The following is a 55,288-nucleotide window of genomic DNA, read 5'->3' on the forward strand; positions in this document are numbered from 1 at the left end:
CTGGCCGGCAACCTCGGGATGGCCGGGAGAATGCATGTGCCGGCCAGCGGCCGGCACTACCCGACCAAAGCCGCATCGAACCCGGGCCGCATGCGCGCCTACCATGGGCGTCTGTTTCCGAGACTGCCAGGTGCGTGCCGATGACCGCCGACCCCAGCATCCACACCATCGATACCGGTTTCCAGCGCCCGGACTTCGACGCGGCCTACCTGATCGTTGAAAACGGCCGCGCGGCCTTCGTCGACTGCGGCACCGGCCTGTCTGTGCCGGCGATGCTGCAGGCGCTGGCGGACGCTGGCCTGGGCGTGGACGCGGTGGACTGGCTGCTGCTCACGCACGTGCACCTGGACCACGCCGGTGGTGCAGGCCTGCTGATGCAACAGTTGCCGAATGCGAAGGCGGTGCTGCATCCGCGCGGTGCGCCGCACATGATCGACCCAACCCGGCTGATTGCGGGTGCGACGGCGGTGTACGGCGCCGAGGAGATCGCGCGCAGCTACGGCCACATCGAGCCGATTCCCGAACACCGCGTGGTGGTGGCCGAAGACGGCCACCGCATCGATCTCGCTGGCCGCGAGCTGGTGCTGCTGCACACGCCGGGCCACGCACTGCACCATTATTGCGTGTGGGATGCTCGCAGCCGCAGCTGGTTCACTGGCGATACGTTCGGCATCTCCTACCGCGAGCTGGACAGCGCGCAGGGCGCTTTCATCTTCCCGACTTCCTCGCCGGTGCAGTTCGACCCGGAGGCGATGAAGGCCTCGATCCGACGCATGCTGGGCTACGGCCCGCAGGCGATGTACCTGACCCACTATGGGCGCGTGGAGCAGGTGCAGAAACTGGCCAACGACCTGTTCGAGCAGATCGATGCGATGGCCGCGATCGGCCGCCAGTGCGATGGCCGCCCGGACCGCCACCGCTGCCTGCTGGCGGCACTGCAGGCGCTGTACCTGGAACGGGCGCAGCAGCATGGTTGTGCGCTGGACGATGCGGCGGTGATTGCCGTGCTGGCGATGGACATCGAACTCAACGCGCAGGGCCTGGCCTGCTGGCTGGACCGCATCAGCAGGCAGAGCCACGCCCTGCGTGGATGACGTGGGCCCAGGCTGCGCCGTGATGTCACGACCACGTTACACTCTGGTGACTTCCAAGCTAGCCGTGGTACTGCCGTGAATCCGATGCGCGTGTTGCTGCTGTCGTCCTGCATGTTCGTCGGGGGCCTGGCCCATGCGGCCAACGACCTGCCGGGTGGCGGCATCGATCCGCAGGCACTGTCGCGGCATGTGCGCGTGCTGGCGTCGGATGAGTTCGAGGGCCGCGCACCGGCCACCGAGGGCGAAGAGCGCACGGTGCAGTACCTGATCGAGCAGTTCCGCAGCTATGGCCTGCAGCCGGGCGGCGTAGACGGCAGCTGGGTGCAGCCGGTGCCGCTGGTGCGCGCGCAGCTGGAGGGTGAGGCCAAGGCCAGCCTGTCGCTGAAGCAGGGCAAGCGTGCGCTGGCCAATGGCGTGGACGTGACCCTGCAGAGCCTGCAGCCGCGCAAGCGCGTGCAGATCAAGGATGCACCGCTGGTGTTCGTCGGCTACGGCATCGACGCACCGGAACGCCACTGGAACGACTACAAGGACGTGGACCTGCACGGCAAGATCGCCGTGGTGCTGATCAACGACGCCGACTTCGAGGCCGATGCACCGGGCGCGTTCGACGGCAAGGCGGTGACCTACTACGGCCGCTGGATGTACAAGTTCGAGGAAGCCGCACGCCGGGGTGCCGAAGGCGTGCTGATCGTGCACGAGACCGCGCCGGCCGCGTATGGCTGGGCCACGGTGAAGAGCTCGGGCACTTCGCCGCTGTTCGACATCGAGCGCGGCCACGCCGAAGCGATGGCGCAGCACACCCCGCTGCGCGGCTGGATGCAGCGCGAGCTGGCCGAGGCGATCTTCGCCGACGCCGGCCTCGACTTCGATGCGGAGAAGCGCAAGGCGATGCGTGCCGACTTCCGCCCGGTGGCACTGGACAACGCGAAACTGAGCGTGGATTTCGCGCTGAAGCGCGAGCAGGTGGTGACCCGCAACGTGGTCGCCAAGCTGCCCGGTGGTGAACATGCTGACGAGGCCGTGATCTTCTCCGCGCACTGGGATGCGTTCGGCATCGGTCAGCCCGACGCCAAGGGGGACCGCATCCGCCGCGGTGCGATCGACAACGCCACCGGCGTGGCCACGGTGCTGGAGCTGGGTCGGGTGTTCGCTGCCGGCCCGCAGCCACAGCGCACGCTGTACTTCGTGGCGCTGACCGCTGAAGAGAAGGGCCTGCTGGGGGCCAGCTACTATGCTGCGCACCCGCTGGCGCCGCTGGACAAGACCGCTGCGGTGCTGAACATCGAGATGTTCAGCCCGGATGGCCCGACCCGCGACATTGCCTCGTGGGGCAAGGGCCGGGTGTCGTTGGAAGGCGATCTGGAGCGCGTGGCCAAGGCCCGTGGCCGCAGCTACAGTCCGGACCCGAACCTGGAAGCCGGCTTCTTCTACCGTGCCGATCACTTTGCCTTCGCCCGCCTGGGCGTGCCGGCGATCACCATCGGCCCGGGCCTGGACAAGCTGGACGGTGGCGTTGAAGGCGGCCGCGCGCTGCGCGAAAAGTACTTCGCCGACTGCTACCACCAGGCCTGTGATGCCTGGACGCCGAGCTGGGACCCGAGCGGCCACGCTGCCGACACGCTGCTGGTCTACGACCTGGGTGCCGAGCTGGCCAACAGCCGCCGCTGGCCGACGTGGGAAAAGGAATCGGAGTTCCGCGGCGCGCGCGACAAGAGCGAAGCGGCCCGCCGCTGAGGTAGTGCCGGCCGCTGGCCGGCAACTCCCTGCTCTTTCCGGAGGTTCATGAGGTTGCCGGCCAGCGGCCGGCACTACCCGCGCCGTCGCAGCAGCTTCCACGCGCCCCAGCCGCCGGCGGCAAGCGCGGCCAGATAGCACGCCGCCATCGTGCGCAGGCCGACCAGCGGCCCCGCGTTGACGCCGCGATGCAGCCGCAGGTGCAGCGAGCTGTGGCCGCTGCCCAGGTCCATCGCCAGCTGCAGCGCCAGCGCGGCGCAGAACACCAGCAGGGCGATCCCGAAACCCGTGCGCGGCCACGTGGCCTGCGCGTTGGGGCGGCGCAGCACCCAGGCCAATGCCGTGGCTGCGGCCAGCGTCACCGCGATCCACATCAGCGCGGTGGCGGGAGACGTAGCGGCCACCGGCATTGCGCCAGTGGCCGCGATCAGGGCAACGCGCTTACTTGCGGGTGCCGTCGAGCCAGTTCGGGCCCTTGTTGGTAAGGAAGAACACATAGACCACCAACGATACCGCGATCGTGGCGGTCACGTAGATGGCGAACCAATCGACGTGGCCGGTCTTCAGCGCGCCCTGGTACAGCAGCGGGGCGGTGCCGCCGAACAGCGAGTTGGCCAGCGCATAGCCCAGGCCCACGCCCAGTGCACGCACGTGGGTGGGGAACAGCTCGGCCTTCACCACCGCGTTGATCGAGGTGTAGCCGGTGAGGATGACGAACGCCAGCGCCAGGGTCAGGAAGGCCAGGGTGGCGTCATGCTGGTGCGGCAGCTGGGTGATCAGGTACCAGCTGTACAGCACGCCGCCGACGCCGAAGAACACCAGCAGGGTCTTGCGGCCGATGATGTCCGACAGCCAGCCGCCGACCGGTTGCAGCACCATCAGGAAGGCCAGCACGCCCAGGTTGATCAGGGTGCCGGTCATCGGGTCGTTGCCGGCGAAGGCGCTCTGGATCATCTTCGGGCCGTTCACCGAGTAGGTGTAGAAGGCCACGGTGCCGCCAGCGGTGATCAGGAAGCACAGCAGCAGCGGCCGCCACTGGTGCACGAACAACTCGTACATCGAACCGGACTTCTTTGCCTTGCCCTCGCGCGCGGCCTCGATCGACGACTCCGACAGCGATTCGTCCATGCCCCGGCGCAGCCAGAACACCACCACCGCAGCGATGCCACCGATACCGAAGGCGATGCGCCAGCCCCACTCGGAGATCTCCGGCTTGCCCCAGAAGGTCAGCATCAGCAGCAGGGTCAGCTGGGCCAGCACGTGGCCGCCGACCAGGGTGACGTAGTGGAACGAGGACAGGAAGCCGCGACGTCCCGGAATGGCGGCCTCGGACATGTAAGTGGCGCTGGCACCATACTCGCCGCCAGTGGCGAAGCCCTGCAGCAGGCGTGCGAACAACAGGATCACGGCGGCCCAGATGCCGATGCTGGCGGCGGTGGGGGTGATGGCGATGAGGAACGAGCACAGCGCCATCAACGTGACCGAGACGGTCAGCGCCAGGCGGCGGCCGTGGCGGTCGGCGAAGCGGCCGAAGAACCAGGCGCCGATCGGGCGCATCAGGAAGGTCGCCGCGAAGATCGCCCACACGTACAGGGTGGAGTTCTTGTCGTCCGGCGAGAAGAACTGCGATTCGAAGTACACGGCAAACACCGAGTACACGTAGACGTCATACCACTCCACCAGGTTGCCGGCGGAGCCTTTGAGGGTGTTGGAGATCGACCGCCGCAAAGCGGCACGGTCGTTCGCGGGGACAACAGGTTGGGACGTGGTGCTCATCTGGGTGGAAATCCTCGATGCGGCGCGTCCGTGCGCAGGGAAAACGGCGTCCGGCCTTGGGGCGGCGCGGCCGGGCAGCCCTCTTGGTACTGCATCGGCCGTCAACACGGGGTAGCAGACCAGAGCAGGGTGCATGGATGGATGACAGCGTGCCACCGTATGGGGTCCCGGACCATACTCAAAACGTCCTAGAATCCGCCTTCCCCCGGCTCCCTGGTGTGTCATGTCGGCTCCCCCCTCTTCGTCTGCGGCTGCCCCCCGGGGTGGCCTTGTCGCGCTGGCACTGCTGCTGGTCTACGTGGTCTGGGGCTCGACCTATCTGGGCATCTCCAAGGCCCTGCACGGCGGCGCACTGCCGCTGACGATGGTCTCCGGCAGCCGCTTCATCATTGCCGGCGGCCTGATGTTCCTGGCCTTGCGCCTGTTCTGGAAGCTGCCGAACCCGACGCTGCGGCAGTGGCGCAACCTGGTCATCATGGGCGTGACCATGCTGGTGCTGGGCAACGGCATGGTGGTGCTGGCCGAGCGCGAGGTGTCCTCGGGCCTGGCCGCCACGGCGGTGGCCTCGGTGCCGCTGTGGATGGCGCTGTTCTCGGCGCTGCGCGGGCAACATGCCAGCCGTGGTGAGTGGCTGGGCATCGCCATCGGCTTCCTCGGCGTGGTCTGGCTCAACGCCGGCAGCAGCCTGACCGGCTCGCCGACCGGGCTGGTGCTGCTGCTGATCGCGCCGATCGGCTGGGCGTTCGGTTCTGTGTGGGCACGCGGCCTGGACCTGCCGGGTCCGTTCATGACCGCGGCCGGGCAGATGATCTGCGGCGGCGTGCTGCTGGTGCTGATCGGCCTGGCGGTGGGCGAGCGCCCGACCACGCTGCCCGATACCGGTGGCCTGCTGGCGATGGCCTATCTGTGCGTGTTCGGCTCCATCGTCGCGTTCACTGCCTACGTGTGGCTGCTGCAGAACGTGCGCCCGGCGCTCGCGGGCAGCTACGCGTATGTCAATCCGGTGATCGCGGTGCTGCTGGGCGCGCTGCTCAACGGTGAGCGCTTCGGTTGGCGCGACCTGCTGGCGATGGCGGTGATTCTTCTGGGTGTGGTGGTGCTGACAATGGCAAGGACGAGAAAGAAGTGAGCATGGACGAGAAAGAACAACGCCGGGGCCTGCTGGTCACTGCATCCACCTTCGTGATCTGGGGCCTGGTGCCGGTCTATTGGCACCTGCTCAACGAGGTGCCCTCGTTCCAGATCATCGCCCACCGCATCATCTGGAGCACGGTGCTGGTGCTGGGTTGGCTGTTGATCAGTGCGCGCCTGGGCTGGTGGCGGAAGATCGCCGCGCAGCCGCGCGCGCTGCCGATCCTGCTGGTGTCGAGCCTGACCATCGCGTTCAACTGGGGCCTGTACATCTGGGCGGTCAACGCCGGTCATGTCATCGAGACCAGCCTGGGCTACTTCATCAACCCGCTGGTGAACGTGCTGCTGGGCGTGCTGGTGCTGAAGGAACGGCTGCGCCGGCTGCAGTGGGTAGCGGTGGCAATGGCGGCGGTGGGCGTGGCCTGGCTGACCATCGATGCAGGTACGCCACCGTGGATCGCGCTGGGCCTGGCCTGTTCGTTCGGCTTGTATGGCCTGCTGCGCAAGCTGGTCTCGGTCGACCCGGTGGCCGGCCTCGGCGTGGAGAGCATGTACCTGTTCCTGCCGGCGCTGGCGTTTGCGATCTGGGCCGAGAACGGCCACGGCGGTGCGTTCTTCCATGGTTGGGGCTGGCGCAACGACCTGCTGCTGATCTTCGGCGGCGCGGTCACCGCAGTACCGCTGATCGGCTTCGCCTACGGCGTGAAGCGCATTCCGCTGTCGCTGGTCGGCATCCTGCAGTACATCGCGCCGAGCCTGCAGCTGCTGCTGGGTGTGTTCTTCTTCCATGAAGCCTTCGATACCGGCAAGGCGATCGGCTTTGCCGCGATCTGGGCCGGCCTGATCCTGTTCGTCGGTGACAACCTGCGCGCGATGCGCGCGGCGAAGCGCTGACCGGCGCGGGGCCCAAAAAGAACGGCGCCCCGAAGGGCGCCGTTCTGCTTCCATCCACGGCCAGGAGAGAGATGGCCGTGACGGGAACGCGGTTGCAGATGATGGGCGCGCGATTCTAGAGGGTTTCCATTGGCAACGGTCCGGCAGCGTGCCGGCAAGATGAATCGCGTCCAACAATCCACAGACGCATGACAGAAAAAAGGACGGAGCCTTCGCTCCGTCCTTGCGGGTGTGCCGCTGCGAAGCAGGGGCTCAGGTTTCGCGCAGCGCCGTGGTGATCGGCAAACGTGCCGCGCGCAGCGCCGGGAACAGGCCGCCGACCAGGCCGATGCCCAGTGCCCATTTCAGGCCGGTCCACAGCAGTTCCGGTGATACGTGGAACTTGAACACCACCGCGCTGAAGTTGCTGCCGATGGTGGACACGCTGTAGCCATTGAACAGCAGCCATGCAACCGCACAGCCGAGCAGGCCACCGAGCAGCGCCAACAGCATCGTTTCCAGCATCACCGCCGTCACCACCGGCAGGCCGCGGAAGCCGATCGCACGCATGGTGGCGATTTCGCGGGCGCGCGTGGCCACGGCCGCATACATGGTGTTGAGCGCGCCGAACACCGCACCGACCGCCATGATCGTGCCGATCACCTTGCCCAGGATGTCGATCAGCTTGGTCAGCCCGCCGCCCTGCTTGCTGTAGTAGACGCGGGTGGTTTCCACGTCCAGCTTCAGGCGTGGGTCGGCAGCGACGGCCGCCTTGAACTGATCGAAGCCGGCCTTGCCATCGGTACGCACGCTGATCGACTGCCAGGCACTGCGCTGGTAGGTGGTGGCCAGCGTATCGGCGTCGGTCCACAGTTCCGAATCATGCGCATCGCCAGTGGCGAACACGCCGACCACGGTCCAGATCTGGTTGCCCAGGGTCAGCGTCCTGCCGACCTCCATGTCACGGAACTGGCCCTTGGCGCCCTGGCCGACCACGATCTCGCGCAGCCCGGTGGCGAACCTGCGGCCCTCGACGATCCTGACCTTGTCATGCACCGCCCACGCCTGCGGGCCGACGCCGCGGAACTGGGCGTTGACGTCGGTGCCATCGGACTTGGACACCAGGTTGACCACCTGCGACAGCTCCGGTGACAACAACGGCCGGCCCTGCGCATCGCGGCTGATGCCGGGCAGGGTGGACAGCATGGGTACCTGTTCGCGGGTGATCACCGAGTTGGTCTCGGCCTGCGAGCCACCGCGCAGCACGATGGCAGTGGTGTCATCGCCGGTATTGTTGAGCGTGGCCTGGAAACCTTCGCCCATCGCCAGCATCGCCACCAGCACGCCGACCACGCCGGCAATGCCGACCACGATCACCGAGGACGCGCCCCAGCGTTGCGGCAGGCTGGCCACGCCGATGCGGGTGGCGGCCAACGCCAGCCGTCCACCGCGGGTCAGCAGCAGCCACAGCGTTACCAGCACGGCCACGGCCAGCACGCCAAACCACGGCAGCCCGATCCACAACACCAGGCCGATCGCAAGCAGCAGCACGGTTACGCCGTTGCCCAGCCACTTCTTGAGCTTGTTCATCTGCAATCCTCCTCAGCGGCCGGCCAGTGCATCGACGATCTTCAGGCGCTTGGCACGCAGCGCGGGCAGCAGCCCGACGATGATGCCGATCACTACGATCAGGCCCAACCCCATCAGCCAGGTCGGCGTTGGTACGTGTGGCGGCAGCATGCCCATGCTCTTCGGGCCGATCGCCGGCAGGATCAGGGCGGCCAGGCCCATGCCGATCAGGCCACCGAGGCCGATCAGCAGCACCGATTCCACCATCACCAGGGTCAGCACGGTGCTGTCCTTGAAGCCCAGCGTTTTCAGCGTGGCCAGCTCCGGCACGCGCTCGCGCACGGCCTGCGCCATGGTGTTGCCGGTCAACAGCAGCAGGGTGAAGAACACCGCGCCCATGATCGAGGTGACGATCATGCCGATATCCGCGAACTGCTTGACGAAGGCCTGCTGGAACGCCGATTCGGTCTGGGTCTTGGTCTCGTGGTCGGAGTTCGCCGAGATCGCATCGATCGCCTGTGCGACCCGCGAAGAGTGGTCCGGGTTGTCCAGCGTCACCGTGTACCAGCTCACCTGGTTCTTGATGTAGTCGTTGGATTCGTCGAAGTACTTCCAGTTCATCATCAACTGGCGTTCTTCGTTGGCGGCCAGCGCGCGGTCCTTGGAGCGGTAGATGCCCTTGAGCACCAGTGGCCAGTCATTGCTGCCGCCACGCGGGAAGATCGTCGCCTGCAGCGGGATGGTATCGCCGATCTTCCAGCCGAATTGCTTGGCCAGGGTTTCGCCGACGATGGCGCCAGTGCGGGTCTGCTTCCAGTCCTCCAGTTGTGCCGGATCGATCTGCAGCTCGCGGTAGACATCGAAGTAGTTGGGTGACACCGAGAAGTTCGGGAAGAAGTTCTTCGGGTCCTGGTAGATGCCACCAAACCACATGCCATAAGCCACGTCACGGACGCCGGTCACCTGGCGCACCTGTGCTTCCAGCCGGATCGGCAGCGACTGGGTGATCGACAGCCGCGAGGCCACGATCAGCCGGTTGGCACCTTCCACGCTGCCACCCGACGAGAACGCCACCCGCACCGAATCGAGCATGCCGAACAGCAGGAACGCGGCCACCACCGACAGCAGGGTCAGCAGGGTGCGGGTACGGCTGCGGAACAGCTGTGCCCACACCAACGAGAAGTATTTCATCGCTGTGGCCTCCGTCAGTGGGCCAGCGGCGCGTCGGCCAGCTCGCCCTTGTCCAGGTGCACCGTGTGCGTGGCGTACTCGGCGGCCTTCGGGTCATGGGTGACCATGATGATGGTCTTGCCGTGCTCGCGGTTGAGCTGCTGCAGCAGGCCGAGGATCTCCTCGGCCGATTGGCGGTCGAGGTCGCCGGTCGGTTCGTCGCAGATCAGGAAGGTCGGGTCGGAGACGATCGCGCGGGCGATCGCCACGCGCTGCTGCTGGCCGCCGGACAGTTCATTCGGGCGGTGGCTGCGGCGGTCGGCCAGGCCGACCAGGGTGAGCGCGATCTCGGCATTGCGGCGGCGCTGCGCCGCGCTGAGGTGGGTCAGCAGCAGCGGCAGTTCCACGTTCTTCTGCGCGGTCAGCATCGGCATCAGGTTGTAGAACTGGAACACGAAGCCGACATGGTGGCTGCGCCAGGTCGACAGCTGGCCGCCACTCATCTGGTCGATGCGCTCGCCCTCGATGCTGATCTCGCCGCCAGTGGGGCTGTCCAGGCCGCCGATCAGGTTGAGCAGGGTGGTCTTGCCCGAACCGGACGGGCCCATCAGCGCAACGAAGTCGCCGCTGGCGATGTCCAGGTCGATGCCGTGCAGCACCTGCACTTTCTCGGGGCCACGCTGGTAGGTCTTGGTGATGTTGCGCAGTGAAACCAGGGTCGACATGGGTGGTTCTCCACGGGAAGCGGGAAACGGGGAAGCGCACCTGCGGTGGCCGCAGGCGTGCGTCGAGCGATGCTGCCGGCCGCGCCCACGGGCGCCAGGCCGTTACTGCGCTTGTTTCTGTTGCACCTTGGCGCCATCGCGCAGGGTATCGGGTGGGTTCACCACCACCGGCTCACCTGCGCTCACGCCCTTGAGGATCTGGCGGTCCTTGCCCATCGCCTGGCCGGCCTCGACCGTGCGCTGCTGCACGCGGTTCCCGTCACCCAGCACGAAGGCCACCGAGGCACCGTCGCGCTGGACCACGGCGCCGCCCGGCACCCGCACGCCCTGCGGCTTGGCCGCGGCCTGCGGCTGCGCCTGTTCCAGGAAGCTGACCCGCACGCCCATCTCCGGCACGATGCGCGGGTCTTTCACCTTCAGCGCCACGCGCACCTTCACCGTGGCCTTGCCGCGGTCGGCGGTGGGGATGATGGCGATCACCTCGCCGGGAATCTTCCATTCCGGGTAGGCGTTGAGCGTGGCTTCCACCGGCATCTTCGGCTGCACGCGGCCGATGAAGGCCTCGCCGACCTCGACTTCGATCTCCAGCGAGTCCATGTCCACGATGGTGCCGATGCCGGTACGGGTGAACCCACCACCCGCCGACAGCGGCGAAACGATCTCACCGGGCTGCGCCGCCTTGGCGGTGACCACGCCGGAGAACGGCGCGCGCACGATGTTGTTGTCCACGCCCAGATCGGCGATGGCCAGCTGGTCGTTGGCAACCTTGACGTTGCGCTGCGCGGTATCCAGCTGCGCACGCAGGCTGTCGCGCTGGGCCACGGCCTGGTCGTACTGCGAGCGCGAGACCAGCTGCTGGCCAACCAGCGCCTGCAGGCGGCTGGCTTCGGCGGCGGCCTGCCTCTGCTGCGCCTCCAGCCCGGCGACCTGGCTGCGTGCGGCCTGCAGCTGCGAGGCGTACAGGCTGCGCTGCGCGTCGGCATCGATCGGGTCGAGCGTGGCCATCACCTGGCCAGCCTCGACCCGCATGCCTTCTTCGATCATCACCTCGCGCACCTTGCCGGTGATCTTGGCCGATACCGTGGCCATGCGCCGGGCGACCACGTAGCCACTGGCGTCGAGCACCGAGCTGCTGGCGCTGCCCTGCTGGATGGCCACGGCGGGAGCGGTTTCCACCTCTACGGCCGGTGCGCGACCGAACAGGTAGGCCACGGCCGCGGCGATCAGCAGCACGACCACGATGATCGCGATCCACAACCCGCGGCGGCCACCGCCATTGCCTCCGGCGGCCGGCGGCGGCGACTTGCGGTCGATACGGAGTTCCTTCAACAGCTCGGCAGAAGCGTTCATTCGTTCCATCACATGCGTTCGGGCGGGTGTGGCCGGAAGCGCGGACGACGGCGGTTCCGGCGGTGGAGCGTGCGGCACAGCATGAAGGCAGGCACAGCGAAGACGGCAGTGACAGCTGTCATCCGATGACACTGACGGCGGCACCTGCGAAATGTGACCACGGCGGCACAGGATGGCAACGTTCCCGCTACCGGTACTGCCCATGGATCCGATCGCCCCATTGCCGGCCCGCCGCAGCGGCGCCGCCAAGCGTACCGTGATCTGCGCTCGGTTGCGCCGGTGCCGCCCAGCCGACGGTGGCGCCTGCGCGCAGGCGGCTGAACTGGCATGATCGGCGGCGATCGTCCCCGCCTGGAACCGCCTGTGCCGTCCATCTGGCTTGCCTCGCTGCTGCGCCCCGCGCCCGACTCGGCGGTGGCCGAGACGCTGCGCCGGGGAAAGTCCCCCTGGGGCGAGGCAATCCACCTGCTGTGGTCAGTGTGGATCTTCCTGACGCCCTTGCTTGGCCATGGCTTCACCCTGCGCTGGCTGCTGCTGACGCTGGCCAGCTATCCGGTGTTCCTGCTGCTGTACGCCAAGGTGATGGTGGCGCCGCGCCATCACGCCCCGCGCTATGCCCTGGGCCTGATCGCGATGTCGCTGGTGCTGCTGCCTTGGTACCCGTCTGGGCTGACCTACTTCGTGTTCGGCTGCGTACTGCTGCGGGTGAGCGGTCGCGGCGGCTGGTGGCAGTATCTGCTGCAGCTCACTGGTCTGAACCTCCTGTTCTGCAGCCTCGCCCTGCTGTTCCAGTACCCGTGGCAGAGCCTGGTCTGGATCCCCGCCGTGTCCTATATCGTCGGCCTGGTCGTGAACGTGGAGGCACTCAACCAGCAGAAGGATGCGGCACTGCAGCTTTCGCAGGACGAGGTGCGGCGGCTCGCAGCCACCGCCGAGCGCGAACGCATCGGCCGCGACCTGCACGACCTGCTCGGCCACACCCTGTCGTTGATCACGTTGAAGCTGGAACTAGCGCGCAAGCTGCACGACCGCGGTGATGCACGCGCGCGACAGGAGATCGGCGAGGCCGAGGCCATCGCCCGCGAGGCGCTGGCGCAGGTCCGAAGTGCGGTCACCGGTATCCGCGCCAGCGACCTGGCCGGCGAGCTGGCATCGGCGCGGCTGCTGCTGGAGTGCCAGCAGGTCCACCTTCAGTACGTACCGCCACCGGCGATGCCGGTGGATGTCGAACGCGGGCTGGCGCTGGTGCTGCGCGAGGCCGCGACCAATATCGTGCGCCATGCACAGGCGACGCAGGCACGGGTGGAGTTCATGCTGGAGGGACGCATGCTGGCGATGCAGATCCGCGACGATGGTCGTGGCGGCGTGCAGGCCGAGGGCAATGGGTTGTGCGGCATGCGCGAACGCGTGGCCGCCCTGGGTGGAAGCCTGCAGGTGCAGTCCGCAAAGGGCGAGGGCACGGTGCTGACCGTGCGCGTGCCACTGGCCGCTGCGACCACACCGCTGCCGCCAGGCGTGCCGCCGTCGCTGGTGCAGGACGGTGCCGCATGATCCGCATCCTGCTGGCCGAAGACCAGGCGATGGTACGCGGCGCACTGTCGGCGCTGCTGTGCCTGGAAGCGGATATCGAAGTGCTGGGCAGCGCCGCCGACGGCGAAACCGCGTGGCGCATGCTGCAGCAGCTGCAGCCGGACATCCTGGTGACCGACATCGAGATGCCGGGCCTGTCCGGGTTGGAGCTTGCACAGCGCATCGCGCGTCACGAGCTGCCGATCAAGGTGGTGATCGTGACCACCTTCGCCCGCGCAGGTTTCCTGCGCCGCGCGCTGGAAGCCGGCGTGCTGGGCTACCTGCTGAAGGACGCACCGGCCGAGAACCTGGCCGAGGCACTGCGCAAGGTCAAGCAGGGCATCCGTGCGATCGACCCGCAGCTGGCACTGGATGCGTGGTCGCAGGCCGACCCGCTGACCGACCGCGAGCGCCGCGTGCTGCGGCTGGCGGGCGAGGGCCGTACCGCCAGCGAGATCGCCGAGCAGTTGGGGCTGTCGCACGGCACGGTGCGCAACTATCTGTCCGAGTGCATCGGCAAGCTGGGCGTGGCCAATCGCATTGAGGCGTACCGGCTGGCGCGGCAGAAAGGGTGGTTGTAGGGGCGGCCTGCCTTTCCTGGTGATGTCGTTTCCGCGACCGCGGGTGGGTGTCACTTTCTTTGCTCGTGCACCACGCTGCAGGAGCAGCGTGGAACGGCGTAGCCGGCCCGTAGGGTGGCGCACATGGATGTGGGCCATCAAGAAAGTAACCAAAGAAGCGCTCCGCCGGCCGCGAGCCGGCGTGCTTCGCACGCCGGTGCCCTGCGCTCCTCGGTCCGTCGAGGGACGGCGCGGGAACTCGCTGCGCTCAGACACCCGCACCTCTTCGCCCTCGCCGGACCTGCGGTGCTCGGCTCGCTCAAGGCGGACTGGAAGGTCAAGATCAACGGCAACAGCATCCACGCATGGCGTGGATCTACTGGGTGCAGCTGTCGCTCTTGATGTTGGGTCCGCCTTGAGCGAGCCGAGCATCGCAGGGGAATCAGGGGCGAAGAGGCGCCGGTGTTTGAGCGTAGCGAGTTCGGCGCCGTCCCCTGATTCACCGAGAAGCACAGGGCACCGGTGCGCAGCACCGGCTCGCGCTCTGGCGGCGCGTTTCTTTTGGTTACTTTTCTTTTCGCGTGAAAAGAAAAGCGACACCCCCCCGCGGTCGCGGAAACAATCCGCCGGGAACGCCCGGCGAATCCTTTCAATCCTTCCCGCGCGCCATCGCCTGGAACACCCCGTCCCGCCGCACCCACAGGTGGAACAACGCCGCACCCACATGCATCAGCACCGTGGCGAACAACACATAGGCCAACAGGCTGTGCGCATTGCGCAGCGCGGCATACAGCGCCGGGGTATGCGGCACGATCGGCGGCAGGTGCAGCCCTCCCCACAGCACGATCGGGTATCCGCCGGCCGACAGCATCGCCCAGCCGATCAACGGCATCGCCAGCATCAGCGCGTACAGCATCCAGTGCGAGGCCTTGGCCGCTACCCCCTGCCAGACCGGCAGGTCGGCAGGCAGCGCCGGTGGGCGATGGCGCAGCCGGTTATACAGGCGCAGCAGCGCCAGCAACAGGATCGCGATGCCCAGCGGGCGGTGCAGGTCGATCAGCGCGGGACGCAGGTGCAGCGAGGCGACCATGGTCACGCCGATGAACAGCATGGCGACGATCATCAGTGCCATGGACCAGTGCAGCACCCGCGCCAGCAGGTTGAAGTGGCCGTTGCCGGTACTCATCGTGCGGCCTCCTTCGGTTGTTCGACGTTGCCGCTGGCACGCTCGCGTTCACGGCGGTTGAAGGACTGCGAGTACACCGCCGAGCGGGCCGCCAGGATCGGATCATTACTGCCGCGCACCCCACCGGGCAGGATCAGCGGATCGAAGTTGATCTGGCCGCAGGCGCCTTCTTCCTGCGACTGCATGCGGTCCAGGCTGAGTACGCCCGCCACTACCTGGTCACGCGACTCGGGCCACGGCACCGACGGATCATCGATGGCATCGCCGGGCTCGGCGGTGGTCACGACCAGGTTCCAGCGCACCGGGCCGTTGGCCAGGCGCTGCTGCAGTTCCTGGCTGAGGAAATCGACGCTGGCCTGCTTGCGCGCTTCCGCATCCATCTCCACTACCGGCGCCAGCGGCTGCCAGCGCCAGCGCACCGCACGCTTCTGGCCCTGCGCATTGGTGAACCAGAAACTGTTGACGCTGTTGAAAGTGGTGTCGGCCCAGCTGCTGGTCCATGGCGCTGTCTTCGCCCACTGCTGGAACGCCTGCGCACTGGGGTATTTCGCCAGCACTGCCGCCATCTTCTGCGGGTCCGGCTTGCCGGTGGCCGGGTCGGGAATCGAGGCGCGCGTCTGCTCGTAGAACGCCTCGGCCGTGGGTACCGCGAAGAACGGGAAGCTGTTCATCGCCATGCGCCATTCCTGGCCATCATCGCTGACCATCTGCACCGCCAGGCTGCGCACGCGTGCGGTGTTGTCGGCGCCGTAGGGGTCGCCGCCACCGATTGACAGGCGACCCATCACCGGCACACGTGTCTGCGAGAACACCCGGGCACTGGACAGGGTAGGGGCCTGCGCGCTGGGTTCGAACCAGCCGCTTACGCAGATGCCCTTGCTGTGTGCACGGCGGAAGCCCGGATGGGCCGGGCCGGTGGCCTCGATGGTGTCGGTGAAGCGCTGCGCGGTGAGGCGGTCGCCCATCCAGCCGGCCAGCCAGGCGAAGGCCAGCGCCACGGTACCCAGGATGAGCGCGATCAGCGCGATCCAGAGCAGGGGGGAATGCTTGCGCGGTGCGCCCGGCGTCTGGCCGGCACGGGTGTAGCCGAAGAGCGACATGGTCGGAGTCCTGCCTTCACGGAGCGTGTGGGTGGTCGACCCACACATCCTCGCAGAACCCGGCCGAGGCCGAAATTCAATTTTTCGTCAGATTTGCCGGGGACGGCGTGCCGACCAAGGTCGGCACCCACCGGATCAGCTGTAACGCGCCTTCAGCATCGCCCAGGCCGAGCGCAGCGCCAGCGCTTCGCCACCGGCCGGACGGCCCGGGCGTTCGCCGTCGTTCCAGGCGTACACGTCCAGGTGCGCCCAGCGCTGGCCGTCTTCGAGGAAGCGCTCCAAGTACAGCGCGGCGGTCACCGAGCCGGCCATGCGCGAACCGGCATTGGCCAGGTCGGCAATGCCGCTGCTCAGATAGCGCAGGTAGGGGCGCCACAGCGGCATGCGCCAGACCGGGTCACGGGTTGCGTCGCCGGCCTGCAGCCACTGCTGCGCCACAGTGTCGTCGTTGCTGAAGAGCGCCGGCAGATCCGGACCCAGCGCGATGCGTGCGGCACCGGTGAGCGTGGCGAAATCCAGCACCAGGTCCGGCTTCTGCTCACCGGCGAAGGTCAGCGCGTCGCACAGGATCACGCGGCCTTCGGCATCGGTGTTGTCGATCTCCACGCTCAGGCCCTTGCGGGTGGCGATCACTTCGCCCGGGCGGAACGCATCCGGACCGATCGCATTTTCCACCGCCGGCACCAGCAGCGTCAGGCGCACCGGCAGTCCGCGCGCCATCACCAGGCCGGCCAGGGCCAGCGCATGCGCGGCGCCGCCCATGTCCTTCTTCATGTTGCGCATGCCGTCGGCCGGCTTGACGTCCAGGCCGCCGGTATCGAAGCACACGCCCTTGCCGACCAGCACCAGTGCCGGGTCGGTTTCCTTGCCCCAGCGCAGCACCACCAGGCGCGGCGCGCGGTGCGAAGCGCGGCCCACGGCGTGGATGGCCGGGAAGTTCTGCTTCAGCAGTTCATCGCCGGTGATCGCCTCGACCTGCGCACCATGTGCATCGGCCAGTGCACGCGCGGCGTCTTCCAGCTGCTGCGGCCCCATGTCTTCGGTCGGGGTGTTGACCCAGTCGCGCACGCGCAGGCTGGCGGCGATCAGGTCTGCCACTTCGCCGGACGGTGCGGCCACCAGCTGCGCCGGGGCGCGGTTACGCTTGCGGTAACGGTCGAAGCGGTAGCTGCCCAAACCCCAGCCCAGCTGCAGCAGCGCCTGTTCGGCGGCAGGCAGTACATTGGCCAGCTGCCAGACACTGCCTTCCGGCAGCGCGTGCGGCGCATGCGCATAGCTGTAGGCATCGGCGCGATCACCGACACCGATCACCGCGCCGGCCAGGCCCTCACTGCCGGGCAACAAAGCCACGCTGTGCGCACCGGCAGTGAAACCCTGCGAGGCCAGCCAGGCCTGGGTCGCGGCCGGTTGGCCTTGCTTCCAGGCGGCGAACTGCTCGCGGTCCAGCACGTACAACGGCAGCGCCGCGGCGCTGTCGGCGGTGAAACCAGTGATCTCGCTCATGCGTCAGGTACTCCGGGATGCGGCGGCGTCGAGGTTGGCGTCCAACCAGTCGGCCAGGCCGGTGAGGGTGTCGAACTGCAGGTCCGGCTGCAGTTTCGGATGGGTCCAGGTGGCTGCTTCGCGGTTGATCCAGCACCCGCGCAGGCCGGCGGCGATCGCCCCGGCCACGTCCATTTCGGCGTGGTCGCCGACATGTAGCACCTGTGCCGGCGCCACACCCAGTCGGGTGCAGGCGGCGTGGAAGATGCTTGCCTCCGGCTTGGCCGCGCCGTGTTCGCGCGCGCCCAGCTGGAAGGCGAAATGATGCGCCAGGCCGATCCGCTCCAGATCGGCGTTGCCGTTGCTCAGCGCTGCCACCGGAACCCGCGCGGCAATCCTCGCCAGCGCATCGATCGCATCGGGATAGCACTCGACCTGGTTGCGCGCGGCGTAGAACACTTCGTACGCCGGCTCCAGCAGATCGAGGCTGGCGCCGCTGGAGTGCAGCGCTTCGTGCAGGGTCAGCCGACGCAGCGCGCTCAGGTCGTGGTGGAGGTGCGGATGGGCGTGGTACAGGCGCTCGCGCAGTTCGCGCATCGCCGCCACCGGATACATCGCGGCGGTGGCGGGGCTGTGTTCACGCATCCACTCGTGCAGGACCAGATCGATGCGGGCGCCGATCGGAGCGAACGGCCACAGCGTGTCGTCAAGGTCGAGAGTGATGGCTTGGACGGGGAAATTCACCCCTCCATTCTACGCCTGCCCGCGCGGGCTTTCATTCCAGCAGCCGTGCCCAGCCCTGCATGCCTTCCAGCCGTGCCAGCACCAGCTTGATGCAGACCAGCAGCGGCACCGCCAGCAGCAGGCCGATCATGCCCCAGGCCCAGCCGAACACCATCAGCGCCAGGATCAGCACCAGCGGCGACAGCTTCATGCGCCGGCCCAGCACGATCGGGGTCACCATCTGCCCTTCCAGAGTGTGCAGGGCCAGGTACGCGGCCGCCGGCAGCAGCGCCTGCAGCGGGTCGCGGAATTCCACGAAGCCCATCAGCAGCATCAGTGCCACGCCGATCAGCGGACCGACGTACGGGGCAAAGTTCAGCAGCGCGGCCACCGTGCCCCACAGCAGCGCCTCCTGCAGGCCGATGCCGAGCAGCATCAGCACGCCGGCGAACACCAGCCCGACCAGGGTGTTGATCACGCTGATGGTCAGCACATAGCGCGAGACTTCGCGCTCGATCGACCGCAGGATGTCGGCGGTGAAGCGCTGCTGCTGGCGGTTCGGGAACAGCGCGATCGCCGCGCGCTGCAGGCTCTGCCCGTAGATCATGAAGAACAGGGTCAGCAGCACCACGGCCAGCACCGAGGCGGCAAGCCGTGGCGCGCGGGTCAGCATGCGGTACGGGTCGTCGAGCTGGGTGCGGATCACCTGCACCTTATGGTTGCTGTCGCCGCCGGCGACGCGGGCGAAGTTCTCCGCCGCCTGGTTGGCCTGCTGCACCGGCTTGGTCAGGTCCTGCACCTGGCGGGCGACCTTGCGTAGCTGCTGCGGGGCTTCCTGCGCCCATTCCATCGCCGGGCCGATCAATTGCACCGCCAGCGAACCGGTCACGCCCAGGCCGGCGCCGAGAATCAGCAGCGCGCCCAGCGCGCGCGGAATCCACAGTTTCTGCAGCAGGCGCAGGATCGGGTTGCCGACCAGTGCGAAGAACATCGCCAGCAGCACCGGCAGGATGATGTCCTGCGCCGCCCACAGCGTGTAGCCCACCGCCAGGGTCGCCAGCACCACCAGCGACATCGGCCCGCGTGGGCGAGACGGAGGCGGCAGCGGTGCCTCCGGGTCCTGTGGATCGGCTGGTGACGGGGACAGGGAGGACTCGCTCATCGACGCATCAGCCGGAAAGGGGAGCGCATTATCCGCCGGCCGCCATCGGCGCGGCGGATTCCATGGATCAACGTTCGGACAGTTCGGTGGCCGCCTCGGCCGGGCGCGGTTCGCGCAGGTCCGGTTCCGCCTCCGGCACAGCTCGCGCCGCCGCTGCGGGCCGCGCTTCAGCGGCGGAGGCCGCTGCGTGTGCCTGTTCGCTGGCATCGCCGGCTTCTTCGGCCGCATCGTCGGCGGTGGCCGCCGCCTGCGCCGCCATCGCCGTGGCGAACGCTGCCTGCGCACTGGCGAACAGGTTCGAGACCGAACCCACCATCTGCAGCCAGCGCGCACCGTTGACCTTGCCCGGCATTTCCAGCTTGCCGGCAATGAAGCCACCGGCCAGGCCCACTACCACGATGCGTAGTGGCGACCAGCCCTGGCGCCAGACCTGGCTGAGCGTCGACCAGTGGTCCTGGGTCTCGACCAGGCGCACGGTCACCACCTGTTCGCAGCGCTTCACCCGCCGCTGCAGCGCACCGAACTTCATGGCTTGCCCTCTGGCAGCTGCACATCGGCATCGGGGTCGTCTTCGCTGGGCTCATCGAACAGGCCCAGGCGGGACAGCTGGCGCCGGGTGGCGTGCATGCCGGTGTGGTGGAAGAAGTAGGACACCCGCCAGATCGCATAACCGGTGACGGCCAGGCTCAGCAGCGAGGTGATCAGCAGGGCCTGCAGCCAGCTCAGGCCCCAGCTCTGCAGCAGGGCGATGAGGGTGGCGGCCATCAGCAGCCAGGCCGACGCACCAAATACGATCGCTACCCCGGCCCAGGCCAGTGCACGGCCGAATGCGCTGCGAGCCAGCGCAAAGTCGGCCGAGGCCAGCCGGCGCAGCGAACGCAGCGAGTGCTTGGCCGAATCGGCAGCGGCACGACCGGCCGCGCCGACCTGGCGGATGCTCTCATCCAGCGGCGGGGTGGCCGCCGGATCAGGGGCTTGCGCGTTGTCTTCGCTCACGCCGCGGCTTACTTGTCGCTGCTGCCGCGGGCCAGCTTGGCGATGATCCAGCCGGCAGCGAAGGCCACGCCGAACGAGGCCAGCGGACGTTCGCGGATCAGCTCGGCGGCGCTGTCGATCAGGTCCTTGCCCTTGTCCATCAGTGCATCGACCTGCTCCTTGGCGGCGGCACCACCAAACTCGGCAGCGGCCAGGCCGGACAGCGCGCTGTCGGACAGTTCAGCCTTGACGTTGGCCTTGCCGATCCGCAGTTCGTCGGTGGCGGCACCGGTGGCGCCCTTGATCGCACCGCCGGCGGCCGTGGCGGCCTGCTTCAGGTGGGAACCGGCTTCACCCAGGTGTTCCTTCAGGTTCTCGGTATTGGTGGGGCTCATCGAATCACTCCTGTTGCGATGGGGGAACGGGCGTCGGCGGTGCCGACCTGGACGGACAGCAATAGCATTGCCGGGGTATAGGGGGTGTTACGGCAGGGCGATCAGCGCATCACGAGCTGGCCCTGCTGCTGGCCATTGTTGCGCAGCACGCGCACCACCAGGGTCGGCGGGCGTTGCTGGAAATTGGCGCGCCAGCTGGCCAGGTCGGCGAATTCACCCACGGTGGCGTCGGTGATGATGTCGCCCTGCTGCAGACCGTTGCTGGCCGCGCGGCTGCCGCGCTTGACCTCGCTGACCAGCACGCCGCCGACGCCAGACTGTCGCAGTGACTCGGGCAGGTCGACGAAGGTCGCACCGGTCAGGCGCGGGTCCAGGCTCTCACCGGTGACCGCGCGCGCCTGTTCCTTCAGCGTCGCCTTGATCTGCAGTGGCTTGCCTTCGCGGCGTACGTCCAGCGTCATCGCGCTGCCGACGGCGGCCAGGCCTTCCACGTTGTGCAGCGCCTCGGCGCTGTCCACGCGCTGGCCGTTGGCCGACACCACCACGTCGCCCGGCTTCAGCCCGGCTGCGGCGGCGGCCGAACCGGCCAGCACGCGGGTGATCAGCGCACCGCGGGTTTCGCCCAGGCCCAGGCCCTGCGCGATCTGCGCGGTCAGGTTCTGGCTTTCCACGCCCAGCGTGCCGCGCACCACCACGCCGTGCTTGACCAGCTGGTCGACCACGCTGCGCGCCAGGTTGGAAGGAATCGCCAGGCCCAGGCCGATGTTGCCGGCCATGCTGCCCTGCGGGTTGAAGCTGGCGGTATTGATGCCGACCAGCTGGCCCTGCAGGTCGACCAGCGCGCCACCGGAGTTGCCCGGATTGATAGACGCATCGGTCTGGATGAAGTTCTGGTAGCCCAGCCCGCGGATGCCGCTGCGGCCCACCGCCGAGACGATGCCGGACGTGACCGTCTGGCTGAAGCCGAACGGGTTGCCGATGGCCACCACGAAGTCGCCTACGCGCAGCTGGTCGCTGTTGCCGAGCTTGATGTCGGTCAGGTTCTGCGCCGGAATGCGGATCAGCGCGATGTCGGTATCTCGGTCCGAACCGAGGAACTCGGCCTTGACCGTGCGCCCGTCCGCCAGTGTCACCTGCACGTCATCGGCGTTGTCGATGACATGGTGGTTGGTCAGCACCAGCCCCTCCTTGGCGTCGATGATCACGCCCGAGCCCAGCGATTCGTTGATGCGTTCCTGCGGGATGTCCGGGAAAAGGCGGCGGAAGAACGGGTCGTTGAAGAAGGGATTGCGTACGCGAATCACCTGCTTGGTGTTGACGCTGACCACCGCCGGCATCGCCTTCTCCAGCATCGGTGCCAGCGACGGTACCGCCTGTCCGGCCACCGAGGCCGGCAACGCTGCAGTGGTCGGCAGGACCGCCGGCAGCGGCGCGGCGTCGGCACGGTTGTCCAGGTGGGCATTGATGCCGGTGGCAACGAAGCCACCGAAGGCGGCGGCGATTGCGAGCGTGAGCAGGGTAGGAAGCGGTCGCATGGGAGTCGGTTCGCTGGCGTGGGTGGGGGCGGTACGGCCCTACGGTAGAACAAGCTGAATGAGTGTGTCGCGATCTGGATAAATGCGCCATGAAAACGGGTGCCTCGAAGGGGGGAGCGCGGGGGCCAGAACGCGCTTGTGGCGACACCCGGGCAGGTGATGGGTGCGCCATTCAAGGCCAACGCGCGCCGCACTGGCACAGGCGGATACGTGCGCAGTTCCGCGCAGGCGGGTGCCGCAATGCGCCACGACGGATGCCGGACGCTGCCTCCGTGCACGTGCGCGCGGCGACGGCCAGACAATGCTGGGTTTGCGTAGCGCAGCACTGAAAAAAAGGGGTTTGCTGCGAACCGCAGGTGGCAACAGGGGCTGCTGCGTACACCATCGGCGTCGCAACAGATGCGATTGCCGGCACATGCCCCGTTCCACGATCGTCAATGTCGGTATAGCATCGCCCCGTTTTGATACTTAAGGCCCGCAGGAGGGCAACATGAGCAACGGTAATGGTGTGTCGGTCGTGACCGACGCTGTCGAGAACGTGAAAGAAGCCGCCACCAACGTCGGCGAGACCATCGCCCACGCCGCCGAAGACGCAGTGAAGTCGGTCAAGAAGACCGTCAAGCGCGCCAGCAAGGCTGCCGGTACCCGCGTGGCCAAGGCCAAGAAGGCCGTGGCCAAGGTCGAGAAGACCGTTGCCAAGAAGGCCGAGAAGGCTGCCAAGTCGGTCGGCAAGACGGTTGCCAACGCCAGGAAGAAGCTGGAAGCGGCCAAGAAGAACGCCAAGGCCGAAGCTGCTGCCCTGAAGAAGGAAGTGGCGAAGAAGAAGGCGGCTGCGGGCAAGGCCGTGACCAAGAAGGCCGCCGCTGCCAAGAAGACCACCAAGGCCACCACCAAGGCTGCCGGCAAGAAGGTCGCCACCGTGAAGAAGGCCGCCACCAAGAAGGCTGCTGTCGCGAAGAAGACCGTTGCCAAGAAGACCACGGCCGCCAAGAAGGTGGTTGGCAAGAAGGCCGCCACCGCCAAGAAGGCTGTGGCCAAGAAGACCGTCGCCGCCAAGAAGGCCGTGGCTGCGAAGAAGGTTGTCGGCAAGAAGGTTGCCGCCACCAGGAAGGTCGCCACCAAGAAGACTGCCGCCGCCAAGAAGGTTGTGGGCAAGAAGGCTGCCGTCGCCAAGAAGGCCGTTGCCAGGAAGACCACTGCTGCCAAGAAGACTGTCGGCAAGAAGGTCGCCGCCAAGAAGGCTCCGGCCAAGAAGGCTGTTGCCAGGAAGACCCCGGCCAAGGCCGTGCGCAAGGTCGCCAAGCGCAAGTAATCGCGCCGTGACCGAAGGCCCTGCCGCCCACCGGGTGGTGGGGCCTTTCGCGTTTTCGGGGCGCGGTCTGGGGCAAGATGCAGATCCTTCCCGCCGGAGCCCCAGCATGCGCGGTATCGATTTCAGTTCCTGGCAGGGCGTGCTGTCCACGTTGGCCGGCCTGGTCCTGATCACCCTGCTGGGCGTGGGCATCCGCCTGCTGGTGATGCAGACCCTGCAGCAGCGTCGCGAGCGCGAGAACCGGCAGATCAACGAGCGGCTGCGCACACTGATGGCGGCCTACAAGACCCTGGGCGGTTCATTCACTGGTGAACTGGGCGTGGATCCCAGCCATCGCCGCGATCTGCGCCAGCGCGAAGCGGCCGAAGGCATCGCCGAACCGCGTTCGGATCGAACGCGTCGCATCCGCGATGCGGTCGAGGCCGCGCTCTCGGACATTCTGTTGCTGGGCACCGACGAACAGGTGCGGCTGGCCGCGCGCGCTGCCAACGATCTTGCACAGGGGCGACCGGTGCATACCCACGAACTGGTGGTCTCGCTGCGCGACTTCGTGCGCGAAGCGCTGGATCTGGCGCCGATTCCTCCCGACCTGCGGATTCCGCCGCAGGGGCCGACCCGCCCCGCTGCCAGTGGTGGCGGCAAGGGGCGCAACGATGGCGATGCCAAGGGCGGCCGTGCGGGTGGTGGCGGAGGTGGGGGCGGCGGAATGGGCGCTGGCATGGGCGGCATGGGCCTCGGTGCCGGCGCCGCACTGGGCGCCGGCCATGCCACTGCCAGCGATGAAACGGACGCGCGCTGAGCACGTCCGCCGGGTTCAGCGGGTCAGCTCGTAGATCGGCACGAAGCCGCCGTAGATCATCCGCGCACCGTCAAACGGCATCGGATTCTTCGTTGGATCAAACCGCGGGTCTTCCATCATCTTCTTCATGCCGGCGTCGCGGGTCGGTTTGTCGGGCCATTCGATCCAGGAAAACACCACCGTCTCGTCCGGCGTGGCTTTCACCGCGCCGAAGAAATCGGTGGTCTTGCCGTGCGGCACGTCATCGCCCCAGCACTCGACCACGCGCAGTGCGCCGTACTCGATGAAGACCGGATCTCCTGTGCGTGCATGGGCGAGGAACTTCTCCTTGTTGGCGGTGGGCACCGCCAGGACGAAACCATCGATGTAGCTCATTGCCAGCCTCCGGATGGACCGTGCCACATGCACGGCCTTCAAGTACACGACGAACCAGCGCGGCGGGGATCGACAGCGGTGGATCGTGAAGAAACCTGAAAATGCACGCGCGCCGCGCGCGTATGCCAGATACAGCCTGAATCAAGCCAAAAAATTCAGCAACGCGAAGGCTGCTGTTTTCAGGGAACGTTGTGGCGAATAACGGAGAATTTACATTCCCGATGCGATGGCGCCCTGGCGCTGCTGCACACCATAAGAAAGTAAAGGTGTACCCCCATGAAGAATTCGCTGATTGCTCTGGCCCTGGCCGCCGCCCTGCCGTTCACCGCCTCGGCTGCTGAGAACCTGTCCTACAACTACGCCGAAGCCGACTACGCCAAGACCGACAACGACGCGTTCAAGTCCGACGGTTGGGGTATGAAGGGTTCGTACGGCTTCCTGCCGAACTTCCACGCTTTCGGTGAGTACAGCCGTCAGGAATTCGACCACACCAACGTCAAGCTGGACCAGTGGAAGATCGGTGCAGGCTACAACGTTGAAATCGCTCCGAGCACCGACTTCGTTGCCCGCGTTGCCTACCAGAAGCTCGACCCGAAGCACGGCCTGGACTTCAACGGCTACAGCGCTGAAGCCGGTATCCGCACCGCCTTCGGTGCCCACGCCGAGGTCTATGGCATGGTCGGCTACGAAGATTTCTCGAAGAAGCACGGCGTCAACCCGGAAGGCCAGTGGTACGGCCGCCTGGGTGGCCAGGTCAAGCTGAACCAGAACTGGGGCCTGAACGGCGAACTGAAGATGAACCGCGACGGCGACAAGGAATACACCGTCGGCCCGCGCTTCAGCTGGTAACCGCTGTTCCGGCGCGCCTGCGCGCTGGAGGCGTCTCAACAGGCCCGGCTCTTGCCGGGCCTGTTGCGTTTGTGGCGGCGCGAAACAAAATGCCGTCTGACTGGTGGCGCACGCGGGCCGAGCATTGCAAGGAATTGGATTCCGCCGCTGCGGGCACCGGCCTACGGTGGATGTTCCATGTTGCCTGGACAGGCCGCGATGCCACCGACACTCCCGCCCCTGCGGCCTGATCGGCCACGACGCCTGGCACTGCTGGATCCGCACCCGGTACTTCGGTTGGGCGTGGAAGTTCTGCTCCGCCAACACAGTGGTGTGCAGGTGCGCGTGAGCCTGTCCAACGAGGCGCACCTGCTGCAGCTGCTGGAGCGCAGCCCGAGGTGTGTCGACCTGCTGCTGATCGATGCGCTGCCGATGGGCGACCTGGGCGATGGATTGGCCCTGCTGCGCGTGCTGTCGCAGCGCTGGCCGGCGCTGCCGGTGCTGGTGCTCTCGGCGCACTGCAACGCCAGTACGGTGACCACCGCGATGCGAGCCGGCGCGCGCGGCTTCCTGTCCAAGTCGATGCCACCGGAGACGTTGCTGCGCGCCATTGACGTGGTCGCTCGCGGAGGGCGCTTCGTGCCACCGGAACTACGCGAGGAGCTGAAGCTGCCACGCACACGCCGGGTATCTGCACCGGTGCTGACGCCGCTGAGCCAGCGCGAGCGTGAAGTGCTCGGGTTGGTGCTGGAGGGCGTCAGCACCAGTGAAATGGCCCTGCGCTCAGGGCGCTCGGCCAGCACCATCAGCTCGCAGAAAACGTCGGCCTACCGCAAGCTCGGCATCCGCGGGGATGGTGACCTGTTCCGCTTCCGTCACCTGCTCGAATGCGGCTGAGCGGCCTTACTCGCCCTGGTACTGCTTCTCTTCCACCAGCGCCGAACCGGCCACGCGGTTGATCTCGTTCTTCACCTGCACGCGCTCGCCATTGGTGCCATAGACACCGCGTGCCAGCTGGATGAATGCATCATCGAACACCTGGGCCGCTTCCTTGTCGCGCAGCTGGTCCTGGATGTCCCACATGCGCTCGTTGATCGCCTTCAGCTGCTGCTTCAGCGCGTCCAATGCCGGCTGCGCCTGCAGCTGCTGCTGCAGCAAGGGCAACAGGCCATCCAGTTCGGTGCGCACGTTGGCCAGCTTGGCAGCATCATCGATGCGCTCGGCCTTGATCTCGAGAATGGTGATCTTGTCGATCAGCTCGCCGATCGATACCGGGGTCAGGATGGCGTCCACGTGGTTGGTTCCTGGAAACAAGGCGCCATGATACCGCGCGGCTGGCGCGTAGCCTCCATCGACGGGATTTACGCCGAATTTGCGCCGCAGGCCGGGCAGCACCCTCGATCCGTTACGGCGGCCCACCCGACACTGCCGTCCCGGCGGCGCGACCGCCTTCGACGAGGAACACAGTGCAGTGAACAGCAAGGGGATGATGGCGGCGCTGGTGGCCGCCCTGGCAGCGCTGCTCGGGATCGGCAGCGCGCAGGCACAGGTGCAGGCCAGTGGCAGTGCTGCATTGACCAGCGACTACGTGTGGCGTGGCAGCTCGCAGAGCGATGGCGACCCGGCGGTGCAGGCCGGCGCGAAGGTCTCGATCCCGTCGGGATGGTACGCCAGCGTGTGGGGTTCGAACGTTTCGTTCAAACCGGACAATGGCGCGCGCAGCGAGTTCGACCTGGTGGCGGGCTGGTCCGGCGCACTGGCACCGGACTGGAGCCTGGATGCCAACCTGACCCGTTACGTGTACCCGGGCACCGGCCGCGCGCTGGACTGGACCGAGCTCAACACCACGTTGACCTGGAAGCAGCGCGCCTGGCTGCAGGTCGCCCATTCCAACGATGCGTTGGCCGGTGGCCATCGCGGTACCTATGCCCAGCTGGGTGTGCGTGTGCCGTTGCACGAACGCCTCCGCCTGGAAGCAGCGGTGGGCCAGTACTGGCTGGCCACCGCGCAGGGCCCGGACTACCTGCATGGGCAGCTCAGTGCCATTGCCACGCTTACCCCGGCATGGGAACTGCGCGCCACCGTGCATGACACGGACAACGCAGCCAAGCGCCTGTTCCCCGGCAACGCCGGTGGGCGATGGGAGCTGGCGCTGCAGGGCAGCTTCTAGTCGGCCAGCGACGCCTGGCGCGCGCGCAGCGCGCCGGGCAGCCACAGCAGCAGGGCCAGCGCAGCCACGGCAGCGCCGGCCACGCAGACGCCGGTCCAGCCGAAGCGCTGGTAGACCTGCGCAGACAGCAGCGAACCCAGTGAACCGCCGATGAAATAGCCGGTCATGTAGCCGGCATTGAGGCGGTTGCGTGCCGCCGGTTGCAGCGCGTAGATCAGGTTCTGGTTGCTGACGTGCAACAGCTGCGCGGCCAGGTCCAGCACCACCACGCCCAGCAGCAATGCCAGCAGCGAGTGTGCGGACAGCCCCAGCGGCAGCCACGACAGCAGCAACAGCAGCAGTGCAATGGCGGTGGCACGCCCGGTCTGGCCACGGTCGGACATGCGGCCAGCCAGGCCGGCCGCCAGTGTGCCGGCCGCGCCGACCAGCCCGAACAGGCCGATGGTGGCGTCGCTGTAGGCATACGGCGGCTGTGCCAGCAGGAACGCGAGCGGGGTCCAGAAGATCGCGAACATGGCGAAGCTGCAGGCGCCCAGCAGCGTGCGCTGGCACAGCACCGGTTCCTGCACGAACAGCACGCCGATCGAGCGCAGCAATGCGAAATAGCCAAGGCCGGCGCTGTGGTGGAATCGCGGCAGGCCGCGCTGCAATGCCATTGCTGTCAGCACCAGGGTGGCAGCGGCGATCGCATACACCAGGCGCCAGTCGCCCAGGCTGGAAAGCAGGCCGGCCACGGTACGCGCCAGCAGGATGCCCAGCAGCAGGCCACTCATCAATGTTCCGACCACGCGGCCGCGGTGTTCCGGCGCGGCCAGCGTGGCGGCGAACGGCACCAGCACCTGGGCCACCACCGAAAACAGGCCGGTGATCGCGGTGCCCACCAGCAACCAGGTCAGCGACGGTGCGCAGGCACTGATCACCAGTCCGCCCGCCGACAGCAGGCTCATCACCACGATCAGGCGGCGGCGTTCGAACAGGTCACCCAGCGGCACCAGCAGGATCAAGCCGGCGGCATAGCTCAGCTGCGCGGCGGTAACCACCATGCCGACCTGGCCGAACGGCACGCCGAAGGCGTCGGCGATGGTGTGCAGCAGCGGTTGCGCGTAGTAGTTGCTGGCCACGGCCACGCCGGTGGCGACCGACATCAGCAGCACCTGCCAACGGTGCAGAGGGGGAAGGGACGGGCTCACGCGATGTTCCAGGAAGCGGGGGCACAGTGTCCGCCTGCTGCGAGCATGATGGAAATGAATCATCATCATCCATGCCATCTGAAAACAAGATAGTTGTATGAACCTCAAGCAGCTCGAGTTCGCCGTGGCGCTGGCCGAAGAGGGCAATTTCACCCGTGCCGCCGAGCGCTGCCACGTGGTGCAGTCCGCGCTCAGCCACCAGATCGCCCACCTGGAACAGGAACTGGGTGCCACGCTGTTCGAGCGCCTGCCGCGCCAGGTGCGGGCCACCGCCGCCGGCGAGGCGTTGCTGGTGCACGCACGCCAGGTGCTGGCCAGCCTGCGCCACCTGCGCGCCGACGTGGCCGCCGTCAGTGGCGAAGTGCGTGGGTTGCTGGCCATCGGGCAGATTTCCTCGCTGACCGGAATCGACGTTGTGGCGATGCTGGCGGCGTTCCAGCGCGTGCACCCGCAGGTGGAGTTCCAGTTGCGCGTGGACAAGAGCGAGGACCTGATCGCGCAGGTACAGTCGCGCGCGCTGGATGTGGCACTGGTCGGCCTGGCGCCTTCGGCAGCGCTGGACGGTGTCTGCCATCAGGTGCTGCAGGAGGAGGATCTGGTAGCGGTACTGGCGCCATCGCACCGGCTGGCCGGGCGCAAGCGGCTGCCATTGGCCGCACTGCAGGATGAAGCATTGGTCGACTTCCCGCGCGGCACCGGCGCACGCCGGCAGACCGATGATGCTTTTGCCGCAGCCGGACTGCCGCACACGGTCCGTTTCGAGGTCAACCTGATGGAACTGGTCGAGCGCTTCGTCCGCCATGGGTTGGCGGTCGGCATCGTGCCGGCATTGATCGCCGATGGGTTCCAGGGCGTGGTGCAGATTCCGCTGCAGCCGACCCCGACCCGGCGCGTGCACCTGGTCTGGCAGCGCCTGCCGACACCAGCGGCGCGGGCGTTCGTCGACGCCGTGCTCAGCCGCGCAGGCGCAGGCTCAGGCCCTTGAGGAAGTTGCGCAGCATCTGGTCAAGGCAACGCCGGTAGTTGGCGTGCCCGGGTTGACGGAACAGCGCGCCCACTTCCGACTTGGAGACATTGAAACCTGCGCTGGCAAAGATCTCCATCAGGTCCACGTCGCGCAGCTGGAACGCCACGCGCAGCTTCTTCAGCACCAGGTTGTTGTCGATGCGGGTTTCCACTGCGCGCTGCGGCTGGCTCTCGTCGCGGCCACGCAGGTGCACGATCAGGCCGTCGAGGAAGTGCGCCAGCGCGCTGTCGTTCATCGCCTCGAAACCGGCTTCGTCCTCGCGGCGCAGCCAGGCCTTCACCTGCCCGGTATCCACGGCAAAGGCCGGGTCGGCCATCTGGCACAGGGCGACCACGTGCTGGTCACCCAGGTCCAGGGAATAGCGCACGCTGCGCAGGACATCATTGTTGATCATGGCCCAATTGTACCGGCCCCTGGCGTGTCACCGGACTGTCATCGAACTGCAGCATCGTGAGCACTCGTTCGCTGGGACCCTTGCATGCGCCGGTATCTGTTTTCCGCACTACTGCTCGCCGGCAGCTTCGCTGCCTTTGCCCAGGACCGCTTCGTACCCGTCGAGCGGCGCCTCAGTGCATCCCAACTGGCCGAGGTCGGGCTCAGTCCAGCGCAGTTGCAGGCGTTGAACCGGGTACTGCGCGAGGCAGAGAGCACGGCCGCCGCGTCGACGGCAGCGGTGGCCCCGGTCGCTGCGCCGCTGCCTGCCAAGGTGCCGGCACCGGCAGCAATGCATCTGGGCCTGGATGACGAACCGGTCAGTGCCCGTGTGGTCGGAGAGGTCGCAGGCTGGCAGCCCGGCACGCTGTTCACCCTTGATAACGGCCAGCAATGGCAGGTGATGAAGGGACAGATGAAGCTGCACAAGGTGTTGCAGTCGCCGCAGATCGCCGTTGTTCCAGGAATTGCCGGGCGCTGGTTCCTGCAGGTCGACGAAGACCTGCCCAAGGCCAGAGTGTTTCGCGTGCGTTGAGCCGGGGGGACGACTGGACGGCGGGCACCTCAGGACGGGCCGGGAATGCCAGAATGGGCGTCCGGTTTTTCCCCCTGGAGTTGCCTGATGACCCGCACTGTCCTGATTACCGGCGCCACGTCCGGCTTCGGCGCCGCCGCCGTCCACCGCTTCGCCCAGGCCGGCTGGAAAGTGATCGCCACGGGCCGCCGCAGCGAACGCCTGCAGCCGCTGGTCGAGCGCTACGGCAAGGACGTGGTGCACGCCGCCGCCTTCGACATCCGCGATGCGGTGGCGATGGAGGCGGCCCTGCTGGCGCTGCCGCCGGCCTTTGGCGAGATCGACCTGCTGGTCAACAACGCCGGCCTGGCGCAGGGCACCGCGCCGGCACAGAGCGCCACGCTGTCGGACTGGACCACGATGATCGACACCAACATCACCGCGCTGGTGACCCTGACCCATCGCCTGCTGCCGCAGCTGGTGAAGCGCAAGGGCGCGATCATCAACATCTCTTCGGTGGCCGGCGTCTACCCGTACCCGGGGGGCAACGCCTACGGTGGCACCAAGGCCTTCGTCAGCCAGTTCTCGCTGGGCCTGCGTTCGGACCTGCACGGCACCGGCGTGCGCGTGACCACGATCGAGCCGGGCATGGCCGAAACCGAATTCACCGTGGTACGTACCCATGGCGATCAGAACGCCTCGGACAAGCTGTACAGCGGCGCCAACCCGATGACCGCCGAAGACATCGCCGAGCAGATCTTCTGGGTGGCCAGCCTGCCGCCGCACCTGAACATCAACCGGCTGGAGCTGATGCCGGTCAGCCAGTCGTTCGCCGGATTCCAGGTCGCCCGCGAGGGCTGACCGGAGTCGTAAACGCTTTTTGTAGAGTCGAACCATGCTCGACTGCATTCAACGGCAGTCGAGCATGGTTCGACTCTACAGAAACAAGAAAGCCGGGCACTGCCCGGCTTTTTCATTCACATCGGCAGGCTTACTGCGCCTTGATCGCCATCGCCTGCAGGCCGGTGCCATCCAGCTTCTGCTTGGCTTCGGACAACTCGCCGGCACTGCCGTACGGGCCCATGCGTACGCGGTACACGGTCTTGCCGTTGATCTGCGCCGACTCCACGCGTGCCGCCAGGCCCATCATGGCGAGCTTGGCCTTGGTGGCTTCGGCGTCACCGGAAGCACCGAAGGCTCCTGCCTGCAGGATGTAGCGGGCGTTGTCGGCGGCCGCCGGTGCAGCAGCGGATGCCGGCGGTGCCGACGCGGCGGGCGCGCTTTCCGCGCGCGGCGCTGGAGTGGCGGCCGCCGTGCTGGCCGACGGGGTTGCCGCGGCCGGGCGCTCGTTCAGCGGTGCCGGCAGCGGACGGTTGGTCGCGGTTAACGGCGCAGTGCTTGCGACGCTGGCCGTTGCGGTCGGTGCCGGCGTGGCCGTACTGGCCGGCGGTACCGGCTTGCCCTCCAGCGCGGCCTGCGCGCGCGACGCTTCGGCCTTGGCCCGGCGCTGATCCTCGGCGCGCGCGCTGGCGGCCAGTTCGGCGTCGGACATTTCCACTTCCTTGCCCGGCAGCAGGGTGTAGAAGTCGTACTGCGTCGCGGCGGGCTTCTCCGGTTCGGCCGGCTTCGGCGTGGCCGGCTGCGCGGCCGGCTGGCTGCCGACATCGCTGTCGGCATCAGCGACCGGGGCCGGCTGCGCGTTCGGGTTCGGCTGCGGACCGGCACGCAGGAAGCCATCGCCTTCGCCCTTGAACAGGTTCGGCGCCGCCAGGAACACCACGGCGGCGATCGCCACACCGGCCACCAGCCACACCCATCCGGGGGTGCCCTGGCTGCTGCTGTTGCGTCGTGCCTGGGTTTTGCCGCGTCGTGCTGCCATGTGTACTGCGTCTCCTGATGCTTACATTTTTTCCGGGGCACTCACGCCCAGGAGTTCGAGGCCGTTGGCCAGCACCTGGCGCGCCGCGCAGGCCAGGGTCAGCTTGGCGTTGCGATCGGTGGCGTCGTCCACCAGCACCGGCGTCCCGTGATACCACGTGTGGAAGGCATGCGCCAATTCACGCAGGTACTGCGCCACCAGGTGCGGCTCCAGCGCCGCGCCGGCCGCTTCCACCACTTCCGGATACCGCGAGATCTCGTTCATCAGCCCCAGCGAGGCATCGTCGGCCAGGCGGCCCAGATTGGCCAGGCCATTGCCCTGCTCGTACACCAAGCCCTTTTCCTGGGCCTGGCGCAGCAGGCTGCAGACGCGGGCGTGCGCGTACTGCACGTAGAACACCGGATTGTCGTTGCTCTGCTGGCGGGCCAGGTCGATGTCGAAGGTCAGCTGCGAATCGGGCTTGCGCGCGATCAGGAACCAGCGGGTCGCATCGCGGCCGGCCTCGTCGATCAGGTCGCGCAGGGTGAAATAGCTGCCGGCACGCTTGGACAGCTTCACTTCCTCGCCGCCGCGCATGACGGTGACCATCTGGTGCAGCACGTATTCCGGCCAGCCCTGCGGGATGCCCACTTCCAGCGCCTGCAGGCCGGCGCGCACGCGCGCCAGCGAGCCGTGGTGGTCGGCGCCCAGTTCGGTGATCGCGCGCTCGTAGCCGCGCTGCCACTTGGACAGGTGGTAGGCCACGTCCGGTACGAAGTAGGTGAAGGTGCCGTCGGACTTGCGCATCACACGGTCCTTGTCGTCACCGAAATCGGTGCTGCGCAGCCACAGCGCGCCGCCTTCCTCGTAGGTGTGCCCGGAGGCCTGCAGCTTGGCGACGGCCTCGGCGACCTTGCCATCGGCGTACAGCGAGCTTTCCAGGAAGTAGATGTCGAAGTCGACGCCGAAGGCGGCCAGGTCCAGGTTCTGCTCGTTGCGCAGGTAGGCCACAGCGAAGCGACGGATCGCCTGCATGTCGTCCGGGTCCTTGGCGCCGACTACCAGCGTGCCTTCCAGGTCAACGCTGGCGCCGGCCATGTAGGCGCGGGCAACATCGGCGATGTATTCGCCGCGGTAGCCGCCTTCCGGCCAGCCTTCCTGGTCCGGCGCAATGCCCTTCACGCGGGCCTGCACCGACAGCGCCAGGTTCTCGATCTGCACGCCGGCGTCGTTGTAGTAGAACTCGCGCTTGGCGTTCCAGCCGTTGGCATCGAGCACGCGGGCCACGCAGTCGCCGATCGCCGCCGCGCGGCCATGGCCGACATGCAGCGGGCCGGTCGGGTTGGCCGACACGTACTCCACGCCCACCGTGCGGCCGTTGCCGGACAGATTGCGGCCGTAGTCGTGGGCTTCCTTGATGACCGACGCGGCTTCGCGCTGGTACGCAGCCGGAGCCAGGTGGAAGTTGATGAAGCCGGGGCCGGCGATCTCGACCTTGCTGACGTCCTCGCTGCGCGGCAGCGCCTCGACCAGCGCCTGAGCCAGTGCGCGCGGATTGCTGCGCGCGGCCTTGGCCAGCAGCATCGCGGCGTTGGTGGCGAAGTCGCCATGGTCACGGGTCTTCGGGCGCTCGACCACGAAGTCCGGCGGCAGGGAGTCGGCGGGCAGGGTGCCATTGGCGCGCAAGGCTTCGATGCCTTGGCTGATCAGGGCGCGGAGGAGATTTTTCACGAGGCCTGCTGTGAGAATGAGCGGCGGAATCGCCCATTTTAGCGCAGATGCCCGCGCCCACGCTGACCAGAACATGCCTGCGGGGGTTCCTGCCCGGTCCTGGTCAGGCCCGCTCAGCCGAACAGGCGTGGCTGGGGCGGGGACAGCAGGCCCCGTTCAGCAAACGAAACGGGGCGGCCTTCGCCGACCACGAAGTGGTCCAGCAGGCGTACGTCCACCAGTGCCAGCGCCTGCTGCAGTTCATCGGTGATCCGGGTATCGGCGCCGGAGGGTTCCGGGTCGCCGGAGGGGTGGTTGTGGCTGAGGATCACCGCTGCCGCATTGTGCAGCAGGGCTCGCCGCACCACCTCGCGGGGGTAGACCGGGGCGGCATTGATGGTGCCCTGGAACAGTTCCTCGCAGGCGATCAGCCGGTGGCGGTTGTCCAGGAACAGCGCCATGAAGATCTCGCGGGCCTGGCCGCGCAGGCGGTGCTGCAGGTAGCGGCCGACCGCGGCCGGGTTGTTGCCGACCGCCTCGCCCTGCTGAAGCTCGGCGGCCAGGTAGCGATGGGCCAGTTCCAGGCCGGCGGCCAGTGCACAGCTTCGTGCCGGCCCCAGCCCCGGCAACCGGGCCAGCTCGCGGGCCGGGCGGTCCAGCAGCACGCGCAGCGGGCCATGCGCCTGCAGCAGGTCGCGGGCGGTCTGCACCGCGTCGCGTCCACCGAAGCCGGAGCCGAGAAACAGCGCCAGCAGCTCTGCGTCGGACAACGTGGCGGGGCCGCGGGCGATCAGCTTCTCGCGGGGACGTTCCTGCTCGGGCCAGTCATGGATGGGCATGCCTGCATCATCGCCAGCGCGGGTGATGCGTCCCATCAGGGCAGGACGCACGCCCGGGTAGGCTGTTGCCTCAGTCGCGTCGCGACTGCAGATAGGCGAACAGCTCCTGGTTGTTCTGCAGCCCCAGCTTGCGCTTGGCTTCGGCCTTCTGCCGGCTGATCGTTTTCGGACTGCGGCCGCAGTGGACGGCGATGGCGTTCACTTTCAGCCCGGCGGCCAACAGGTCCAGCACTTCCTGTTCGCGGGCCGACAGCGCCGCCGGCTCACGCGCGAACATCAGGTCGCGCGCCTGCAGGTGGTCGCGCAGCTGCTGCGAGACGAACACCTGCCCGGCCATGGCCGCGTTCAGGGCCTGCGGCAACTCCCCGAAATCGGCGCACTTGTCGACCAGGCCACTGACACCTTCACGCAGCAGGCCATCGAGCAGGCCGGGGTGACGGGCGCCGGTAAGCACCACCACGGGCATGCCCGGGTGGCGTTCGCGCAGCTCAGCGATCAGTTCCGGGCCATCCGGGCCGGTGCCCGGCATGGAGAGGTCGGTCAGCACCGCGTCGCAGCCGTGGTGCTCAACCAGCTGCAGCAGCTGGGCGCCGTCACGCGCGCTGCCGACGACCTCCATCAGATGGGTCTGCAGCACGATGCGGATGCCGTGCAGGACGACGGGATGGTCGTCGGCGATGATGATGCGCGGGTGCACGCGGAATCCTCGAAAAGCGAAGCGGCACACCTGCGGTGGCCACTGACGATTCTGCAAACGTGGCCGGCCAACAGGTATAGGAAAGTTCCGAATCGCAGTGCCTTGAACCCCGGAAGCGTTGTGGCGCAAGTCCCATCTGCTGATAGCCGCCCGCTATGTGTGCCGTGTACCGGGACATTGCCGACCATCGGGTAAGCTAATGCCCTCGTTTGCACAGGAATTCCAGGTGGCTGACTCCCCCAACGCTTCCCCCGCGCCGGCCCGCGCGCTGGAAGGCCAGAAACTGCTGTTGTGCGTCGGAGGCGGGATCGCGGCCTACAAGGCCCTGGAGCTGGTGCGGCGCCTGCGCGATGCCGGTGCCCAGGTGCAGGTGGCGATGACCGCCGGTGCCCAGCAGTTCGTCACTCCGCTCAGCTTCCAGGCCCTGTCCGGGCAGCCGACCCGCACCACGCTGTGGGACAGCGCCGCCGAGCAGGCCATGGGCCACATCGAGCTGGCCCGCTGGGCCGACCGCATCGTGGTCGCGCCGGGTACCGCCGATCTGCTGGCGCGGCTGGCCCAGGGCCATGCCGATGACCTGGTCAGCACCCTGTGCCTGGCCAGCACCGCACCGCTGACGATCTGCCCGGCAATGAACCACCGGATGTGGCTGCATCCGGCTACCCAGGCCAACATCGCCCTGCTGCGCCAGCGCGGTGCGCAGGTGATCGGCCCGGTCGATGGCCCGCTGGCCGAAGGTGAATCCGGTCCCGGCCGGCTGGCTGAACCGGGCGACATCGTGGCCGCGCTGGTGGCCAATGGCGGTACCGCTGCGACGGTTGCCGCGCCGGAAACCCGTGCCCTGCAGGGCTTGCGCCTGCTGATCAGTGCCGGCCCGACCTACGAAGACATCGATCCGGTGCGCTACGTCGGCAACCGCAGCAGCGGCAAGATGGGCTTTGCCCTGGCCGCTGCCGCCGCCGCGCTGGGTGCGCACGTGGTGCTGGTCAGCGGCCCGGTCCAGCTGCCGACGCCACCGGGCGTGCAGCGCATCGACGTGCGCTCGGCCGCGCAGATGCGCGATGCCGTACTGAAGTCGCTGCCCGCCGACATCTATATCGGTGCCGCCGCAGTGTCCGACTACACCCCGCGCCAGGTCGCCGCGCAGAAGCTGAAGAAGACCGCCGACAGCCAGTCGCTGGTGATCGAGCTGGTGCGCACGCCGGACATCCTGGCCGAAGTCGCCGCGCAGACGCAGTCGCTGAAGCTGGTGGTCGGCTTTGCCGCCGAGACCCACGACGTGGAGAAATATGCACGCGGCAAGCTGATCGACAAGCGCCTGGACCTGGTGATCGCCAACCAGGTCGGCATCAGTGGCGGTGGTTTCGAGAGCGACAACAATGCCGCCACGGCCTTCTGGCAGGACGGTGAACAGGTATTCCCGGCCACCTCCAAGCGCGAACTGGCCGAACAACTGCTGGCGCTGATCGCGCGGAGACTCCAGGCATGACCCAGGCATCCCTTTCCCGGCCGCTGCAGGTCAAGCTGCTCGATCCGCGCTTTGGCGACAGCTGGCCGCTGCCGGCCTACGCCACCCAAGCCAGCGCCGGCATGGACCTGCGCGCGGCGCTGGATACCGCACTGACCCTGCAGCCGGGCGACACCGCGCTGGTGCCCAGCGGCCTGGCCATCCACATTGCCGACCCGAACCTGTGCGCGGTGATCCTGCCGCGTTCAGGGCTGGGCCACCGGCACGGCATCGTGCTGGGCAATGGCACCGGCCTGATCGATGCCGACTACCAGGGGCCGCTGCTGATCAGCGTCTGGAACCGTGGCCGCGAGGCCTTCACCATCGAGCCCGGCGATCGCATCGCGCAGCTGGTGGTGGTTCCGATTGCCCGCGTCAGCCTGCAGGTGGTGGATACTTTCACCGACAGCGTGCGGGGCACGGGTGGATTCGGCCATACCGGGGTGCGTTGACAGGGGACATCGATGAGCGGCATCGGGGAAGGACAGCGGGGACGGTCGTTGGGTCGCAGTGCACCACTACTGGGGGTGCTGCTGATCCTGCTGGCCGGCTGGTTCGGATGGAGCGCGGTGCAGCAATGGCGGCAGGAGGCCAACGGCCAGGCGCTGGAAGAAGCGCGCGACCAGGCCGTGCAGGGCCTGCAGCAGGCCGCTGCTGGCCAGTTGCAGCAGCTGCAGCAGCAGTTGAAGAACGATCGCGTGCAGCAGGCGCTGCAGGCCGGCGATGCCGCTGCAGCGGCGCTGGCCGTGCGCGAGAGCTGGACCGGGGTTGAGCAGGTCGAGGTGCTGACGGCCGATCTGGCCAACGCCTATGCCGATCCGGCCACCTTCGGGTATGCACGCCTGGCCCTGCTGGAAGCGGCGGTGGCTGAGGGCAAACCCAGCCTGCGCGTCGTCCGCGATGGTGGCGGCAATCGCCTGGGCCTGGCTGCGCCAGTGCAGCTGGGCAGCCTGGGGCCGGCCGTGATCTATGTCCGCCAGCCGCTGCTGCGGCTGACCTCGCCGCTGGACCAGGTGCGTGCGCCGTCCGCCGGCTTCCTTGGCCTGCGCCAGGGTGGCTTCGATCTGGTCACCCAGGGCAACGCGGGCCTGTCCGAAAGTGCGGAAGCGCTGGCGCGCCCGGTTGCTGGCACGCCGCTGCGACTGGTCGCGTCGGTACCGAATGTCGACGCCGGTCCGCTGGGCCTGGGCGCGCTGGCCAGCGCCATTGTGGCGTTGCTGCTGGCGTTCATTGCCGTGTTGCTGGTGGTGGGACGTGACCGACTGCCGAAGTCGCTGCCCTTGCCGCGCCGCGCCGCAGCGTCCGAGGCCGACCATGGCCCGACCCTGAGAGAGAGCCTGCAGCAGGCGCCGCCACCCGAGGCCGCTGTGACCGGCAGTGGCGATGCCGCGCCACCGCCGCCACCGCCAGTGCCCGCTGAAGAGCTGGCCGCCGGCATCTTCCGTGCTTATGACATCCGCGGCGTGGTGGGCAGTGAACTGACACCGAAGACCGCGGCGCTGATCGGCCAGGCCATCGGCACCGTGGCACTGGAGCAGGGCCTGCGCGAGGTGGTGATCGGTCGCGATGGCCGCCTGTCCGGACCCGAGCTGACGGCTGGGCTGGCCGAGGGCCTGCGCCGTGCCGGCTGCGCGGTGATCGACATCGGCCTGGCGCCGACCCCGCTGGTGTACTACGCCGCCTTCCATCTGCGTACCGGCACCTGCGTGGCAGTCACCGGCAGCCACAATCCGCCCGAGTACAACGGCTTCAAGGTGGTCATTGGCGGAGAGACGCTGTCCGGCGATGCCATCACCGATCTCTACCAGCGCATCGTCGAGGGCCGCCTGGTGCAGGCCGCTGAGCCCGGTGACTACCAGCAGCGCGATGTCAGTGCCGACTACATCCAGCGCATCGCCGATGACGTGCAGCTGGACCGTCCGCTGAAGGTCGTGGCCGATGCCGGCAATGGCGTGGCCGGCGCACTGGCGCCGCAGCTGCTGGAAGCGATCGGCGCCGACGTCATTCCGCTGTACTGCGATGTCGACGGCACCTTCCCCAACCATCATCCCGACCCGAGCGAACCGGCCAACCTGGAAGACCTGGTGCAGACGGTCAAGCGCTTTGGCGCCGATCTCGGCGTTGCCTTCGATGGCGACGGCGACCGGCTGGGCGTGGTGACCGGCGAAGGCCGGATCATCTACGCCGATCGCCTGCTGATGCTGTTCGCTGCCGATGTGTTGATGCGCAATCCGGGCGCGATGGTGATCTACGACGTGAAGTGCACCGGCAAGCTGTCCGACCACGTGTTGCGCAACGGTGGCAGCCCGCTGATGTGGAAGACCGGGCATTCGCTGATGAAGGCGAAGATGCGCGAGACCGATGCCGAGCTGGCCGGCGAGATGAGCGGCCACTTCTTCTTCAAGGAACGCTGGTTCGGTTTCGACGACGGTCTGTACGCCGCTGCGCGATTGCTGGAGATCCTGGCCCAGCGCGAGGAAACGCCGGGCGAGGTGCTGGGCGAGCTGCCGGAAATGGTCGCCACGCCGGAGCTGAAGGTACCGGTGGCCGACGGGACGCCGCATGCCCTGGTGGCGATGCTGGTGGCGGCGGCGCAGTCCCCGGACAACCCGTATGTGGGTGGCCGCCTGTCGACCATCGACGGGCTGCGCGTGGACTTCGCCGATGGCTGGGGCCTGGTGCGTGCCTCCAATACCACGCCGGTGCTGGTGCTGCGCTTCGAAGGCAACGACGAGGCCGCACTGGAACGCATCCAGGCCCTGTTCCGCAGCCAGCTGCAACCAGTGCTGGGCGACACCCCGCTGGGGTTCTGACCCCTTTGGAAGCTGCAGCAGAATGGGTAGTGCCGGCCGCTGGCCGGCAAGCCCATGAACCTCACACACCCTGCAGTTGCCGGCCAGCGGCCGGCACTACCCCTTGAACCGCAACCCCACGCCCGGCTCGGTGAACAGGTAGCGCGAATCCAGCGCCGAATCGCCCAGCTTGTGCCGCAGCTTGCCGACCAGGATGCGCAGGTAGTGGGTGTCGTGCTGGTGGGTCGGCCCCCAGATCTCCTGCAGGATCTGCGGCTGGGTCACCACCCGTCCGGCATTGCGCAGCAGCAGCGACAGCAGCGCGTATTCCTTGCGGGTCAACGCCACCGGCTCACCCTGCAGGGCGACTTCGCGACGCACCAGGTCCACGTGCAGGTGGCCATCGTCGAACACCGGCGGTGTGCCATCGGTCGGCACGCTGCGCGTGCGCAGCAGCGCCCGCACGCGCGCCATCAGTTCCTGCGTGCCGAACGGCTTGGTCACGTAGTCGTTGGCGCCGGTATCCAGTGCGCGCACCTTCTCGGCTTCGCCGGCGCGCACGGTCAGCATGATCACCGGCACCTGGCTCCACTGGCGCAGCTGTTCCAGGACCTCGTGGCCTTCCATGTCCGGCAGGCCGATATCCAGGATCACCAGGTCCATGTCCTCGCTGGCGGCCAGCTGCAGGCCTTCCTGGCCGGTGGCGGCCTGCCGCACCTGGTAGCCCTGCGCGCGCAGGCTGATGTCCAGGAACCGGCGGATCTGGGTTTCATCATCGATCACCAGCACGCGTGCGGCCGGCACGCTGGCATCAATCGGGGTCGGGCTCATCGTGGGAGGCTGGCTTGAGCAGGGGCAGGGTGATGCGGATCAGGGTACCGCGACCGTCGCGTCCGGGCAGCGCCTGCACGCTGCCGCCATGTGCGCCGATCATGCCCTGGCAGATGGTCAGGCCCAGGCCGGTGCCGTGGCGGCCTCGGTCACCGCGCTCGACGCTGTAGAACATGTCGAAGATGCGCGCGCGCTCGTCATCGGGAATGCCGGGGCCGGCATCGATCACGTCGATGCGCAGCTGGCCGTCCAGCTCGCGCGCCTGTACCTGCACGGCGGCGTCGGGCGGCGAGAACTTGGCCGCGTTCTCCATCACGTTGAACACGGCCTGTTCGACCAGCGCCGGGTGCACCCAGATCGGTGCCAGCGTGGCTGGGATGTCCAGCTCCAGCCGCACCTTTGGCTGGTAGCGCTGCAGGCGCCGTGCCGCCGAGCCGATCAGCTCGTCCACGCCGATCCAGTCGCGGTTGATCTTCAGCCCTTCATGACCCAGCCGGGTCATGTCCAGCAGATTCTGGATGTAGCGGTCCAGCCGTTCGCCCTCGACCAGGATGGTGTCCAGCAAAGCACGGCGATCGGCTGTATCCATGGCCGCACCGTAGCTGGCCAGGCTGTCGGCCGACCCGATCATCGCCGCCAGCGGCGAGCGCAGGTCGTGCGACACCGAGGAGAGCAGCGCCGAGCGCAGCCGCTCGGTCTCGTTGCTGACGTGTGCCTGCTCCAGTTCCGCCACCAGCCGGGTACGCAGCGCGGCCTGTGCGATGTCATCGACCATCGCTTCGGCCAGCTGCCGCTGTTCGGGCAGCAGGCGCGCCTGTGCGCCGGGCAGGTACAGGCCGGCCACGCCGATCGCACGGTCTTCGCCGTCCAGCAACGGCAGGAACCACCATTGCGCACCGGCCAGGGTATCGGTGAAGCGCCCACTGGGCTGGCCGTGGCGCAGCGCCCAGTCGGCGGCAGCCAGGTCGGTATCGCCGGGCTGGCTGCGGCCGCCGGCGGCGGTATCGGTGCCGATCCGCAGCCACGCCGGCACGTCCAGGGCCTGCTCCAGCGCATGCCGGCCCGCCTGTGCCACCTCGCCGTTGCCGGCCGCGCTGGCCAGCTGACGGCCCAGCTGCTGGCGCGCACGCGCATGGCGGTTGGCCGCACGCAGCGCAATCACCTGCATGCGCAGGCGCGAGGCCAGGCGCCCGGCCACCAGTGCCGCGGCCAGGAACAGGAACACGGTGATCACGCCCTGGCGTGCACCGATGGCGAAGGTGAAGCGCGGCGCGATGAACAGGAAGTTGTAGGCCAGGAAGCACAGGATCGCGGCCATCACCGCCACGCTGGCGCGCGTGCGTGCAGCCACCAGCACCACCGCGACGATGAACACCATCGACAGGTCGGCCATGCCCACCCAGTGTTCGGCAAGCCACGCCACCGCACAGGCCAGCGCGGTAGCGATCAGGGCTTGTGCCGGTTCATGACTGATACCGCGCATTGGCGGCAGCAGGCTCTCGCGGCGCGAGCGTGCGCGTGCCTGCGGCGTGCTGATGATGGTGATCTCGTAATGCGCGCCACGCTGGATCAGCTGCTGGGTCAGGGTGCGGTTGAACATCCGTGCCAGTGGACGTTCGCGGGTCCGGCCCAGCACCAGGGTCGACACGCCGTTGTGTGCGGCATGGTCGAGCAGGGCATCGGCGATGCTCGATCCATGCAGCAGTTCGGCGTCGCCGCCCAGCCGCCGTGCCAGCGCGAAGGCCGCATCGATCTCGCGCCGGGTCGCCTCGTCCTGGCGCCGGCCCTGCACGGTCACTACCGTCCACGGTGCGTCGCGGCGCTCTGCGATGCGCCGCGCCACCCGCACCAGGTATTCGCTCTGGCCGCCCCCGTCGATGGCCACCAGAACGCCGCGACGCAGGGGCAGATTGCCTTCGCCACGCGCGGCGCGGGTTTCGCGCAGGCTGCTGTCGACGCGGTCGGCGGCTTCCTGCATCGCCAGTTCGCGCAGCGCGGTCAGGTTGGCCGGCGAGAAGAACGCCTGCAGGGCCTGTGCGGCCTGTTCCGGCACATAGACCTTGCCCTGCTGCAGGCGCGCGATCAGTTCGCGCGGCGGCAGATCGACCAGCACGATGTCGTGCAGGCGGTCGAGCACGCCGTCGGGCACGGTCTCGCTGACCCGCACGCCGGTGATCCGCATCACCACGTCGTTGAGGCTTTCCAGATGCTGGATGTTGACCGTGGTCCAGACGTCGATGCCGGCGTCCAGCAGCTCCATCACATCCTGCCAGCGCCGCTCATGGCGGCTGCCGGGCGCATTGCGATGGGCCAGTTCATCCACCAGCACCAGCGCCGGATGCCGTGCCAGCACGGCGTCCAGGTCCATCTCCTGCAGGGCATGGCCGTGATAGGCCACGTCCTTCAGCGGCAGCTGCGGCAGGCCCTCCAACAGGGCCTGGGTATCGGTGCGTCCATGGGTTTCCACCAGGCCCACCACCAGGTCGACGCCGCGGCGCAGCTGTTCCTGCGCGCGGGTCAGCATGGTGTAGGTCTTGCCCACGCCCGGCGCCGCACCGAGGAACACGGTCAGCTTGCCGCCGGCTTCGCGTTGCAGGCCTTCAACCAGGGCATCGGCCTGGCGGGTACGTGCATCAGTCATGGGGGCCGCTGTCATGGCTGCCATTGTGCGCGCAGCCGGTGCAGGCCGGCATCACGGTGCCTTGGCTGCATGGTCCAGCGCGAAGTTCAGCGTCACCACGTTCACCCGTGGCTGGCCGAACAGGCCCCACTGGCGCCCTTCGGTATGCGCCTGCACCAGTGCCTGCACGCGCTCCACCGGCAGGCCACGGGCACGCGCTACGCGCGCCACCTGCAGCTGTGCGGCGGCCGGCGACAACTGCGGATCGAGACCGCCGCCGGACTGGGTTACCAGATCGGCCGGAACCTGCGCTGGCGCGACACCTTCCCGTGCAGCCACCGCAGCGGTGCTGGCAGCGACGCGCTCGGCCAGCGCGGGATTGCTGCGCGCCATGTTGGAACCGGCCGCGGCCATCGGGTCGTAGTTGGCCGCCGACGGACGCGCCTGGAAGTAGCCATCACCGGTGAACGGCTGCGCCAGCCACGCCGAGCCGCGCACCTGGCCGTTGCCGTCGCGCAGCAGGCTGCCCTCGGCCTGGGTCGGGTAGGCCAGGCCGGCGAAGCCGGTGGCGATGCCGGCGTAGACCGCGCCGGCCAGCAGCAGGGTGGCCAGGCCCAGGCCGATCGCCGGGCGCCAGCTTGCGCCATCCTGCAGGCTCGCCACGCGGGCCTCGGCTTTCTGTCCGCGGGGAAGGGAAGACGAAGTGGAAACAGTACGGTTCATGCGCCGAATACCAGGACAAGAAGGAGGTCGATCGCCTTGATCGCCGCGAACGGCAGCAGCACGCCGCCGAGGCCGTACACCAGCATGTTCCGGCGCAGCAGCGCCGTTGCGGTGGCCGGGCGGAAGCGCACGCCACGCAGGGCGAGCGGAATCAGGGCGGGAATCACCACGGCGTTGAAGATCAGTGCCGCCAGCACTGCGTTGCGCGGGCTCGACAGCTGCATCACGTTCAGTGCGGCCATGGTCGGCACGGCAGCGGCGAACAGCGCCGGCAGGATCGCGAAGTACTTGGAGACGTCGTTGGCCAGCGAGAAGGTGGTCAGCGCGCCGCGGGTGATCAGCTGCTGCTTGCCCACTTCCACCACCGCCAGCAGCTTGGCCGGGTCCGAATCGAGGTCGACCATGTTGCCGGCCTCCTTCGCCGCCTGCGTGCCGGAGTTCATCGCCAGGCCGATGTCGGCCTGGGCCAGTGCCGGGGCGTCGTTGGTGCCGTCACCGACCATTGCCACCAGCCGGCCACCGGCCTGTTCCTGGCGGATGCGCGCCAGCTTGTCCTCCGGGCGGGCCTCGGCGATGTAGTCGTCGACGCCAGCCTCGGCGGCAATGGCTGCAGCCGTCAGCGGGTTGTCGCCGGTGATCATCACCGTACGGATGCCCATCGCCCGCAGCTGCGCGAACTTCTCGCGCATGCCGTGCTTGACCACGTCCGACAGTTCGATCACGCCCAGCACGTGGCGACCCTCGGCCACCACCAGCGGGGTGGCGCCATTGCGCGCCACCTGCTCGACGCGACCGGCCAGTTCCGCCGGCACGTTGCCGCCCAGCGCCTGTACGTGGGCGCGGATCGCATCGGCGGCACCCTTGCGGATCTGCCGGCCATGTTCCAGGTCCACGCCGGACATGCGGGTCTGTGCACTGAACGCCAGGTACTCGGCATGGTCCGGCTCGGCGGTGGCGCAACCCTGCTCGCGCGCCAGGCGTACGATCGACTTGCCTTCCGGGGTCGGGTCGGCCAGCGAGGACAGCAGCGCCGCTTCACGCAGCTGGCTGGCGTCGATGCCGGCCAACGGATGGAAGTGGCTGGCCTGGCGGTCGCCGTAGGTGATGGTGCCGGTCTTGTCCAGCAGCAGCACGTCGACGTCGCCGGCCACTTCCACCGCCTTGCCCGACTTGGCCAGCACGTTGGCAGCCAGCGCACGGTTCATGCCGGCGATGCCGATGGCCGGCAGCAGGCCGCCGATGGTGGTCGGGATCAGGCATACCAGCAGCGCGATCAGCAGCAGCGGATCGATCTGCACGCCTACCGCCGCGCCGATCGCCGGCAGCGTCGCCACCACCACCAGGAAGGTCAGCGTCATCGCTGCCAGCAACAGGGTCAGCGCGATCTCGTTCGGCGTCTTCTGACGGTTGGCACCTTCCACCAGCGCGATCATCCGGTCCAGGAAGCTGTGCCCCGGCTCGGCGGTCACCCGCACGATGATCTGGTCGGACAGCACCTTGGTGCCGCCGATCACGCCGGAACGGTCGGTACCGGCCTCGCGCAGCACCGGGGCGGATTCGCCGGTCACCGCCGCCTCGTTGATGGTGGCCAGGCCCTGCACGATCTCGCCATCGGCCGGCACCAGCTCACCGGCACTGACGATCACATGGTCGCCCGGGCGCAGTTCCGCGGCGGGTACCTGGGTTTCAGCCGCGCCCGGCTGCGGCGCAGCCAGCCGGCGCGCCACCAGATCCTGGCGGGCACGGCGCAGCGAGGCGGCCTGGCCACGGCCGCGCGCTTCGGCAACGGCTTCGGCGAAGTTGCCGAACAGCACGGTCACCAGCAGGATCGCGGTCACCGCCAGACCGAAGCACAGCGGCGCATTGCCGGTCAGGGTGACGATGGCGGCGACGATCGTGCCGGCCATCACCACCGCCATCACCGGGCTGCGCACCAGGTGCATCGGTGACAGCTTGCGTACTGCGTCGACCAGCGAACGGCGCAGGCCGGCGCCATCAAGCAGCGCAGGGCGCGGGGCAAGGGAACTACGGGTGGAACTTGCGTGGGTACTCATCGGGGTGTCCTTAGTGCAGTCCCAGGCTGAGGTGGTCGGCGATCGGGCCGAGTACCAGCGCCGGCATGAACTGCAGCACGGTCAGGATGACGATCACCGAGACCAGGGTCAGGGCGAAGGTCGGGGTTTCGATCTGCAGGCTGCCGGCAGACTCCGGCGCCTGGCGCTTGGCGGCCAGTTGCGCGGCCACCACCAGCGGGATGATCAGCAGCGGGAAGCGGCCCAGCAGCAGCACCAGCGAGCAGCTCAGGTTCCACCACAGCGTGGCGTCGCCCAGCCCCTCGAAGCCCGAGCCGTTGTTGGCGTAGGCCGAGACGTACTCGTAGAACACCTGGCTGATGCCATGGAAGCCCGGGTTGGAGGTAGCGGCCAGCCCGGGCACGGCCAGGGTGATCGCGGTGAACACCAGCAGGGTGATCGGCTGCAGCAGCACCAGCAGGGCCAGCAGGCGTACCTGTGGCGTCTCCAGCTTGCGGCCGAACAGTTCCGGCGTACGTCCGGTCATCAACCCGGCCAGGAACACGCCCAGCAGCAGGTACACGATGAACTGCTGCAGGCCACAGCCGATGCCGCCCCAGATCGCGCTGACCAGCATGTTGACCATCGCGATGCCGCCACTCAGCGGCGCCAGCGAGTCATGCATGCCGTTGACCGACCCGTTGGAGACCTGGGTGGTCACCGCCGCCCACAGCGCCGTGCCGTCGGCGCCGAAGCGCACCTCCTTGCCTTCCATCAGCAGCGGCGTGGCGGCGCTGGCACTGTGCCCTTCGCTCCACACCATCGCGCCGGTGGACAGCAGCGACATGCCCAGCATGCAGCTGAACACCAGGGCGCCGAACCGGCGCCGGCCGGTGAATGCACCGATCATGAAGATCACCGCCATCGGCACCAGCAGGATGCCGACGATCTCCAGCGCGTTCGACAGCGGGGTCGGGTTCTCCAGCGGGAAGCTGCTGTTCGGGCCGTACCAGCCGCCACCGTTGGCGCCCAGCTGCTTGGCCGCGACCATCGCCGCCACCGGGCCCAGCGGCAGCTTCTGTCCGGCCATGCCGGCACTGGCATCGATCGGCGTGGCCTGCGGGCCACCGGCCATCGTCGACGGCACGCCCTGGCTGGTCAGCAGCAGGGTCCACACCAGGCACAGCGGCAACAGGAAGCGCACGCACAGGCGCACCACGTCCACGTAGTAGTTGCCCACCGCCACCTGGCGGTCATCGCCGGTACTGGTGGCCGCCGCAGCCTGCGGCGCACGCGAGAACAACGCGCGCAGCGTGGCCACCGCCAGCGCCAGGCCCATCATCGGTGTCACCACCTGCAGGCCGGTGATGCCGGTCATCTGCGAGAGGTAGGACAGCTGCGCCTGGCCCGAATAGTGCTGCTGGTTGGTGTTGGTCAGGAACGAGATCATCGTGTGCAGCGCGGTGTCCCAGCGCATGTTCGGGATCTGGTCCGGATTCAACGGCAACCAGGCCTGGGTCATGAACACCGCCTGGGTCAGTACGGCGACCACCACGTTGCTCAGGACGAAGGCCAGCACGTAGCCGCGCCAGGACATCGAGCGCGACGGATCGACCCCGAACACCCTGTACAGCGGCTTCTCGATCCAGTGGAACAGCACGTCGACCTTCATCGGCGTGCCACGCATCACGCGGGCCAGGTACAGGCCCAGCGGCCACGCCAGCAGCAGGCTGGCGGCAATAATCACAAGCATCTCAGTCATGGCCGGCTCCGCTCAGAACGACTCGGGCCGCAGCACGACATAAAGAAGATAGGCGGCGGCGACCAGCACCAGCACGCCACACAACAAAGACAGCCAGGGGGACATTGCAATAGCGTCCTGGTGGAACCCCTCCACCTCAGGCCGTCATCGTCGTCCTGCCGCCCATAAACGCACTACGCGCCGGACCGGGCCGACGCGTAAAGAGTGCATAAATTCCGTGGGCCAACCCGTAACCAGGCGCCGCCTACTGTACAGCCGGGCCCATGCTGGGCTGCTCTTTCCCAAGGTCACGCGGAGCCGAGCATGGGCTCGGCTCTACAAGCGAATCACGGGGCCTGGCTCGTCGGTGCCACGCCCTTCAGCTCGCGATAGCGCTGCAGGGTGCTTTCAATTTCCGCCTTCAGCGCCTGCTGCTGCTGCAGGAACCCGGCCTGCAGGCGCTGCTGCGCCTGCAACTGCACGTGCCGCTGACGGATCGCCTCGGCCTGCTTGTCGGCGACCTTGCCACCGGCCAGTTCTCGGTCACCGGCGGCCGACAGCAGCGCGACCAGTGATTCGCGCAGGCTGGTGACGTTGTACTCGGCGGTCTTGAGGTTGTTGTCCAGCACTTCCTGGCGCTCGGCGAACACCCGGCGCAGGTCCTCCTCGCTGCCATAGGTGGACAGCATCGCCTGCTCGGTACGCTGGCGGGTCTGCTCGGCCATCAGGTCCAGCTGCTGCTGCTGCGCCTGGGTGCTGGCCGCGGCGCGCTCTTCGTCGGTCAACGCGCGCTGGACCTGCGCATTGCGCAGGCCGCTCTTCGCGTTGAACTCCTCGCGGGCGTGATTGACCGCATCGGCTGGCAGCGAATCGCTGCAGATCCGCTCCTTGCCCTCGTTCCAGCAATACAGCTTCTTTTCCACTTTGCCGCCACCCCGCGACTGCGCCGGCAGCGTGAACGGCACGGCCAGCAGCAGGCCGGCAAAGAGAACGGCAGGAACTCGGGACATGACCTTTCCCCTGGGTCGGTCAGCGGATCGAACGGACGCCGTACTGGGCCCGGTAGGCTTCCAGCGGCTGGCGGTAACCCACAAGTTCCGGGTTGCCGGAGGCGAAATCAAGCAGATCGGCCAGCGACGCCACGGCGATCACCGGAATCCCGGCCTCCTCGGCCACCGACTGCGCCGCCGAGCGGCGGTCGGTTTCCGAGGCGATCTCCTGGCGGTCCAGGGCCACCACGATGCCGGCCGGGGTGCCGCCGGCAGCGCGGATGATGCCCAGCGCTTCGCGGATCGCGGTACCGGCGGTGATCACGTCGTCGACGATCAGCACGCGCTTGCCATTCATGTCGGCGCCGATCAGCTGGCCGCCTTCGCCGTGGTCCTTGGCTTCCTTGCGGTTGAACGACAGCGGCAGGTCGCGGCCGCGCTGGGCCAGCTCGCAGGCCATCGCGGTGGCCAGCGGGATGCCCTTGTAGGCCGGGCCGAACACCACGTCGTACTTGATCCCGCTGGCATCGATGGCATCGGCATAGCAGGCGCCGAGCTGGGACAGCAGCGAACCGGAGTCGAAACGGCCGGCGTTGAAGAAATAGGGGCTCAGCCGGCCGGACTTGAGGGTGAACTGGCCGAAGCGCAGGGCGTCGGCGGTCAGGGCCAGCTGCAGGAAACGGTGGCGGTGGTCGCTCATCAAAACTCGATTCATCTTCATTTGGAGCACAAATCCTAATCCAGCTGGGCGTTTCGCGCTCGTCCGGCCCCGCGTGAAGGCTGTCGCGGCGCTGCCTGGCGGACTGCGCAGCCCCACGGGCAACCGGTATGCTTGCCCGGTTTCCCGCCGCAGGTCCCCGCATGCGCATCATCAGTTTCAACGCCAATGGCATCCGTTCCGCCGCGACCAAGGGCTTCCTGGACTGGTTCCGTGCCCAGGACGCCGACGTCCTGTGCATCCAGGAAACCAAGGCCCAGGAAGACCAGCTGACCGACCCGATGTTCCGTCCGGATGGCCATCACTGCTTCTACCGCGACGCCATCACCAAGAAGGGCTACAGCGGCGTGGCGATCTACAGCAAGCGCGAGCCGGACCAGGTCATCACCTCGCTGGGCTGGGCGCCGTTCGACGACGAAGGCCGCTACATCGAGGCGCGCTACGGCAATCTCAGCGTGGTCTCCTTCTATATTCCCTCCGGCAGCTCGGGTGACCTGCGCCAGGGCTTCAAGTTCGAAGTGATGGAATGGCTGCGGCCGATCCTGGAGGAGTGGGCGCGCAGCGGCCGCGACTACGTGCTGTGCGGCGACTGGAACATCGTGCGTTCGGCGCTGGACATCAAGAACTGGAAGTCCAACCAGAAGAATTCCGGCTGCCTGCCGGAGGAGCGCGACTGGCTCAACGCCCTCTGCGCCGACCACGGCCAGGCCACCGATGTCGCCGCCGGCCGCGGTTGGGCCGATGCCTACCGGCTGCTCAATCCCACCGGCGAGGACTACACCTGGTGGAGCAACCGCGGCGCCGCCCGCGCCAACAACGTCGGTTGGCGCATCGACTACCAGTTCATCACGCCGGGCCTGCGCGACAAACTGCGTAGCTGTTCGATCTACCGCGACGAGCGCTTCTCCGACCACGCCCCGTTCACCGTGGACTACGACCTGTGACCGAGGCCGCCACACCGGTCAGCTACAAGGGCTGGGCAGGCATCAAGCGCGCCTTCGGTACCCCGTCGGCGCTGACCATGGCCATGCTTGGCTTCGGCAGTGGCCTGCCGTTCCTGCTGATCGCTTCGCAGACGCTGTCCACGCGCCTGCGTGACGTCGGCCTGGACCTGGGCAGCATCGGCCTGATCAGCCTGGCCAGCTTCTTCTACCTGCTCAAGTTCCTGTGGGCGCCGCTGCTGGACCGCTATGCATTTCCGCTGCTGGGCGCGCTCGGCCGCCGCCGTTCGTGGCTGCTGGTATCGCAGGTGCTGGTGCTGGTCGGCCTGGTCGCACTGGCCTTCGTGCGGCCGGAAGAGGGCGTCCGGCCACTGGTGATGTGGGTGCTGGTGGCGTCGTTCGCTGGCGCCACCCAGGACTCGGCGGTCGATGCCTACCGTATCGAGATCGCTCCGCAGACCGCGCAGGCCGCGCTGGCGGCCACCTATACGCTGGGCTACCGGATCGGCCTGATCCTGGCCGGCGCCGGCGCGCTGTACCTGGCGCAGTTCGAAGGCTGGATCGTCGCCTACTTGGCGATGGCCGCGCTGATGCTGCTGCCGATCGTCACTACCCTGCTGTGCGCCGAACCGGAGCGCCCGGCCACGGCGGTGCAGCGTCGCATCGATATCGCCGAAGCCTTCGTCCAGCCCATCTCCAGCTTCTTCAGCCGTAATGGCGTGGCGTTGGCACTGGTGCTGCTGGCCTTCGTCGGCCTGTTCAAGTTCCCCGATCAGGTGATCGGCGTGATGGCCGGGCCGTTCTATCTCGATTCGGGGTTCGACAAGGCCGACATCGCCACCGTGTCCAAGCTGTTCGGCGTATGGATGGGGATCGGCGGTGCGTTCCTGGGGGGTATTGCGGTGGCCGCATTCGGCTTCCGGCGCATGCTGCTGGTGGCCGCACTGGGCGTAGCGATGTCCAACCTGGCCTTCCTGCTGATGGCGCACAACCCAGGCAAGCTGTGGGCGTTCTATGCCGCGCTCAGTGCCGACAACCTGTTCCAGGGGTTCGCCGGCACCGTGCTGGTGGCCTTCATGTCGTCGCTGACCGACCGCAACTTCACCGCCACGCAGTACGCATTGCTGGTATCGCTGGCCAACCTGCCGGGCAAGTTCATCGGCGGTGTCTCCGGATACATCGTTGAGGCGACGTCCTACAGCACGTTCTTCATCCTCAGCTCGGTCACTGTGGTGCCGACCCTGCTGCTGCTGGCCTGGCTGTGGCCGCGGATCGCCGACCGCGGGCCGCCACCGGTCGCCTGATTGCCTGCCCGCCCGGACTGCGGGATCATCGCCCCCGACGCGCCGAGGGGGCGGTGCCTTGCGAACGGGGAAGTGAGCATGGCCGACGTTGTGCTGCGGGACCTGGACCCGCTGCTGCTGGAACGTATCCGACGTGTCGCGGTCGCCCGCGGCTGGACCCATGAACAGACCTGCGCCGCGTTGTTGGAGCAGGGCCTGTTCAGCAGTGAACTGGAGGTCCGCTCCGGCTTCGGCGATCCCGAAGTGGACGCCCTCTCCGACGCGATCGCCGCCCTGCAGGCCTTGCCCGCAGGGCAGGGCTTCGATTAGCGGCTTTGTAGAGGTAGAGCCGAGCCCACGCTCGGCTGCCCGGTGAATCCACGCCATGCGTGGATGGCGCCACCTCACGCCAGGTGGATTGCCCCCAGGATCCGCGGCCCCTTCGCTCCGGTCACGCTCGGCAGGTTGCCGGCCAGCCCGTCCATCGTCCGCTGCGCCAGCCAGGCGAATCCCATCGCTTCCACGTACTCCGGGTCCAGCCCGTGCACCGCGCTGGACTCCACCTGCACCTCCGGCAGCCGCGCCGCCAGCCGCTTCATCAGCTGCCGGTTGCGTACGCCGCCGCCACAGACCAGCAGGCGCCGGGTCTGCGGCTGCTGCGCCAGCAGCGCGTCGGCCACGGTCGTCGCGGTCAGCTCCAGCAGGGTGGCCTGCACATCGGCAGCGGCATATTCGCCTTCCTCCATGTGGGCCTCGGCCCAGGCCAGATGGAACTGCTCGCGCCCGGTGCTCTTCGGCGGCGGCAGCGCGAACCACGGGTCCGAACGCCAGCCGGCCAGCAGGCCCTCGTCCACCGCGCCACTGGCGGCATACGCGCCATCGGCATCGAAGGTACGGCCGGTGTGGCGCTGGCACCAGGCATCCATCAGCGCATTGGCCGGGCCGGTATCGAAGCCACGCACCGCGCCTTCGCGCGGGATCAGGGTCAGGTTGGCGATGCCGCCCAGGTTGAGCACCGCGCGGTCTTCATCGGCGGCACCCAGCATGCCGAGGTGGAAGGCCGGCATCAGCGGCGCGCCATGCCCCCCGGCCGCTACGTCGCGACGGCGGAAGTCGGACACCGTGGTGATTCCGGTCAGTTCGGCGATGCGGTTGCCGTCGCCCAGCTGCACGGTGAACGCCGGATCGGCCAGCGGGCGGTGGCGCACGGTCTGGCCGTGCGAGCCGATCGCGCGCACCTGGCTGCGATCCACGCCGGCTTCGGCCAGCAGCTGGTTGGCAGCCTCGGCGAAGTTGATCGCAATCCGCGCGTCCAGTTCGCCCAGCTCCTCCAGCGAATCCAACGGGCCACCTTCGCCCAGCGCCACCAGCCGCGCGCGCAGCACCGGTTCCCAGCGGGCGGTCAGGCCGTGCACGAAGCGGCAGCCACCGCCCGCGGGAAACTGCACCAGCGCGGCATCGATGCCGTCGGCGCTGGTGCCCGACATCAGGCCAAGGTACAGGGGGGCGTCAGCGTCGGCAGGTGTGTTCATGGCAGGCATAAAAAAAGGACGCGGCAAGCTTGTGCTGCCGCGTCCTTCTTCGTCAACGAAGGGGCTCAGCCGCGCTTGCGGCCGGTTGCCTGCTTGTCCTTGGCGCTGGCCACCTCGGTGGCGGCCTCGTCGCGGCTGGTCGGTGCCGGGCTGGCATCGGCGTAGATCAGCTTCTCCATGCCCTGGATGCGGGCCATCGCCGGCGCGGTCTGTGCGCGGAAGGCGACCAGCTCGGCGCCCTTCAGCGGCTCCGGCGGCGGCATGGTCACGGTCAGCGGGTTGCGGTGCTCGCCGTTGACGCGGAATTCGTAGTGCAGGTGCGGGCCGGTAGCCAGGCCGGTCGAGCCGACGTAGCCGATCACCGTGCCCTGGGCCACGCGCTGGCCGGTCTTGATGTTCGCAAAGCGCGACATGTGGCCGTACAGGGTGGTGTGGCCGCGACCGTGGTCGAGGATCACCACATTGCCGTAGCCGCGCTGCACGCCGGCGAACTGCACGCGGGCGTCGCCGGCGGCCATGATCGGGGTGCCGGTGCGCGCGGCGTAGTCCACGCCCTTGTGCATGCGCATCTTGCCCAGCACCGGGTGCTTGCGTGCGCCGAAGGTCGAGCTCAGCCGCGCGAACGGGATCGGCATGCGGATGAAGCTCTTCTTCAACGAACGGCCGTTGATGTCGTAGTACTCGGACTTGCCGTTGCGGTCGAAGCGGAAGCCGGAATAGGTCTTGCCCCCGGTGGTGAAGGTCGCCGCCAGGATCTTGCTGGTGTCCACCTTCTCGCCTTCGCGCCAGGTCTCGTCCATCACCACGCTGAAGCGGTCGCCCGGCTGCAGGTCCTTGGAGAAGTCGATGTCGTACTTGAAGATGTCGTCGGTCATCGTCGCGATCGCCGACGGCGACAGCCCGGCCCGGCGGGCCGCGGCATACAGCGAACTGGTGATCTCGCCGCTGGTGACCACGGTACGCGTGGAGGTCTCGCGCCGCGTCACCTTCTCCTTGATGTCATCGCCGGTCAGGCTCAGTTCCACCCGGTTGTCGGCGTCGCGGTCGAAGCGGATGCTGCGCAGGTCGCCGGACAGCGGCATGTCGAAGGCGATCTCGGCGCCCGGGCGCAGCTTGGTCAGCGCCTCGCGCGCACCGGGGTGCTCCAGCACCCGGTGCAGGGTGGTGGCCGGAATGCCGGCCTTGTCGAACAGGTCGCTCAGCGTCTGGCCGCGCTGGATGCGCAGCACCTGCCAGCTGTCGCCCGGCACCTGCTGCTGGCGGGCCATGGTCAACGGCGGCAGCGGCAGCGCCAGGCTGGTGTGGCTGTCCGCGTAAGGCGCATCAATGGTGTGCGAGAAACCGGGGACGATCGTCGCCACCAGGGCGCCGATGGTCGCAAACAGGCTGGCGTGCATCCAATGGCGGCGGGTCCAGCGCTCATTGAAGGCGGCGGGAAGGTGTTGCCTGAGCTTCCGATGCAGGGCGTTGTCGTGCAGGACGTGAAGGCGTTCCTGGAAGCGCTGCTTGCGTGCGCGCCCTTGTTCGGAATTGTGCATCGGCGGTCTTTTCCTGGCGGCCCGGGAGCGCGGGCCTGATCGGCGGTTACCATAGACACCTGAGAAAACCGCGTCAAACCCTTGTGCCCATTGGCTTTTGTGAAGCCAATCGGGTTAACTTTGCTTTAACACCCCACACAAGAATCGGCGTTGCCGGGAGTAGTCACGTGTCCTCGATTGAAGAAGCCCTTGCCCTGA

54 protein-coding genes (1 of these 54 running past the window's edge) are annotated in these 55,288 nt (G+C 67.9%); 21 read left to right on the plus strand and 33 right to left on the minus strand.

The features are described from left to right. The first annotated feature begins 140 nt into the window (after positions 1–140). Together ACM0PK_RS16250 and ACM0PK_RS16255 are read left to right on the plus strand one after the other, a co-directional pair. Positions 141–1,094 (plus strand): MBL fold metallo-hydrolase, encoded by a 954-nt coding sequence (locus tag ACM0PK_RS16250; protein WP_134972378.1) that lies wholly within the window; start codon positions 141–143, stop codon positions 1,092–1,094. Positions 1,095–1,178: 84 nt separating this feature from the next. Then, the gene (locus tag ACM0PK_RS16255; protein ID WP_414607440.1) at positions 1,179–2,831 is read left to right on the plus strand and encodes a M28 family metallopeptidase; all 1,653 of its coding nucleotides are present in this window, start codon (positions 1,179–1,181) and stop codon (positions 2,829–2,831) included. A gap of 74 nt (positions 2,832–2,905) precedes the next feature. Here the strand turns inward: ACM0PK_RS16255 and ACM0PK_RS16260 are convergent, their stop codons facing one another. Both ACM0PK_RS16260 and ACM0PK_RS16265 read right to left on the minus strand, forming a co-directional pair. Beyond that, positions 2,906–3,241 carry a hypothetical protein gene (locus tag ACM0PK_RS16260; protein WP_258392216.1) on the minus strand — a complete coding sequence of 112 codons (336 nt, stop codon included), beginning with the start codon at positions 3,239–3,241 and terminating at the stop codon, positions 2,906–2,908. A gap of 31 nt (positions 3,242–3,272) precedes the next feature. Next, entirely contained in the window at positions 3,273–4,607 is a 1,335-nt protein-coding gene (locus ACM0PK_RS16265; protein WP_005420583.1) for an MFS transporter, read from the minus strand. Positions 4,608–4,830: 223 nt separating this feature from the next. Between ACM0PK_RS16265 and yedA the strand changes: the two genes are divergently transcribed. Then, the gene (yedA, locus tag ACM0PK_RS16270; protein WP_414607424.1) at positions 4,831–5,736 is read left to right on the plus strand and encodes a drug/metabolite exporter YedA; all 906 of its coding nucleotides are present in this window, start codon (positions 4,831–4,833) and stop codon (positions 5,734–5,736) included. Beyond that, positions 5,733–6,632 (plus strand): EamA family transporter RarD, encoded by a 900-nt coding sequence (rarD, locus tag ACM0PK_RS16275; protein WP_111201143.1) that lies wholly within the window; start codon positions 5,733–5,735, stop codon positions 6,630–6,632. The genes yedA and rarD overlap by 4 nt, the downstream gene beginning before the upstream one ends. Positions 6,633–6,884: 252 nt before the next feature. On the opposite strand, the gene ACM0PK_RS16280 is transcribed toward rarD, so the two are convergent. The 4 genes from ACM0PK_RS16280 to ACM0PK_RS16295 all read right to left on the minus strand — a co-directional run bounded on the left by ACM0PK_RS16280 (position 6,885) and on the right by ACM0PK_RS16295 (position 11,425). Beyond that, positions 6,885–8,201, minus strand: coding sequence for an ABC transporter permease (locus ACM0PK_RS16280; RefSeq protein WP_111201144.1), 1,317 nt, complete (start codon positions 8,199–8,201; stop codon positions 6,885–6,887). 12 nt (positions 8,202–8,213) lie between these two features. After that, positions 8,214–9,371, minus strand: a complete 1,158-nt coding sequence (locus ACM0PK_RS16285) for an ABC transporter permease (protein WP_111201145.1) — start codon at positions 9,369–9,371, stop codon at positions 8,214–8,216. Between the two features lie 14 nt (positions 9,372–9,385). Beyond that, complete coding sequence (locus tag ACM0PK_RS16290) at positions 9,386–10,075, minus strand: ABC transporter ATP-binding protein (RefSeq protein WP_252745527.1); 690 nt, start codon at positions 10,073–10,075, stop codon at positions 9,386–9,388. A gap of 102 nt (positions 10,076–10,177) precedes the next feature. Then, on the minus strand, positions 10,178–11,425 hold the full coding sequence (locus tag ACM0PK_RS16295; RefSeq protein ID WP_180885693.1) for an efflux RND transporter periplasmic adaptor subunit: 1,248 nt from the start codon (positions 11,423–11,425) through the stop codon (positions 10,178–10,180). 327 nt (positions 11,426–11,752) lie between these two features. Here ACM0PK_RS16295 and ACM0PK_RS16300 point away from each other — a divergent pair, with 327 nt between their 5' ends. After that, complete coding sequence (locus tag ACM0PK_RS16300) at positions 11,753–12,976, plus strand: sensor histidine kinase (protein ID WP_180885695.1); 1,224 nt, start codon at positions 11,753–11,755, stop codon at positions 12,974–12,976. Then, the gene (locus ACM0PK_RS16305) at positions 12,973–13,575 is read left to right on the plus strand and encodes a response regulator transcription factor (protein WP_134971642.1); all 603 of its coding nucleotides are present in this window, start codon (positions 12,973–12,975) and stop codon (positions 13,573–13,575) included. The genes ACM0PK_RS16300 and ACM0PK_RS16305 overlap by 4 nt, the downstream gene beginning before the upstream one ends. A 628-nt stretch (positions 13,576–14,203) precedes the next feature. Here ACM0PK_RS16305 and ACM0PK_RS16310 read toward each other — a convergent pair. The 9 genes from ACM0PK_RS16310 to ACM0PK_RS16350 all read right to left on the minus strand — a co-directional run bounded on the left by ACM0PK_RS16310 (position 14,204) and on the right by ACM0PK_RS16350 (position 22,112). Then, entirely contained in the window at positions 14,204–14,740 is a 537-nt protein-coding gene (locus ACM0PK_RS16310) for a cytochrome b (RefSeq protein ID WP_111201148.1), read from the minus strand. Then, a complete protein-coding gene (locus ACM0PK_RS16315) occupies positions 14,737–15,840 on the minus strand; it encodes a catalase family peroxidase (protein WP_414607423.1) in 1,104 nt (367 codons plus the stop codon). The genes ACM0PK_RS16310 and ACM0PK_RS16315 overlap by 4 nt, the downstream gene beginning before the upstream one ends. 135 nt (positions 15,841–15,975) lie before the next feature. Beyond that, a complete protein-coding gene (locus ACM0PK_RS16320) occupies positions 15,976–17,343 on the minus strand; it encodes a leucyl aminopeptidase family protein (protein ID WP_134971638.1) in 1,368 nt (455 codons plus the stop codon). Positions 17,344–17,346: 3 nt separating this feature from the next. After that, positions 17,347–18,066, minus strand: a complete 720-nt coding sequence (locus ACM0PK_RS16325) for an HAD family hydrolase (RefSeq protein ID WP_414607422.1) — start codon at positions 18,064–18,066, stop codon at positions 17,347–17,349. 31 nt (positions 18,067–18,097) lie between these two features. Then, entirely contained in the window at positions 18,098–19,207 is a 1,110-nt protein-coding gene (locus tag ACM0PK_RS16330; protein WP_072168716.1) for an AI-2E family transporter, read from the minus strand. 67 nt (positions 19,208–19,274) lie between these two features. After that, positions 19,275–19,736 (minus strand): protein sip-5, encoded by a 462-nt coding sequence (locus ACM0PK_RS16335; protein WP_069138037.1) that lies wholly within the window; start codon positions 19,734–19,736, stop codon positions 19,275–19,277. After that, entirely contained in the window at positions 19,733–20,203 is a 471-nt protein-coding gene (locus tag ACM0PK_RS16340) for a phage holin family protein (RefSeq protein ID WP_004153834.1), read from the minus strand. The genes ACM0PK_RS16335 and ACM0PK_RS16340 overlap by 4 nt, the downstream gene beginning before the upstream one ends. An 8-nt stretch (positions 20,204–20,211) precedes the next feature. Then, positions 20,212–20,577 (minus strand): hypothetical protein, encoded by a 366-nt coding sequence (locus ACM0PK_RS16345; protein WP_004153835.1) that lies wholly within the window; start codon positions 20,575–20,577, stop codon positions 20,212–20,214. Between the two features lie 101 nt (positions 20,578–20,678). Next, positions 20,679–22,112: a Do family serine endopeptidase gene (locus tag ACM0PK_RS16350; RefSeq protein ID WP_072168715.1), complete on the minus strand. Its 1,434-nt coding sequence runs from the start codon at positions 22,110–22,112 to the stop codon at positions 20,679–20,681. Positions 22,113–22,602: 490 nt separating this feature from the next. On the opposite strand from ACM0PK_RS16350, the gene ACM0PK_RS16355 reads away from it, so the two are divergent. Next, positions 22,603–23,424 (plus strand): histone, encoded by an 822-nt coding sequence (locus ACM0PK_RS16355; RefSeq protein WP_414607421.1) that lies wholly within the window; start codon positions 22,603–22,605, stop codon positions 23,422–23,424. A gap of 106 nt (positions 23,425–23,530) precedes the next feature. Further along, a complete protein-coding gene (locus ACM0PK_RS16360) occupies positions 23,531–24,223 on the plus strand; it encodes a hypothetical protein (RefSeq protein WP_072168713.1) in 693 nt (230 codons plus the stop codon). A gap of 15 nt (positions 24,224–24,238) precedes the next feature. On the opposite strand, the gene ACM0PK_RS16365 is transcribed toward ACM0PK_RS16360, so the two are convergent. Then, positions 24,239–24,598 (minus strand): DUF1428 domain-containing protein, encoded by a 360-nt coding sequence (locus ACM0PK_RS16365; protein ID WP_049414306.1) that lies wholly within the window; start codon positions 24,596–24,598, stop codon positions 24,239–24,241. A 276-nt stretch (positions 24,599–24,874) separates the two neighbouring features. Here ACM0PK_RS16365 and ACM0PK_RS16370 point away from each other — a divergent pair, with 276 nt between their 5' ends. Beyond that, positions 24,875–25,447 (plus strand): OmpO family porin, encoded by a 573-nt coding sequence (locus ACM0PK_RS16370; protein WP_414607420.1) that lies wholly within the window; start codon positions 24,875–24,877, stop codon positions 25,445–25,447. A gap of 198 nt (positions 25,448–25,645) precedes the next feature. Then, positions 25,646–26,323 carry a response regulator transcription factor gene (locus tag ACM0PK_RS16375; RefSeq protein WP_414607419.1) on the plus strand — a complete coding sequence of 226 codons (678 nt, stop codon included), beginning with the start codon at positions 25,646–25,648 and terminating at the stop codon, positions 26,321–26,323. Between the two features lie 6 nt (positions 26,324–26,329). Here the strand turns inward: ACM0PK_RS16375 and ACM0PK_RS16380 are convergent, their stop codons facing one another. Continuing rightward, entirely contained in the window at positions 26,330–26,719 is a 390-nt protein-coding gene (locus tag ACM0PK_RS16380; RefSeq protein ID WP_049414316.1) for a DUF6165 family protein, read from the minus strand. Positions 26,720–26,897: 178 nt separating this feature from the next. Here ACM0PK_RS16380 and ACM0PK_RS16385 point away from each other — a divergent pair, with 178 nt between their 5' ends. Then, positions 26,898–27,596, plus strand: a complete 699-nt coding sequence (locus ACM0PK_RS16385) for a TorF family putative porin (protein WP_414607418.1) — start codon at positions 26,898–26,900, stop codon at positions 27,594–27,596. On the opposite strand, the gene ACM0PK_RS16390 is transcribed toward ACM0PK_RS16385, so the two are convergent. Further along, on the minus strand, positions 27,593–28,741 hold the full coding sequence (locus ACM0PK_RS16390) for an MFS transporter (protein ID WP_414607439.1): 1,149 nt from the start codon (positions 28,739–28,741) through the stop codon (positions 27,593–27,595). The two genes, ACM0PK_RS16385 and ACM0PK_RS16390, sit on opposite strands and share 4 nt — an antisense overlap. Before the next feature lie 142 nt (positions 28,742–28,883). Between ACM0PK_RS16390 and ACM0PK_RS16395 the strand changes: the two genes are divergently transcribed. Next, positions 28,884–29,771: a LysR family transcriptional regulator gene (locus tag ACM0PK_RS16395; RefSeq protein WP_414607417.1), complete on the plus strand. Its 888-nt coding sequence runs from the start codon at positions 28,884–28,886 to the stop codon at positions 29,769–29,771. Here ACM0PK_RS16395 and ACM0PK_RS16400 read toward each other — a convergent pair. Next, complete coding sequence (locus ACM0PK_RS16400) at positions 29,740–30,207, minus strand: YehS family protein (protein ID WP_005420526.1); 468 nt, start codon at positions 30,205–30,207, stop codon at positions 29,740–29,742. The genes ACM0PK_RS16395 and ACM0PK_RS16400 overlap by 32 nt on opposite strands. 84 nt (positions 30,208–30,291) lie before the next feature. On the opposite strand from ACM0PK_RS16400, the gene ACM0PK_RS16405 reads away from it, so the two are divergent. Both ACM0PK_RS16405 and ACM0PK_RS16410 read left to right on the plus strand, forming a co-directional pair. Next, a complete protein-coding gene (locus tag ACM0PK_RS16405; RefSeq protein ID WP_180885708.1) occupies positions 30,292–30,780 on the plus strand; it encodes a hypothetical protein in 489 nt (162 codons plus the stop codon). 87 nt (positions 30,781–30,867) lie between these two features. Then, positions 30,868–31,620 (plus strand): SDR family NAD(P)-dependent oxidoreductase, encoded by a 753-nt coding sequence (locus ACM0PK_RS16410; RefSeq protein ID WP_180885710.1) that lies wholly within the window; start codon positions 30,868–30,870, stop codon positions 31,618–31,620. Between the two features lie 130 nt (positions 31,621–31,750). Here the strand turns inward: ACM0PK_RS16410 and ACM0PK_RS16415 are convergent, their stop codons facing one another. The 4 genes from ACM0PK_RS16415 to ACM0PK_RS16430 all read right to left on the minus strand — a co-directional run bounded on the left by ACM0PK_RS16415 (position 31,751) and on the right by ACM0PK_RS16430 (position 35,863). Then, positions 31,751–32,638 carry an SPOR domain-containing protein gene (locus tag ACM0PK_RS16415; RefSeq protein WP_111200531.1) on the minus strand — a complete coding sequence of 296 codons (888 nt, stop codon included), beginning with the start codon at positions 32,636–32,638 and terminating at the stop codon, positions 31,751–31,753. 21 nt (positions 32,639–32,659) lie between these two features. Beyond that, entirely contained in the window at positions 32,660–34,348 is a 1,689-nt protein-coding gene (gene argS / locus ACM0PK_RS16420; protein WP_111200530.1) for an arginine--tRNA ligase, read from the minus strand. Positions 34,349–34,461: 113 nt separating this feature from the next. Further along, complete coding sequence (gene radC, locus ACM0PK_RS16425; protein WP_014035697.1) at positions 34,462–35,166, minus strand: RadC family protein; 705 nt, start codon at positions 35,164–35,166, stop codon at positions 34,462–34,464. A gap of 70 nt (positions 35,167–35,236) precedes the next feature. Next, complete coding sequence (locus tag ACM0PK_RS16430) at positions 35,237–35,863, minus strand: response regulator (RefSeq protein WP_072168702.1); 627 nt, start codon at positions 35,861–35,863, stop codon at positions 35,237–35,239. A 199-nt stretch (positions 35,864–36,062) separates the two neighbouring features. Between ACM0PK_RS16430 and coaBC the strand changes: the two genes are divergently transcribed. From coaBC to ACM0PK_RS16445, 3 genes are read left to right on the plus strand one after another with little or no spacing between them, the layout of a single operon-like run. Then, the gene (gene coaBC, locus ACM0PK_RS16435; RefSeq protein ID WP_061478746.1) at positions 36,063–37,352 is read left to right on the plus strand and encodes a bifunctional phosphopantothenoylcysteine decarboxylase/phosphopantothenate--cysteine ligase CoaBC; all 1,290 of its coding nucleotides are present in this window, start codon (positions 36,063–36,065) and stop codon (positions 37,350–37,352) included. After that, positions 37,349–37,822, plus strand: a complete 474-nt coding sequence (gene dut / locus ACM0PK_RS16440; RefSeq protein WP_414607416.1) for a dUTP diphosphatase — start codon at positions 37,349–37,351, stop codon at positions 37,820–37,822. Before coaBC ends, dut begins: the two co-directional genes overlap by 4 nt. Positions 37,823–37,834: 12 nt before the next feature. Beyond that, entirely contained in the window at positions 37,835–40,183 is a 2,349-nt protein-coding gene (locus tag ACM0PK_RS16445) for a phosphomannomutase/phosphoglucomutase (RefSeq protein WP_414607415.1), read from the plus strand. 96 nt (positions 40,184–40,279) lie between these two features. Here the strand turns inward: ACM0PK_RS16445 and ACM0PK_RS16450 are convergent, their stop codons facing one another. From ACM0PK_RS16450 to pyrE, 8 genes are all read right to left on the minus strand, one after another. Continuing rightward, positions 40,280–40,993, minus strand: coding sequence for a response regulator transcription factor (locus tag ACM0PK_RS16450; RefSeq protein WP_005420506.1), 714 nt, complete (start codon positions 40,991–40,993; stop codon positions 40,280–40,282). After that, positions 40,974–43,634, minus strand: coding sequence for an ATP-binding protein (locus tag ACM0PK_RS16455; protein ID WP_180885729.1), 2,661 nt, complete (start codon positions 43,632–43,634; stop codon positions 40,974–40,976). The genes ACM0PK_RS16450 and ACM0PK_RS16455 overlap by 20 nt, the downstream gene beginning before the upstream one ends. Positions 43,635–43,685: 51 nt before the next feature. Next, positions 43,686–44,336, minus strand: coding sequence for a potassium-transporting ATPase subunit KdpC (kdpC, locus tag ACM0PK_RS16460; protein ID WP_154350094.1), 651 nt, complete (start codon positions 44,334–44,336; stop codon positions 43,686–43,688). After that, positions 44,333–46,390, minus strand: a complete 2,058-nt coding sequence (kdpB, locus tag ACM0PK_RS16465; protein WP_414607414.1) for a potassium-transporting ATPase subunit KdpB — start codon at positions 46,388–46,390, stop codon at positions 44,333–44,335. Before kdpB ends, kdpC begins: the two co-directional genes overlap by 4 nt. A gap of 10 nt (positions 46,391–46,400) precedes the next feature. Beyond that, positions 46,401–48,110 (minus strand): potassium-transporting ATPase subunit KdpA, encoded by a 1,710-nt coding sequence (gene kdpA, locus ACM0PK_RS16470; protein WP_414607413.1) that lies wholly within the window; start codon positions 48,108–48,110, stop codon positions 46,401–46,403. 12 nt (positions 48,111–48,122) lie between these two features. Continuing rightward, positions 48,123–48,215 carry a potassium-transporting ATPase subunit F gene (locus tag ACM0PK_RS16475; protein WP_005407770.1) on the minus strand — a complete coding sequence of 31 codons (93 nt, stop codon included), beginning with the start codon at positions 48,213–48,215 and terminating at the stop codon, positions 48,123–48,125. A 221-nt stretch (positions 48,216–48,436) separates the two neighbouring features. Continuing rightward, positions 48,437–49,099: a hypothetical protein gene (locus ACM0PK_RS16480; RefSeq protein ID WP_414607412.1), complete on the minus strand. Its 663-nt coding sequence runs from the start codon at positions 49,097–49,099 to the stop codon at positions 48,437–48,439. A 19-nt stretch (positions 49,100–49,118) separates the two neighbouring features. Then, positions 49,119–49,778: an orotate phosphoribosyltransferase gene (gene pyrE / locus ACM0PK_RS16485; RefSeq protein WP_005420471.1), complete on the minus strand. Its 660-nt coding sequence runs from the start codon at positions 49,776–49,778 to the stop codon at positions 49,119–49,121. 161 nt (positions 49,779–49,939) lie between these two features. On the opposite strand from pyrE, the gene ACM0PK_RS16490 reads away from it, so the two are divergent. From ACM0PK_RS16490 to ACM0PK_RS16500, 3 genes are all read left to right on the plus strand, one after another. After that, positions 49,940–50,740, plus strand: coding sequence for an exodeoxyribonuclease III (locus ACM0PK_RS16490; protein ID WP_005420469.1), 801 nt, complete (start codon positions 49,940–49,942; stop codon positions 50,738–50,740). Then, a complete protein-coding gene (locus ACM0PK_RS16495; protein ID WP_414607411.1) occupies positions 50,737–52,041 on the plus strand; it encodes an AmpG family muropeptide MFS transporter in 1,305 nt (434 codons plus the stop codon). The genes ACM0PK_RS16490 and ACM0PK_RS16495 overlap by 4 nt, the downstream gene beginning before the upstream one ends. Positions 52,042–52,119: 78 nt before the next feature. After that, the gene (locus tag ACM0PK_RS16500) at positions 52,120–52,350 is read left to right on the plus strand and encodes a hypothetical protein (protein ID WP_005420465.1); all 231 of its coding nucleotides are present in this window, start codon (positions 52,120–52,122) and stop codon (positions 52,348–52,350) included. A gap of 74 nt (positions 52,351–52,424) precedes the next feature. Here ACM0PK_RS16500 and ACM0PK_RS16505 read toward each other — a convergent pair whose 3' ends face one another. Both ACM0PK_RS16505 and ACM0PK_RS16510 read right to left on the minus strand, forming a co-directional pair. Then, positions 52,425–53,552 (minus strand): anhydro-N-acetylmuramic acid kinase, encoded by a 1,128-nt coding sequence (locus tag ACM0PK_RS16505; protein WP_111200535.1) that lies wholly within the window; start codon positions 53,550–53,552, stop codon positions 52,425–52,427. A 65-nt stretch (positions 53,553–53,617) separates the two neighbouring features. After that, positions 53,618–55,090 carry a M23 family metallopeptidase gene (locus tag ACM0PK_RS16510; RefSeq protein ID WP_069140051.1) on the minus strand — a complete coding sequence of 491 codons (1,473 nt, stop codon included), beginning with the start codon at positions 55,088–55,090 and terminating at the stop codon, positions 53,618–53,620. A 167-nt stretch (positions 55,091–55,257) separates the two neighbouring features. Between ACM0PK_RS16510 and tyrS the strand changes: the two genes are divergently transcribed. Further along, positions 55,258–55,288 carry the start of a tyrosine--tRNA ligase gene (tyrS, locus tag ACM0PK_RS16515; protein WP_111200523.1) on the plus strand. The gene runs 1,181 nt beyond the window's last position, so only the first 31 of its 1,212 coding nucleotides appear in the window; it begins with the start codon at positions 55,258–55,260; the stop codon falls past the right edge of the window.

This window comes from Stenotrophomonas sp. FR010 (assembly GCF_047520755.2).
Classification (GTDB): domain Bacteria; phylum Pseudomonadota; class Gammaproteobacteria; order Xanthomonadales; family Xanthomonadaceae; genus Stenotrophomonas; species Stenotrophomonas sepilia.

Excerpts from the sequence above, each read along its gene's own strand:
- radC (WP_014035697.1), bottom strand. The coding sequence starts at position 35,166 with ATGCCCATCCATGACTGGCCCGAGCAGGAACGTCCCCGCGAGAAGCTG.
- kdpA (WP_414607413.1), bottom strand. The coding sequence starts at position 48,110 with ATGACTGAGATGCTTGTGATTATTGCCGCCAGCCTGCTGCTGGCGTGG.
- ACM0PK_RS16410 (WP_180885710.1), top strand. The coding sequence starts at position 30,868 with ATGACCCGCACTGTCCTGATTACCGGCGCCACGTCCGGCTTCGGCGCC.
- dut (WP_414607416.1), top strand. The coding sequence starts at position 37,349 with ATGACCCAGGCATCCCTTTCCCGGCCGCTGCAGGTCAAGCTGCTCGAT.
- ACM0PK_RS16255 (WP_414607440.1), top strand. The coding sequence starts at position 1,179 with ATGCGCGTGTTGCTGCTGTCGTCCTGCATGTTCGTCGGGGGCCTGGCC.
- ACM0PK_RS16305 (WP_134971642.1), top strand. The coding sequence starts at position 12,973 with ATGATCCGCATCCTGCTGGCCGAAGACCAGGCGATGGTACGCGGCGCA.
- ACM0PK_RS16280 (WP_111201144.1), bottom strand. The coding sequence starts at position 8,201 with ATGAACAAGCTCAAGAAGTGGCTGGGCAACGGCGTAACCGTGCTGCTG.
- ACM0PK_RS16405 (WP_180885708.1), top strand. The coding sequence starts at position 30,292 with ATGCGCCGGTATCTGTTTTCCGCACTACTGCTCGCCGGCAGCTTCGCT.
- ACM0PK_RS16265 (WP_005420583.1), bottom strand. The coding sequence starts at position 4,607 with ATGAGCACCACGTCCCAACCTGTTGTCCCCGCGAACGACCGTGCCGCT.
- ACM0PK_RS16505 (WP_111200535.1), bottom strand. The coding sequence starts at position 53,552 with ATGAACACACCTGCCGACGCTGACGCCCCCCTGTACCTTGGCCTGATG.
- ACM0PK_RS16450 (WP_005420506.1), bottom strand. The coding sequence starts at position 40,993 with ATGAGCCCGACCCCGATTGATGCCAGCGTGCCGGCCGCACGCGTGCTG.
- ACM0PK_RS16360 (WP_072168713.1), top strand. The coding sequence starts at position 23,531 with ATGCGCGGTATCGATTTCAGTTCCTGGCAGGGCGTGCTGTCCACGTTG.
- ACM0PK_RS16260 (WP_258392216.1), bottom strand. The coding sequence starts at position 3,241 with ATGCCGGTGGCCGCTACGTCTCCCGCCACCGCGCTGATGTGGATCGCG.
- kdpC (WP_154350094.1), bottom strand. The coding sequence starts at position 44,336 with ATGAACCGTACTGTTTCCACTTCGTCTTCCCTTCCCCGCGGACAGAAA.
- ACM0PK_RS16330 (WP_072168716.1), bottom strand. The coding sequence starts at position 19,207 with ATGAGCGAGTCCTCCCTGTCCCCGTCACCAGCCGATCCACAGGACCCG.
- ACM0PK_RS16310 (WP_111201148.1), bottom strand. The coding sequence starts at position 14,740 with ATGAGTACCGGCAACGGCCACTTCAACCTGCTGGCGCGGGTGCTGCAC.
- ACM0PK_RS16295 (WP_180885693.1), bottom strand. The coding sequence starts at position 11,425 with ATGAACGCTTCTGCCGAGCTGTTGAAGGAACTCCGTATCGACCGCAAG.
- ACM0PK_RS16375 (WP_414607419.1), top strand. The coding sequence starts at position 25,646 with ATGCCACCGACACTCCCGCCCCTGCGGCCTGATCGGCCACGACGCCTG.
- ACM0PK_RS16415 (WP_111200531.1), bottom strand. The coding sequence starts at position 32,638 with ATGGCAGCACGACGCGGCAAAACCCAGGCACGACGCAACAGCAGCAGC.
- ACM0PK_RS16455 (WP_180885729.1), bottom strand. The coding sequence starts at position 43,634 with ATGACTGATGCACGTACCCGCCAGGCCGATGCCCTGGTTGAAGGCCTG.
- ACM0PK_RS16335 (WP_069138037.1), bottom strand. The coding sequence starts at position 19,736 with ATGAAGTTCGGTGCGCTGCAGCGGCGGGTGAAGCGCTGCGAACAGGTG.
- coaBC (WP_061478746.1), top strand. The coding sequence starts at position 36,063 with ATGCCCTCGTTTGCACAGGAATTCCAGGTGGCTGACTCCCCCAACGCT.
- ACM0PK_RS16490 (WP_005420469.1), top strand. The coding sequence starts at position 49,940 with ATGCGCATCATCAGTTTCAACGCCAATGGCATCCGTTCCGCCGCGACC.
- ACM0PK_RS16445 (WP_414607415.1), top strand. The coding sequence starts at position 37,835 with ATGAGCGGCATCGGGGAAGGACAGCGGGGACGGTCGTTGGGTCGCAGT.
- ACM0PK_RS16480 (WP_414607412.1), bottom strand. The coding sequence starts at position 49,099 with ATGTCCCGAGTTCCTGCCGTTCTCTTTGCCGGCCTGCTGCTGGCCGTG.
- ACM0PK_RS16350 (WP_072168715.1), bottom strand. The coding sequence starts at position 22,112 with ATGCGACCGCTTCCTACCCTGCTCACGCTCGCAATCGCCGCCGCCTTC.
- ACM0PK_RS16285 (WP_111201145.1), bottom strand. The coding sequence starts at position 9,371 with ATGAAATACTTCTCGTTGGTGTGGGCACAGCTGTTCCGCAGCCGTACC.
- ACM0PK_RS16510 (WP_069140051.1), bottom strand. The coding sequence starts at position 55,090 with ATGCACAATTCCGAACAAGGGCGCGCACGCAAGCAGCGCTTCCAGGAA.
- ACM0PK_RS16475 (WP_005407770.1), bottom strand. The coding sequence starts at position 48,215 with ATGTCCCCCTGGCTGTCTTTGTTGTGTGGCGTGCTGGTGCTGGTCGCC.
- ACM0PK_RS16500 (WP_005420465.1), top strand. The coding sequence starts at position 52,120 with ATGGCCGACGTTGTGCTGCGGGACCTGGACCCGCTGCTGCTGGAACGT.
- ACM0PK_RS16355 (WP_414607421.1), top strand. The coding sequence starts at position 22,603 with ATGAGCAACGGTAATGGTGTGTCGGTCGTGACCGACGCTGTCGAGAAC.
- ACM0PK_RS16395 (WP_414607417.1), top strand. The coding sequence starts at position 28,884 with ATGAACCTCAAGCAGCTCGAGTTCGCCGTGGCGCTGGCCGAAGAGGGC.
- kdpB (WP_414607414.1), bottom strand. The coding sequence starts at position 46,390 with ATGAGTACCCACGCAAGTTCCACCCGTAGTTCCCTTGCCCCGCGCCCT.
- ACM0PK_RS16315 (WP_414607423.1), bottom strand. The coding sequence starts at position 15,840 with ATGTCGCTCTTCGGCTACACCCGTGCCGGCCAGACGCCGGGCGCACCG.
- pyrE (WP_005420471.1), bottom strand. The coding sequence starts at position 49,778 with ATGAGCGACCACCGCCACCGTTTCCTGCAGCTGGCCCTGACCGCCGAC.
- ACM0PK_RS16390 (WP_414607439.1), bottom strand. The coding sequence starts at position 28,741 with ATGTCGGTCGCCACCGGCGTGGCCGTGGCCAGCAACTACTACGCGCAA.
- ACM0PK_RS16370 (WP_414607420.1), top strand. The coding sequence starts at position 24,875 with ATGAAGAATTCGCTGATTGCTCTGGCCCTGGCCGCCGCCCTGCCGTTC.
- yedA (WP_414607424.1), top strand. The coding sequence starts at position 4,831 with ATGTCGGCTCCCCCCTCTTCGTCTGCGGCTGCCCCCCGGGGTGGCCTT.
- ACM0PK_RS16250 (WP_134972378.1), top strand. The coding sequence starts at position 141 with ATGACCGCCGACCCCAGCATCCACACCATCGATACCGGTTTCCAGCGC.
- ACM0PK_RS16400 (WP_005420526.1), bottom strand. The coding sequence starts at position 30,207 with ATGATCAACAATGATGTCCTGCGCAGCGTGCGCTATTCCCTGGACCTG.
- ACM0PK_RS16320 (WP_134971638.1), bottom strand. The coding sequence starts at position 17,343 with ATGAGCGAGATCACTGGTTTCACCGCCGACAGCGCCGCGGCGCTGCCG.
- ACM0PK_RS16365 (WP_049414306.1), bottom strand. The coding sequence starts at position 24,598 with ATGAGCTACATCGATGGTTTCGTCCTGGCGGTGCCCACCGCCAACAAG.
- ACM0PK_RS16290 (WP_252745527.1), bottom strand. The coding sequence starts at position 10,075 with ATGTCGACCCTGGTTTCACTGCGCAACATCACCAAGACCTACCAGCGT.
- ACM0PK_RS16345 (WP_004153835.1), bottom strand. The coding sequence starts at position 20,577 with ATGAGCCCCACCAATACCGAGAACCTGAAGGAACACCTGGGTGAAGCC.
- ACM0PK_RS16300 (WP_180885695.1), top strand. The coding sequence starts at position 11,753 with ATGATCGGCGGCGATCGTCCCCGCCTGGAACCGCCTGTGCCGTCCATC.